The following is a 56,424-nucleotide window of genomic DNA, read 5'->3' as shown; positions in this document are numbered from 1 at the left end:
TTTGGAAAGAAAAAACTACTAAAAGAAGTAATAGCGCAAATTTGAGTGTAGGTTTCATATATTCGGGTAATTTATATAATGAACGTAAAAATAGTATCTTTAGTTTTAATTTTCAGTTTTTTTTGTAACAAAAATAAAACTGTCTCGTCTTGATACTATAAGCTGGACCAATAATGTATTGATTTATGAACCAAATAGAGTTTTTGCAGATTACAGCTTTATTCAAAGACAAAGTCTTTCGATTAGCAAAAAGGTTGCTCATAAGTACAGAGGAAGCTGAAGACGCTACTCAAGAGATTTTGGTTAAATTATGGAGCAAAAACGAAAGTTTGGTTGCTATTAATAACGTAGAAGCTTTTGCGATGACGATGACTAAAAATTATTGCTTAGATCAGTTGAAGTCAAGAAGAGCCGGAAACGTGAAGATCAGTCATGATAATTTCACTGATAAATCAGCAAGATTAGATAAAATACTGGAAGACGGAGACAGTTTAAATTGGGTTGAAAAAATAATTAATCAATTGCCTGAGCAGCAAAAGTTGATAATTCAGATGCGGGACATTGAGCAATACGAGTTTGAAGAAATTGCAAAAATATTAGAAATGAATGAAACGGCGATCCGGGTGGCACTTTCAAGGGCAAGAAAAACAATTAGAGAAAATATGTCAAAAATCCACAGTTATGGAATTGAATAAAATAGAAATTTTACTAGAAAAATACTTTGAAGGTCAAACTAGTATACATGATGAGAAAGAGCTGCAAATATACTTTACCTCTGCAGATGTTGCGCCTCATTTGGAACAGTACACCCCAATTTTTGGGTATTTTTCAAAGGCTGCTACACTGGAGTTGAAACAAGAAACTCAGTTACCGACGATAGTTAAGGATAGGAAAAGAACAAAAGTATGGCTCTCGATTGCCGCTTCAATTGTTGTTATGCTGGTTGCCGGTACCTATGTGTATTTTGACAAGGAAATTGTCAGTCAGGATCTGGGGACGTATGACAATCCGGAGGTAGCGATGAAAGAAACACAAAAAGCATTGGCAATGTTGTCAAGCCATGTGAATGTTGGCATAGAAGGTGTTATATGTTTGGAGCAATACGAGGATTCAAAAAAATTAATTTTTAAACAATAATAAATATAAAAAAAATGAAAAAAGGTATAATCACATTAGTATTTGCATTAATTACAAGCCCATTTTTTGCGCAAGCTGCTTTTGATAAATTTGACGGACAAGATGATGTTACGTCCATTATCGTAAATAAAAAAATGTTTGAGTTGATGAGTAAGGTTAAAGTTGATGCTTCTGATAAAGAAACGCAGCAATATATGAATTTGATAAAAAAGTTGGACAATTTAAAAGTCTTTACTACTAGCAGTACCAGAGCGACTAATGACATGAGATCAGCTGCTGAGAAGTATATAAGAACTGCTGGTTTAGAAGAATTGATGCGTGTCAATGATAGCGGTAAAAACATAAAAATATTGGTAAAATCTGGTGCGACAGATTCTCAGATAAAAGAACTTTTGATGTTTATCGAAGGAGGAAGCAAATCTGATGAAACTGTTTTAATGTCATTAACAGGTAACTTTGATTTGAATGAAATTTCGATTCTTACTGATAAGATGAGAATCCCTGGTGGAGACGATTTGAAAAGAGCAACCAAAGGAAAAAAATAAGATGAAAACGATTTATAGCTTTGCGATTTTTCTAAGTCTGTTAGTTGTTGGTTGTAACACAGAACCTACGCTGCAGAAGTACTTTGTGGAAAATACGGAAAATAAAGACTTCATTGTATTAGATGTTTCGCCGAGCATCTTGAATTTAGACAAAGCGAAACTATCTGCAGAGGAAAATGGAGCTTTGGAATCATTTGACAAAATGAATGTTTTAGCGTTTAAGCTTAATGAAACCAACAAAGCACAATTCGAAACCGAGCGTGCGAAGATTAACTTGATTCTAAAGGAGAAAAAGTACCAACAATTGATGAAGTATGGTTCTGGTTCGGCAGGGGCTTCAGTGAGTTATGTAGGTTCGGATGAGCACATAGATGAGTTTGTACTGTTTGCGAATAGTAAAGATGCCGGATTTGCCGTCGTGCGGGTGTTGGGTGACGATATGAATCCTAATAATATTCTGACGTTGATGTCTGTTTTGAAAAAATCTAATATCGATATGGCACAATTGAAGCCTTTACAAGAAATGTTTAAAAAATAAAATTAAATACTTTTAATTATGAGCGTCCCGGCAGTTTGTCGGGACGCTTTTTTTATGGATGCTATTTTGGGGTAGATAGTAAAAGTGTGTGTTTAGTATCTTTTTCTGTTATTGATGATTTTTATTTGAATGTTGCGGGTTGGTTTTGGGGAAAAGTAGCTCTAGGGTTTTATAAACCGTAGAATTTCTTATTTGGAAGTTCAAAGTCGATTCGTAACAGATTTTTTTTAATTGTGAATTAGTGAGGTTAATTTAAAAAATCACTAAAAGTTGGTATTGTGAAAGAGGCGTAATAGGTGTTCCTTTACTTTACTGAAGAAACGGTCGTTACTATACTGTTTACGGGCTTAAAATAAAGAATAAGATGATGATTGACAAGAAATACAGAGTAGCTAATTTGGAGCTGCTAAGAAGGGAACATAAAAACGAGAGATTGTTTTTGTATATAGGTACTTTTGTAATTATAGCAATTGGTTTTTCAATATCATTTTTACTAATTATGTTTTTTTTAATGAAGCTTGGAGGATAGTTTTAGAAATAGCGTTTGAAAAATTTAAGCTTAAGTATGCTTCGCTATATTTTATGGGTTTATTCTTGACCAGGGCGGGATTGACTTCGTCTTTCCCAACAAAGCTCCGCTTTGAAAACAAAATGTGAAAGTTAAATATTCAAAAGGAACTTTACTATTTTTTATAATTTTACTATACGTTGGGGTTGACTTCGTCTTTCCCAACAAAGCTCCGCTTTGAAAAAAGAAATGCTTTTAAAATAATTTCAAGCAAGCTTGATTATTTTAAAAGCATTTCTTTTTATTCGTGACCACGGTGGGATTTGAACCCACACGCCCTTGCGAGCACCAGCCCCTCAAGCTGGCAAGTCTACCGTTTCTCCACGTGGCCTAAAAATAAAAAAGGTCAAGTAATAAATTACTCGACCTTTGTGACCCGACTGGGGCTCGAACCCAGGACCCCATCATTAAAAGTGATGTGCTCTACCAACTGAGCTATCGAGTCAATGCATTCAAGTAAATTATGTGTTGATCACTATTTGTGACCCGACTGGGGCTCGAACCCAGGACCCCATCATTAAAAGTGATGTGCTCTACCAACTGAGCTATCGAGTCATAATTTCTTTGCTTGAATGCGGGTGCAAATATAAGGACTTTATTTGATGTTTTCCAAAGAATTTTAGTTTAAATTTGTCTTTTTTTAACAATAAATCTTAACGCCTTAGTTTAGAAGGTTTTATTCTATGAGAAAAATTATATTATTAGGTTATATGGGATGCGGGAAGTCTACTATTGCTAAAACACTAGCCAAAATCATTAGGGTGCCGTTCGTCGATTTAGATGTATATATCGAAGAAAAAGCTGGATTATCTGTAAAAGCTATTTTTGAACAACATGGAGAAATCAAATTTAGAAAGATGGAGCATGAAGCTTTCGTCGAATTATTAAGTGCTCCTGGGGATTTGATTATTGGTCTTGGCGGAGGTACTCCATGCTATGCTAATAACCACGAATTGTTAAATGGTGAGAATGTACTGTCTGTATATCTAAAAGCTTCTATTGAGACTTTATTTAATAGATTGGTAATCAATAAAAGCAAAAGACCCCTTATCGCCAATAAAAATGAAGAGGAGATGAAGGAGTTTATTGCGATGCATCTTTTTGAAAGAAGCTATTATTACAATCAAGCACAACATATAGTTAGTGTTGATGAGAAAACTGTTGATGAGACAGTTTTGGATATTCTTGCGGTTTTAGCTTAAATAGGCATAACTGTTTCCGTTTTCATCAAAAACAACCTGAACGTGCTCTAGTAGAGACGTGGATAAAGAGATTCCTTTGAAATCAGCTTTTACTGGATACTTCTTATGATTTCGGTCTACTAGAACTGCTGTTTTGAATTTTTTCAAGGGAACGTCTAAAAAGTGTCTTATGGCGTAGATTAAGGTCGTGCCCGAGCTTAGGACATCATCGACAAGGATTAGACCCTTGTTTGCGTATTCTTCTTTTGTTAAAGAAGTGTGTATAGGTAATTCTGGATTGACCTTGTTGATTTTAACTTCGCATAGCGAAACTTTTAAGGTCGCAATGTTTTGTAATTCTTTGGCAATTTTTTCTGCAAAAACGAACCCATTACTTGCTATCCCAGCAAGAACAACTTCATCTTCATCGACAAAGGTCTCATAGATCTGGTAGGCTATTCTTTTTATTTTATGTTCAATTTCTTGATTCGTTAAAATGATATTTTTGCTCATTCTTTTAGTTTAAAGTTTAGTTTTTGAAGAGTAGTAGCGTTAAAACTAGTCTTCTTCCTCTTCGTCTGTTTTTATTTCATTTCCGAACTCATCAATATCCCTTCTATCTTTCTTGGTAGGTCTTCCGGTACCATTTTTTCGATAGTGCTCCTTTGATAATTTTAACAGTTCCAGATGTTGATATGATTCTGCTGGAGTGTCGTTTCTTCGATACATATCAACCAGTTTTGCACCTAAACGGCTTTCTGGAATGTCTAAAACGGTAATAATTTGTGTAATCTGGTCTTTTCTGAACGTGATTTTATCAGTAGGAAAAACCTCCTTTGATGGTTTCGCTACAAGTCCATTTACGGTAACATGATTTTTTTTACATGCTTCTGTTACCATATTTCTAGTCTTGTAATATCGGACACACCATAAATATTTATCTATTCTCATAAAAATTCTAAAATCAGAGTTAAATTGTTTACAAAAATCAATCAATATTGTATCTTGCGCACTTAAAAATCAGCTATAATGAACAAATTTAAGTATTATTTTATTTTATCAATTACAACCCTCTCTTTATTTTCATGTTCGAAGAATGATACTACTGAAATTACTCCTCCTAGAGACTACGCAGTACAATATGCTACTGATATTACTGATATTGAAGAATATTTGAATACCTATTATATAACGGTTTCAGATAAGCCTGGTTCTTCTGATGATCAGGATGTGGTATTTACTAAGATTCCTGTTGGAGGAACTCAACCTTCCATAATGTCTTATAAAGGCAAAACAACTTTTCCTAAATTGCTAAGTAGAGATGTATCTTTGCATGATATTACTTATAAATTATATTATTTAGTACTAAGAGAAGGAACTGGTACTGCGCCTTGTAATGTAGATGCCGTTTTAGCATCTTATAAAGGTGATTATTTAGAGCAAACATTGGCATCAAGTGTTACTACATTAACGGCTACGCAGTTTGAAGAAGTGAAGTACCCTCAACAAATGTTAAGTTTGTATAGCGTTATTGCTGGTTGGAGCGAGATTTTCCCACAGTTCAAAACAGGAACTTACACTACAAAAGCAGATGGAACGGTATCGTATAACGATTTTGGGGCAGGGATTATGTTTATTCCTTCAGGATTAGGATATTTTGCCTCTGGAAGTGCTGCTATTCCACCTTATGCACCTTTAGTTTTTAGCTTTAAACTATATGAGCTACAGCGATTGGATCAGGATGGTGATGGGATACCATCATACTTAGAGGATTTAAATGGAGATGGTTATATGAAAATTTTAGCCACTGGTGTTGTGAATCCTGATGATACTGATGGCGATGGGATTCCTAACTTTTTTGATGTCGATGATGATGCAGATGGTTACGGTACAAGAATAGAAATTACAAATAATGGTGTTGTTTATCCTTTTGCAAGTATTCCAAGTTGTGATGGTAATACAACTAATACGGCACGAATTAAAAAGCATTTAGATAAAACCTGTCATTAATTACTAATAGACTGAAAACAAAAAAATCCCATTCTAAGTGAATGGGATTTTTTTTTGGATATGTATGTGAATTATTTTCTTTTAATAACTCTTTCTACAGCTTCAACAATTGCTTGATTGTTTAACTTGTATTTTTCCATTAATTGTTCAGGTGTTCCTGATTCTCCAAAGCTGTCATTAACCGCAACAAACTCTTGTGGAGCAGGATTGTTCAATGCTAATACTCTTGATATGCTTTCGCCAAGACCACCAAGGATATTGTGCTCTTCGGCAGTAACGATACATTTTGTTTTAGCCAAAGATTTCAGAATTGCTTCTTCGTCCAATGGTTTGATAGTATGTATATTGATTACTTCTGCAGAAATTCCTTTTGCTTCTAGTGCTTCAGCAGCAATTAGCGCTTCCCAAACTAAATGTCCAGTAGCTACGATTGTTACGTCAGCTCCTTCGCTAAGTAGGATTGCTTTTCCTATTACAAATGGTTCGTCAGCTGGCATGAAGTTAGGCACTACTGGACGTCCAAAACGCAAGTAAGCTGGTCCGTGATGATCAGCAAGTGCTAATGTAGCCGCTTTAGTTTGATTGTAATCGCAAGTATTGATTACAGTCATTCCTGGTAACATTTTCATTAATCCTATGTCTTCAAGAATTTGGTGTGTTGCACCATCTTCACCTAAAGTTAAACCTGCGTGTGAAGCACAGATTTTTACGTTTTTCTCGGAGTAAGCTACTGATTGACGAATTTGGTCATATACTCTTCCTGTAGAAAAGTTAGCAAAAGTTCCTGTGAATGGAATTTTTCCACCAATAGTTAATCCAGCTGCAATTCCAATCATGTTTGCTTCAGCAATTCCAATTTGGAAAAAACGCTCTGGGTGATTTTTCTTGAAATCGTCAAATTTTAACGACCCAATTAAATCAGCACAAAGTGCAACTACGTTTTCGTTCTTTTGACCTAATTCAGTCATTCCCGCTCCAAAACCTGAACGAGTATCTTTACTTCCTGTATTTGTATATTTTTTCATTTTATGCTGAATTTATTTCAGTATCTTTTTACTTATTAGTAATCACCTAAGGTTTCTGGATTTTGAGCAAATGCAGTTTCTAGTTGTGCATCATTAGGTGCTTTACCATGCCATGCATGAGTATGCATCATAAAGTCAACTCCATTACCCATCTCAGTATGCAATAGCACACAAACTGGTTTTCCTTTTCCTGTTCTAGATTTTGCTTCTGTCATTCCTGCGATAATCGCTTCGATGCTGTTACCTTCTTTGATATCAAGAACATCCCAGTCAAAAGCTTCAAATTTAGCGCGGATACTTCCCATTGCTAAAACTTCGTCAGTTGTTCCATCAATTTGCTTTCCGTTTAAATCGATTGTAGCAATAAGGTTATCTACTTTTTTTGCAGATGCATACATGATTGCTTCCCAGTTTTGACCTTCTTGCAATTCACCATCACCATGAAGGGTGTAAACTAAATGATTGTCATTGTTCAGTTTTTTAGCTTGAGCAGCTCCAATACCTACAGACATACCTTGTCCAAGAGAACCAGACGCGATTCTAACTCCTGGTAAACCGTCGTGTGTAGTTGGGTGTCCTTGTAGTCTTGAATTGATTAGACGGAAAGTAGCTAATTCCGAAACTGGAAAATAACCGCTTCTTGCCAAAACGCTGTAGAAAACTGGTGAGATATGTCCGTTAGAAAGGAAGAAAAGATCTTCTCCAATTCCGTCCATATCAAAACCTTCTTTGCGGTCCATTAGGTTTTGGTATAATGTTACCATAAATTCTGTACAACCAAGTGATCCACCTGGATGACCTGAGTTGACTGCATGTACCATTCGAAGGATATCTCTTCTGACTTGGATAGTTAAATCCTTTAATTGTTGTGTGTTAGGCTTCATTTTGTGTGTAAAAGTTAAACTGCGCCAAAGGTAATTTTTATTTTGCCGTAAGACAAATGATTTTTGATTTTGTTATTAGGGCTATTTGTAGCATAATTGACAAGAAATAAAGGCTGAAGCAGTATTTATTTAAGGATTTCCTTATTAAAGGTTGATCCTTTTTACAATTGGTTTTTTTAATTGATTCAGTAATTATTATCTTGCGGACATGTATGAACAATTAGCAAAAAGTATTGGAGATAAAGTAACGCTAACCGCTGCCGATTTTGAGGTGTGTAAGACTTTTTTTATTCCAAAAAAAATACGAAAGAAGCAGACTTTGCTGTTAGAAGGCGATGTTTGCACGTATAATGCTTTTATTGAAAAAGGGATTTTACGTTCCTATACAACCGATGAAAAAGGACATGAACACATTATGCAGTTTGCTTTTGAAGGCTGGTGGATTACTGATTTATCAAGCTTTTTAATGGGAGAGCATTCCACCTTTACAATTGAAGCTATTGAAGATTCGGAACTGTTGTTGTTAACAGCGACTGCAAGGGAGGAATTAATGGATGCGCTGCCGGTTTTTGAACGCTACCAAAGGCTTTTGTTACAAAATGCCTATATTGCTTTGCAGAAAAGAGTCAACTCCGCCCTAACGGCCACGGCTGAAGAAAAATACACCAAACTCACTATCTCTTACCCTGATATCGTTGCGCGTGTACCCCAGCATATGATTGCTTCCTACCTTGGTCTTAGCCCGGAAACACTAAGCCGGGTGCGAAAACAAATTACTCTTCGAAAATAAAATTGATTTAGATCAATGGTATTTCTTGTTCTAACTCAATGGAAATAAGCTGTTTCTTACTGTAGTTTTGCAATAGTAAAAACAAGGGAAATGCAAAATGTAAGAACGATTGCCGTTATTGGTGCTGCTGAGAAAAGAAATTTCACAATACTCAAAGAATTATCTGAACAGTATCAACTTTTATTATTCGATAAAAATCCAAAAGCACTTTCAGATATTCATGAAAGTCTTTTGGCGCAAAATCGACATGGCTATATTGAGAAAATGGATTGTGCTGTAAATGCCAGTTGGGAAGCAGATATTATTATTCTTTCTGGATTTTGTATCAATGATGCAGCCGTTGTTGAAAAAATAAAAGAAGTCGCCACCGCAAAAATCATCATTATTATGGAAAATGAAGATGAGTTTACGTCGTCGATAAACAACCAACTAAGTTTTGATCTTATTTTTCCTCATTCTAAAATAGTAGAAATCATCAATATCTCTACAGATGAAAATTTAGAGAAAGAATTTCTGTTGGAAGGCCATAACTCAAAAGCTTTGGATATCGTTTCTGGTATTTTCGAAGGATGTGGTTTTACGACCTACTTATCCCAACTAAATTAACAAATTAGGACAATAGGGTAATACCATTTTATTGAGTTCGTTTGAACAGAGTTCTATGAGTTGTTAGTCCTTATGTTAATGGAGCTGCAACCTATTAGAAAAATCTAGGAAGCTAATGAAGATGATTAGCGACAGCTGAAACGGCTTTATATTATGCTGATTGTACCGATGTTTGTTTACTGCCGAGGGAATGATTTTCTAAAGATGGATGCCTAATTTTTATCTGAATATTTAATTTGTTGTAAGGTTTATTGTTTTTATAGTCAAATACTAATGATGCAATACGAGTATTTGTTTGTACTAATTTTTAAACCTTAATAAAATAAAAAGCCCCAATTTGGGGCTTTTTATATGATGTAATTCTAACTTACTTTGTTGTTATTTCTTCATATTCAACATCTTCCAGGGTGTCGTTATTCTTTTTCTTCAGCGGTACTGCACAACCATTCGCCCCACCGCAGCCAGAATTTGTTACGACTTGGTATAATAGAAAACCGGCTAAAAGCCCTGAAAGAATACTTTGAGTTTGAAACGCTTGTATACCGATATAAATTCCAAGAGCAAGACGTACAAAACGCATGAAATGCCAATCATTTAATAAATTTTGTACATTCATTATATTTTGTTTTGTAAGCTACTCCAGCCTCCGCCGTTATGAACTTGTGCAAAACCACTCGATTTCAAGATGCTTTTTGCAGAAGCACTTCGCATTCCTGATGCACAACAAGTAATAATAGTAGCGTCTTTTTTTAATTTTGGAATATGTCTCGAAAGATCATTTAATGGAGCATTTATCGAACCTTTTATATGTCCTTGTTTGTATTCACCCGGACTACGAACATCTAGAATTACAGCTCCTTGTTTTACTAAATCGGCGTAGTCTACTTTTGGTCCGATGCCAAATAGTTTTTTTAATGTGTTTATCATTTTATTTTGTTGCTTGTGATTTATAATAATTTACGTCTAACCAAGATCCTCCGTTATAACACTCTACTCCAAGTTGAGAAAGGAAGTGTTGTGCTTGTCCGCTTCTGTTTCCAGAGGCGCAACAGAGTACTAAAGGGGCTTTCAGTTTTTTTAATTCTTCTACTCTTTCTGGTATTTCATTTAGCGGAATATTAATGGAACCTACTACATTACCTCCCATAAATTCGCCGTGCGAACGGACATCTACAATGGTTCCTTCGTTTTCTTTGATTATTTTTTCTATGCTCATTTTGTTTAATTTATAAAGTTAGAATTAGTCTCAAAAGGAGCACTGTTATTCAATCGTATCTATTGTGTACTCTAATTTGATAAGACAAAAGTAGCACAAAGGAAAAACTTTGTCAGTAACTTTTGTTACACAAGCAAATATTTAACGTTCAACATTTAAAATGCTTATTTCCTAAATAGAAGTCACATAAAAAAAGCCTGTACGGAACAGGCTTCTTAAATAATTTATTTTTGGATCAAGAATTACATGCGTGGGTTTGAGATAGCATCGGCTTTAAAAGCTTTGTTGTTAATCGAAGCTATTGCCAACTCAGTTAAGCCAACGTCGGCTTTTTTATGCTCGTCAAGGGTCATAGCTAATAGATCAGCTGCTTTGTTTTCTCCCATTGTTTTTGCAAAAGCATGTAAAGTACCATAAGTTGCAATTTCATAATGTTTTATTTTTTGTTCAGAGGCAATTATACTAGCATCACGAACAATACCTTGATCTGTTTTATTGATCATTTCGTCACTCTCTTTTAGAATACCTGTTATTGCTTCGCATTTTTTTGCTGCAGGTTTGATACCGGTAACCTCAAATATTTTTTCCAATCTGGAAATGTGTTCATTAGTTTCCGTTAAGTGTTTATTTAGAGTAGTAGTTAATTCTGGAGTTGAAGCATTTTTTGCCATTTTAGGTAGTGTTTTGCTCAATATTTTTTCTGCATAATAAATATCCTTCAATCCCACTTCAAATAAATCTCTTAATCCATGAGCCGAATTTGTTTTTGCTGTTGTAGTTTCTACTATTTTTCCTGTTGGAGTTGCCATGATAATTGAATTTAAATATTAATATTTTGCTTTTTGTTTCTATTAAAATTAAAAAAAATAAGACAATAAAAACTGTTAATTAACTTAAAATCAATAAAATAGGCATTTTTTAACTAATAATAATAGGGTATTTCTTTATAATAACGACATGTGCTTTTTAGTATTGGGTTGTAGCTTTAATTTTCGGTTGTTACCAAAGTAAAAAGAGAGATATATAGCTTAGGTAATTTAAAGAAGTCTTGGACTTTAATGTCTGCATAAAAAATATAAGCCCATTTATGCCCTACTTGTTTCGGGTTAAATGAGCTTATTGTTGATTTTTTTTCGAAGTAAAAATCATGAAATATTAAAATTTAGATGCATGATTTGATTCTTTAATTAGGGCTGTTTTTCCATTTGTTCTAGCAGTCTGATTATTTTGTCTAATTTGTCGACTTCAATACTATTCAGTTTTGATGTCAGCGCTTCTATTTCTAGTTTTGCATCAAGATTAGTCTGATAGTCTGCTTGTGCTTGAGCACGGTCTCTTTCGTTTTGTCTGTTTTGAGACATCATGATAATCGGAGCTGCATAAGCCGCTTGAGTTGAGAACAGTAGATTAAGTAAAATAAAAGGATAGACATCCCAATGTTTCATAAAGGCGATTAGGTTTAAGGTCATCCAAAGAACGACTAAAACTGTTTGTACAATTATGAATTTCCACGACCCCATACTTTTAGCTACGGCATCGGCCAAACGGCTGCCAAATCCTAAGGTGTCAAAATGTTTTTGGTGCCAATTTTTTTTTGCTAACATAGTTCGTGTATTTGATAAAGGGTTATTAGATAGATTTAAATTTTATTTTTTTGCCATGGAAATTTACCTTCGAGTTCGACCTGCAATGATAAACTCATTATTGTTCTGATGAATACAATTAAGCCTAAAATCGATACTGATTCTAACGTTGGCTCTGCAACTACTGTAGCAATTATATCAGCAGCGATTAATATTTCAAGTCCTAAAAGTATTGATTTTCCCAGCGTTTGCCTCAATTCAATAAAGGGTTCTGGTTTTCTTTTATAAAATAGTACAAGTGACTTTACGAGGGAATAAACTACGCCTGTAAAAATAGTAATACACCCTATGATTTCAATAAATGCGGCGATGTAGTTTATAAATATTTTGATGGTTTCCATTTTGCTTAGTGATTAAAGTCCGCTATTAAAAGAGTTTGAATAATATATAGTCAGTTTATGGATTTACTGTGCTTCTTTTTCTATGCGCTATGATTATTAGAATTGTCATTAACAGTAGTGAAACTATGGAGGCCGCTAACGTCCCTAAGTCTAATCCTCCTTTTGCAACTGGTTTTGTCAAAAAGTCTCCGAAGGTGGCGCCAAATGGTCTTGTAAAAATGAAAGCAACCCAAAATAGCAGAATGTGGTTTATTTTTGTGGTATAATGTAAGGCTACAACAATTAGAATAACACCTGCTGTCACAAGGGCTCCATTTAAATAACTCAATCCAACTACATCACTTAAATAATCGCCAAAAGCCGTTCCTAAACTATTTGAAAAAAGGATAGCCAACCAATAATAGATTTCCTTATCTCTGTCAATAATAGGGTAGACATTTAGATTTTTGAATTTTTTTTGCCATAGTAGTAATGTCAATGCTAAGCAGCAAAATAAGATTAGGCTGCCTATAGTATAGCCTAAGTGTAAGCTTCGATCAATAAAATCAGATATTTCTGTTCCCAGCGTTGTTGTCGCGATAATAACCAACCAATAGAAAATAGGAATGTATTTTTTAGTGAATAACTGTATGGATAAAACTATAACAAAGAAAATTAGTGTGACAACTAAAGCGATTGTATAGCCTAGGTTAAGGGTTTGAGCGATATAATCACCCAAAGTTTCCCCTAAGGTTGTCGCAATAATTTTCATTAACCAAAACAGTAATGTGATTTGAGCTACTTTATTTATTCGTTCCATATCGTAAAAAATGTTATACTTGAAAGCAGCGACAAAATGAATCTAATTGACAGGTAAATATATAGTAAACTTCGTTTGTTTGTACAGTGCTGTACATTATGACGGAGTCATTTTATTGATTTCTAATAAGTATAGATGATAGTATTATTCTTTTATGTATTTATTGAGGTAACAGTCGTAACATTCATCGTTAAGGATTAATTGACTATCAGTTCTTACGAACGACTGTTTTGAATCATTTTCATAGACAATTAATTTTTTTTCTCCTCCAAAAATAGAATTTCCGGTTTGAATAGAATAAGATGATTCATAGACTAAAACCCCATCCATATATCTTTTTACTGTCGTGTTTGAGATATCTAGTTGAATTGATTTACCGGTTGATTGTGGTGTTGTCGTAATTCCAGCAATTCCACCAGAAGATTCCACCCAATTCCATTTTCCAATGATGGCTTTATTCTCGGAGTCGCTCGTATCTGTGGAACAACTGCTTATTGAAAATAGAATTAAGAGTAGGCACGCTAATTTTTTCATTATTTTAATTTTCGAAAGAAGGAAAAGAGGTCGTGTTTTGGTTGATTTATAACGCAATTCATTGCTATTTTATTTTGGTAGAACGGACAAGAGTTTAGATCAGATGGATAAAACTATTGATTCCTTTCTATAAGTTTCAGTAACGATTGCAAAATTTCTTGTCCTTCGGGCCAGTATTCTAATTTTGACTCGGAATTCAGATGGCCTTTCTCGCCAATATTTATAAAAGTACTTCCCCATTTTTCCGCCAGAAACTCAGCTCTTTCTACTGAAATATAAGGGTCATTGGAACTTGTAATTACTACTGTGGGAAAATCTAACTTTAATAGGGGAATGGGAGAGAAGTTTCTGGTTTGCTCGGGGGTATGCGCAGGAGAGTCTACATCTGCTGGTGCAACAAGCAAAGCTCCTACTATTTTGTGGATTTTGTTTTCTTTTGACCAATGACTGATTAATGAGCAGGCAAGGCTATGAGCAACAATGATGATTTCTCCTTCTGCAGATTCGATTGAAGAGTTTAAGCTTTCCAACCAATCTTTTAAAAGAGGATTGTCCCAATCCTTCTGAACTACTTTTTGAGAAGTTTCAAAATGCTGTAACCAATAGTTTTGCCAATGCGTCTCTCCTGAGTCTCCTAATCCGGGAACAATTAATATAGTGTGCTTCATGTTTTTTTTTATTTTAAGAGCAATTCTAAATTCAAAGACAATAACTTTCTGGTCTCTACAAATTGGGTTGCTTTCGCGCTTTTGATGTCTTATTCGTATTCACTTTACGATTAGTAGTAGCACACGCAACTACGAATCTATCATCTATTTCAAACTATCGTATACCGTTACAAAGCTAATGAATTCCATTTCTTTCCGTTATCATATTTTTTAATTTCATTAGCAGGAAAATGAGAGAATAGCCTTTTGTAATAATTGCGGCTGCTTTTTCTTTAATTTATATATTTGTAAAAAAACCATGCGTTATAAAATTGCGATACTAGTTCTCCTTAATAGTCTTTTGTTAGGGAGTTGTGCCTCAAAAAAAATTACAGATGCTTCTTATTTAGTGTCTTCGAAAGAAAACACAATAGAGGTGCCAAAGATGAATATTTTTGTTCCCAGAAATTCAAAAGCAAAACAGCTTCCTGTGTTGATCTTTGTACATGGAGGCTACTGGAATAGTGGACGAAAAGGAACTTATGATTTGTTAGGTCGAAACTTTGCACGCAAAGGAGTAGTTACTATTATTCCAGATTATACTTTGAGTCCAAATACGGATTATGACGGCATGGCCAAGCAAATTGCTGCCGTGATTCAATGGACGAAAGACAGTATTAGTAAATACAAGGGTAACCCAAATGCAGTCTTTGTAACCGGACATTCGGCTGGAGGGCATTTAGGGGCATTAGCAGTTATGAATCCGAAGTACGGAATTGATTCTAAGAGTATTTCCGGAATTATATTGAATGATGCCGCTGGATTAGATATGAAATATTATTTAGAGGAAAACCCACCTACTACCGAATACAATTATATAACAACTTGGACTAACTCACCAGCTAGATGGCAAGATGCCTCACCCATTTATTTTTTAGATAAAAACACGCCTCCTTTTTTAATTTATGTTGGCGATAAAACCTATGCTTCCATAAAAACAACTAACAAGCGCTTTATTGACGCCTTGCATCCGTTTCAGCCAGAAGTGAAAGCAATACCAATAAACAAAAAGCATGTTCCTATGGTTACTCAGTACTTTTATCCTTGGAGCGACCGTTTTGATGAGGTGATTGATTTTATGAAAAGTAACTTGAAATAAATGTTTTTTAAAATTAGTGAATAGTAAGGTAGGGTAAACTGGTTTATAGTTGTCTTACTATTGAAGTTACCAATGATTTACTATTGTACTAACACTAATTTTAAAATTATGAAAACAATTAAAGCCACATTAATACTAATGATTTTTTCTTTTGTGCCCAATGTGAATGCACAAGAAACCAGAGTTAATCATGATACCAAAGTAGAGACAAAACATAGTGTATCCTATTACCAACAAAGAGGTTTAGAAGATGCGCAATACGAACAAAAGTTTGAAGCAAAAAGCAAAACAGAGGAACGTACTTTTTGGGAGGAACAAAAACAGTACGAAAAGGAATTAAAGAAAAACGACAGAAGAGCTCATCGCGCTTATCTTCAAGGTAAAAAAGAAGGTTATGCAGCGCACCACGACCATTGTGATAGCCATTGTCATCACAGTGAGTATTGGTATCAGCATGCAGGATACTATTATTATGAATATAGGGAACCACGTTATGAGAATAGATCTTCCAGAACTACAGTGAATACACAAATAGGAGTGAGTACACCAAAGGTACGATTGGGGATTTTTTAATATAGAATTTACATGGAATAGCAATCAATTCAATATATAAGACCGCTTTTAAATTACTTTAAAAGCGGTCTTTTTTTGATTGTTTATTAAGGTGCCCTGAGTTATTTTGAATAATAAAAACGCTAAGTTATGTGTTGATTAATTAGATAAAAGTCGGTATGCGAGGACTATAAGAATAAAAATAAAAAAGCTGGTATAGATCAGTTTATTGTACTTCGCCAACCAATTAGGTAAAAAAATATCAAAGTTATCTTTAGTGGAGTCTGAATATTTTCTGGCAATGACCGTTATGGGACACATTGTTTTAAAAATAGCGAGAACAAGTCCTTCCAACAAAATAATTCCAATACCTATCCAAACCCATTTGTCAATTTTATTTGTAAATACAGCATAGAACAAGTAAAAAAGAACCACGTTGAAGAGTACCCAAATTACTGTATGTACTAATTTAATAATAGTGAGTTTGCTCATAGGGAATTGTTATTTGCATTTCAATATAGAAGCTCTTGTACAATACCGTTTTTGCAAAATAGTATTGAAGCTAAATTTAAGTTTTTTTTATACATCATCAAAGAGGAGGTCTTTTTTACTGTTGCCAAGACAAAGTAATTTCTATTTATTTACCAACTGACTTTTAACTCTACTTTGTAATTTCTGCCAAAACTTTCTTCCCGTTTTCATTCGTTGGATCTAATTCAACAGACTTTTTATAATTGAAGATAGCCAGTTTTTTATTTCCATTTTTCAAATAAGCTTCGCCCAAACTATCATACGCATTCCCTGATTTAGGAAACGCTTCTGCATTTAGTTTAAAAACTGCAACTGCTTCTTCTACTTTTTCAGATTGTAAGAACTGATAGCCTATGTTGTTCATTTCGTCTTCACTCAAGGCATAGTTATTTGCTTTTTTGTTTTCTTTGAATTTTTCCAGTCCAATAACTAATCCATCGTCACTAATGTCCTCAAGCAAGGAAGCTGCCAGTGACTTTTTTGGAAGGTCATATGGTTTGTCATAAAGTATATTTTGAATACTGGTAGTCATCTCGTTTAATACCGTGCCTCCTGTATTGTTTAATATAACTACTAAGTTTTTATCAGCTGGAATCCTTGAGATAATAGTATTGAATCCATTTATTCCTCCGCCGTGTGACGTAACTTTCAATTTATCGTTGGTTCCATTAGAAACTTCACCGATAAACCAACCATATCCATAGCTTTCGTTTCTAGCAGGCATGTAGCCAGTAAACAGTAAATCCATTGATTTAGGAGAAAGCAACTGATTAGTATAAAGTGCCTGGTCCCAAAGATATAAATCGTCTACCGTTGAATACAAAGAACCGGCGGCATAAGGAATGCCCATGTCAATATACGATGTGTTGCTATAATTGCGGCCTTTTTTATCATAACCGGATGCTCTGTTTTTTAGTATAATATCACTATGATCATATCCAGAATTAATCATTTTTAGTGGTGTAAGAATGTTTTCTTGTAAATAGTCTTCGTATGATTTACCCGAGACTTTTTCGATAATATAACCCAATAGAAAATATCCCGAATTACTGTAGCTAAATTTTTCACCTGGAGTAAAGTCAAGTGGCAAGTCAGCAAATGTTTTTACGAAGGCTTCTGGAGTCGAAGGATTTCTACTAAGATCTTTCGTGAAGTTAGGGAAAGAAGTGTAGTTTGAAATTCCTGCTGTGTGCGTAAGTAATTGGTGAATTGTTATTTTGTCTCCATTTGATTTTGGATAATCAGGTAAATAGGTTGTGATAGGTACGTCTAACTTTATCTTCCCTTGCTCGACTAGTTTAAGTGTTAGTACGGCAGTAAACTGTTTGGTAATCGAACCTAATCTGAATTTAGTGTTCACTTCATTAGGTAGATTCCATTCCATATTTGCCATTCCAAAACCTTTCTCATAGATGATTTTTCCATGCTCCGCTACCAGAACAGAACCGTTAAATTGTTCGTATTGTGAATAGGTATTCATCAATTGATCAATTTTTTCTGCTTTGGTTTGAGCAGTTGTGCTGTTTATAGGGACTAATTGCAATAATAACCCAATAACGATTGTCTTTGTTAAGGAAGCATTGGAAACTTGTTTCATATTTGATTGTTTAAGTGATTGATTGTTTATCATGAAAGATTTATAAGCTGTATTAACGCCTATCGTTTGATCTAAATAGTGCAAAACGAGAGCGACTTTGACCGCTGTTATTTGATGTCTTTACCGTTTTTCACTTGTCATGATAGTTAATTTAAATCAAATATAATGAATTTTCGTACACAGTAATAGTCACTCTATATTTGCTTTATTAAGGTTAAGTCTAAGCTAATCACTGATTGTTTTGTGATTCTCCTTTGGTTGTGCATTAGAGAATCATCCCAGGCTGTAAATAAATTTAGCTAATATTGAAGAATACTAGTTTAAAGTAAAAAACAAACCCCGTTTCAATTGCTTGAAACGGGGTTCTTTTTATAAGGTATTCTTTAAAATTGTTTATTGTAGGGTTCGTAACAGCGAACGCTTTTAATTTTTAGGCAATTCTATTTTATTTAAAGTAAAAGTCATGTTTGAAATATCGGCTGTAACTTCATTAATCTTGGAATTTGTGAAATACAAGTAGTTGTTATAGATACTAAAGGTATCGGCCCATCTAATTTTTTCGCCTTCAACTAATGTGTGAATGCTACCATCTTGTTTTCGATACATAATTTTGTTGTTTTCTAAATCAGCAAAATATAAAGTGCCATTTTCATCAAGTATCATTCCATCTGGAGCCGATGTTTTGGCAACTAATTTCACTGATTTTTCTACTTCTTTATTAGTTCCATTGGCTAATACTTTGGTGGATACTGAATATAAACTATAACCCGTTAGAGCATGATAGTAGAGTAGGTCATTTTTTGTATCTAATGCAATTCCGTCAGAATTAATCGTATTCTCCCATTTTTTGTCGCCAAAAGTCAAATAGGCTTGCTCTGCTTTTGTAGAGAAATGATTGTCTAAGACTCTAGTAGTTAATCCAGTGGTCATGTCAATTACAATTAAACCCGCTCTACCAGAATCAGTACAATAGATTTTGTTATGTTTTTTGTCTACCCGTAAATCGTTAATGTAAGAATTAGGGTAGTAACTGCCTTTTTGTAAGAGATAGGTTTTTTCTAATTTGTTATCACTTAGATTAAAAACAAAAAGTCGGGGTGCGTCGAGAACGGCACCAAATAGAGGACTACGTGTGTCTAATATATAAAGCATGTTTTCGAAAGCAACGACAGATTGTACACCGATAAACTTATGATCTTCAACCGTGTTACCAATTTCCCAGGAATTCCATTCTTTATTAGGAAAGGCTATTTGCTGATTGTTTTTGGTAATTTCAACAACTGAATTGTCAACCCCTTTTCTCCATCGAGGGAAGTTTACGAAAATTCGTCCTGCGGTGCTCACGGTAACACCTGTAACTTGCTGTCCTACAAATTCAGCAACTTGCTGTACTTGTGCGGTAAGACCGTCAGCTTGTTTTGAAACTTCAGTTTCTATTTTCTTGTTCGTCGCTTCTTTGCAAGAAACAACCATTATAGAAAGACAGAGTAGGTAAAGGCTTTTTTTCATTTTAGTTAAATTTAAAAAAGTCCAATAGATTCTATTGGACTTTTTGTTTTTATTTTGTGTATGCTCCCGAAGAATAAGTTAGTTCATAACTGTGTGTGTATATTTCGAAAACAATTCCAAAAGGATCTTCTACGTAACACATTTTGAATGGTTTGTCTTTTGGATAATATTCTCTAATGGGCATTCTTTGTTTACCACCGTAAGATACAATTTTTTCGATGAGGTCTTCAATGTTTGGATCTTGTACACAAAAATGAAAAAGTCCCGTATTGAAAGGATTGAATTCTGGTGCTTCTTTGACTCCGTGAGGGAAAGAGAATAATTCGATTCCTATACCATCTGAAGTTGCTAAATGTGCAATTTCAAATTCTTCCCAATCTTCACCAAAAACGTCAATACACATTTGGCCAATAGCCGTTTCTTTTTCTTTCTTTACTGTAGAGGGTTCCATAATAATGTACCAGCCCATTACTTCGGAGTAGAATTTAACTGCCTCTTTTATATTTGGAACTGTAATCCCTATATGTGAAAATGATTTTGGGTAATTTGTATTTGTTGTCATATGTTATAGTATTTGATTGCAAAATTAGGCTATATTTGCATAAATAGCAAGAACTAACCATTAAGTGCTATAGTTACCTAAAAGAGTAAAATATATATTATCAATAGATTATAATTTAAAATGAGCGAAAAAAATTATTGTCCACTTAATTATACAATGAGTTTAATAGGGACTAAATGGAAACCTTTGATTTTATTTCATCTATTGGATGGAGGTTTGCGTTCCGGATTGCTGCAAAAGCAGATCTCCGGTATTTCAAATAAAATGTTTACCCAAACCGTCAGGGAATTAGAAAAGGATGGCCTTATTTCTAGAAAGGTTTTTCCGGTGGTTCCTCCAAAAGTAGAATACAAATTAAGCGAGAGAGGAAGATCGCTAGAAGCTATTCTGCGAAGCTTGGATGCTTGGGGTATTGAAGATGGCCCAAAATAGTTTAAGGAGGTTGTGCGAAAGCTATGGCTCTTGGACCTCCATAATTTTATTCAATCAACTTTAATTTTTTAAATGCTTCTTTCGTTGAATTTAGTCGAATGACTGGGAATTCATCCATATTGGTTTCTTGTTTTTCTACGTTTGTAGCGAAAAAATAAACAGAATTATTTGTTTCTAAATAGCCAACTAACCAACCATTATTTAAATCATTTCTCATGCCCCAACCTGATTTTCCGCTTAAAAGATAATTTTCCGTTTTCTCAATCTGCATTATGTCTTTCATTATATTTTCTGTCCTTTTTGTAATAGGTAATTGTGAAAAATATAATCGTTCTAAAAAATCAATTTGTTGCATTTGAGAAATTTTAGATTTCCCTTGCAGCCAAAAATTGTCGATTGTTAAAGTGTCGAAAACCATTCCGGGATAATTCAATTTTTTTAAATAGGTTTTCATTCTTTTTACCCCCACTTTTCTTGCTATTTCTTGATAGCAAGGAACGCAAGAAACTTGAAATGCTTTTTTGAACGATAAATCTTCTTCCCATTTTTTAAAGCGACGTTTTTCCCCATTCCATTTAAAAAGGGTAGAATCACTTTTGACTATTCCAGTTTCTAACGCAATAATTGAATTTGGAATTTTGAAAGTTGATGCTGGAATTATTCCAGTTTTCGCCCATGAAAAATCATTAGAATAATACGTTTTGTTATTTACAGCATAAATTAAAATGGAGCCTTTTACTTTTAAACTATCTAAAATAACCGAAAATTCAGGTTGTAGAATTTCCTTTGATTTTTGATTTTGGCAACTTCCACTAAATTTACAAATAATATTAAATTAAGAAGGAGAAATATTTTTTTCATGTTTTCATTTCAGGTTTTGCTATCTTGAAGATACCGCAAAATGTTTTCTGTCTTTGAATTAACGCGGGTTTTGAAGCATCAAGTTTTAATTTATTTGTAACGGTCATTAAAAACACAAAACTTTAAGCTTGTACGTCAGTCCGCGTAGATTAAAATCAGAGTTAGAGGACGTTTTTTAAGCCTTATAATCCTCATTATTTCGATACTATATATTTTCTTAAATCAGAGGTCAGAATATCACTTAATTCCTTTTTATTATTGGCAGCACTTTCAATAAAAGCAAATCCAAATACAGGATATTTATTTATATCTAATTCTCTAATTAAGACAGGTTTTTCAAAATCTTTAGCAAGATCTGAATAGTTAAATCTTAAAATATCCGAAGGGATTATTCCCGAATTATTATCCAAAATAACGACACTAAATATTTTAGTCTCTTTTCCTTTAAATATAGTATCCCAGTCCGGTTTTTTGTTTTCAAAAAAGCATTTGTATTCATTAAACCCTGCAGTTACTCCTAAAAGATCAGCAGTAGTACAAAAGCCACCGAATCGTAATGGGTTTATTTCAATAGGAATTATTTTTCCGTTTTTATCTATTCGTACTTCTGCATGAGCAGGGAAATTTTTTAAATTCAACTCTTTACCAATTTTACTTAAAAAATGTTCAAGTTCAACTTTATACTTTTCAATTATCTCTTTTGATGTTGAATAAACCCTATCACTTGTATCTGTGCCAGATGAAAAAAGGTGATGTAAAACGTTTAACAAAACAGCATCTCCATTGTTGTCGTAATAATAATCGATTGCGTACTCTTCTCCTTGAATAAATTCCTCGATAATAAAATAGCTTGTGTTTAATACATTTTCAGGAAATATACTTTTGAGTTTTTCTGGTTGTAATTGACTTTTAGCTTTTATCCAGTCTTTTTCATTTTCCACAATATGAACCCCTATACTAAAGAAGCCAACAGCAGGTTTAATTACAAACGGGAAACGGATTTCATCAGCAGTCAATCGTTGGATTTCGTCAATGCTTATTTGTTTGAAATAAAAGTCGGGAAATAGCCCTTTAATAAGTTCTCTAAACTTTACTTTATTTTTTAAAACTTTTAATTGACTTGATAATTCACTCTCTCCATAGTTTTGATCGATCCAGGCAAGAGCGTTCTCTGAATTGCTATAAATAGAAATTTGTAGATTCTTTTTTAGTAAGGCGATCGCTTCCTCTTCCTCGATCCATTGCAACGAATCATCTTGTACTAATTCTTTGGCTACTTTGGTCGCAATTATTTTAAAATTATTGTTTCTGATTGTATCAATTAGAAAGTCTGAAACAAATGGTTTGTCTATTAAAAACATACTATTTAGTTATTTTTTGTTTGTAATGTAAATCATATAGCCTTTGTTAAAACCATGTGCTTTTATTTCTCTTGTCAAACTGGTTTCATTGTCAAGCTACAACGTAGCATTACGAATTAAATAATATATTTTGATTCGTCGCCAGCCTTTAAAAAGAACTCATTTATTTCCTTCTTAAATCCAACTATATCTCGTTCTCTGTCCTTATATTGATCAATTAATTGTTCCAATTTATTTTTTATTTTGGCTAATTCTTCAATCCGTTTTTCTTTTTCTTCGTTTTGATACGTTAGCTCTTTATTAGCTATTATCAATTCAGCCGCACGTTTTGCTTTCTCCTCGCTTTGAAAGGCAAGTTCTATATTAGCAATTACTAATTCGGCTGCCCGTTTCTTTTTCTCTTCGCTTTGAAAATCCAATTCCAAATTAGCAATAATTAACTCGGCTACTCGCTTTCCTTTTTCTTCATTTTGAGTAAAAATCACTTTATAAGCATTGACTAATTCTTGCGTCAGTTGTTCACGTGTCTTGTCGTCAGTATCTTTTAAAGAATTTATGTAATGGAATTCTTGTTTTGGTTCCATTATTTCTTTAATGAGGTCATGCGCTATCTTATCCCTGCTGTCCATATTGATATTTATTCTTATTAAATGACTCTTCGTTTTTTTTTAGCATTGGCGAGAACGTTCAATCGCTTTGCCGTGTTTTGGGGTTTTAAAAAGGAGTATTTTCGGCTAAACGAAAATACGAATTAAAACGGAAATTCCACTAAAGCAAACACTATACCAAAATAGCAGTTGTGCGTTCGGCTTTTATTCTGTTTTGTTTAATGTCCAAATTATAGCTTTCTCTTTAGTTGCTCTAAAAATTGTGTTGTGTTTTTCTTTTGGTTCGGGTGAATAATTCCATTTTATATTTGGTTGATTTTCTGTCTTAAAAATTTCAGCTAAGCTGTTTGTATATTGTGAAATGTCTTCTGCACTTGAACCTGCGAACCAAATTCTTTTCTCAGTTTTAGGAAAAATTGCTAAATGTTCCTTTGCTGTTCTTACTAAGTAGTGATTATTCCACCAAATTGAAGGGTCAAATGCTATATAATTGTCAAACATATCAGGTGTCAGAAAAAAAGTCTCTACAACAAATAGACCTGACAATGATTCTCCTATAATACTTTTTTCAGAAGTTGTTCTATATCGTTTACTAATTTCAGGGAAAAGCTCTTCTTTAATAAAAGCTCTGAATTTTTCAGAACCACCAACAATTGGTGCAATTTCTTTGTCTTTAGCAATTTCTGTTGGACCTGATAAATCTCTTCTACGTTGTGTATTTGCAATACCTACTAAAATCATTGGTGGTATTTTTTTTGCTTTTATAAGTTCTGCAAGTGTATTTGCAATATGAGGAAAATCTTCGTCTATTATTCCTCCATCTGCCATATACATAACTGGCAAACAGTCTGTACTTGTTTTATATTCTGGTGGTGTCCAAACATTAATATTTCTTGTCTCTCCAACCTGTTTTGATTCTATTGTGAATTCATCGTGAGTTGGCACTGGGTCATTTGGTAGTTTAATATTTGAACAACTGCTAAGTGTCGCAAGTATAAGAAGTAAGTTGAAATAAATTAATTTCATATTTTTTGTGTTTAAAAATTTGTAAATATTCGTCTTAGAGTGTCATTTTGAGCTGATGCATAACGTTTTGCCACTTTGAGATCGCTGGAAATTCGTAACCGCTCAGTTTTCAGCTTAACGAAAAAGTGAGGAAAAACGTGTCTTGTGCCTTCGTAGTTCTTATCAAAACGTTTTATCAAAATATTTTCCGTTAAATTTATAAACTCCACCTTCTGCCATTCCAAAAAGCAAATTGTTACTGTTGTCTTTATATATGGACCAAATCATTGGGGTCGAAAGTTTCTTATTGATAGTGTAGTTTATTACAGTTTTGCCGTCATATCTCCAAGCTCCTGTATCTCTATCCCCAAACCAAATATTCCCTTCTGAATCTTCTTCAATTGCAAAAACGTGTTCCATTGTCCCGGCTGGTGATAGATTTCCATTTTTACTACTATTCTTTTGAATGAGTCCGTTTATCTCTGAAAAATGTATTGTTTTATCATGCTCTATTAGTAAAACTCCAATTCCATTATTTCCTATCCAAATTCGTCCTTTGGAATCTGCTAATACACTTCTTATGTGCAAATTCTCATTGGCTTTAAGTTTTAATTTTTCATGGTCAAAAATAGTTATCATTTTGCCATCATAACTAAATAACGCGCCATAAGTGGCTATCCAAACAGTACCGTTTTTATCTTTTGATAAATCGGTTACCCCGAATGAATTATTAGTATTTTTATTTTTGGGTTTTGGAAAAATTAAGTAGTTCGTCTTTTTCCCATCAAAACGATTTACTCCGTCTTTTTCGCCCGCATTGAACCATAAATCGCCACTGGTTTTGTTCCATTCCAATTTTTGGTTGTTTGTTGAAGTTGCATAAGTAGTAAACTTTTTCCCATTATAACTATTCACCCCGTTTGCAGTTCCAAGCCAGATAGTACCGTTTTTATCTTCTTCTATGGAACGGATTTGATTGTCGAGTAAACCATTAGTATTGTTGAAATATTGAAATGTTTTACCATCATAATAGCTAACTCCTTCCTGATGACTTCCAAACCAATAATTGCCTTTACTGTCTTGAAAGATAGCGCGGATTCCAGAAGTGAATTTTAAGGTGTCGGTTTTTGAAGTGCTTACATTTTCAGATTTATTAATTCCCTTTTCGGTTGGTTTCTTTTCAACACAAGAAAAGTTCAGAGATAATAAAATAAGCAGATATAACATTCTAAATAATTTGTTCATTCAGGTCTGTTTTTTAATATGACGCACAACGTCCAGCCACTAAAGCGGGTTTGGGACTAAATTAAGCCCTATTTTCGGATTTGCCCAATCGTCCCAAGTACAAAACCAAACTCTCATTAAGCTAAATACCCAAATCCGTTGTGGTAGCTGTTAGTGGTTGCCGAGCTTATTTAGTCTTTAATTTTTTCAAAATAGACGCTTTCACCGCTGTCAGGGTCTCCAATTATAAATTCAATTTTATAATCTCCAATTCCTCTATTAATTTTTGCTGAGCTTGAAATACTATCGCAATTAAACCAAATTTCATCATCTTCTTCATCAAAACGAAATTTTCCGTTTTTACATAAATCAATTTCGGGAATATTATCCATTGAGAAGTTTCCATTGCTTAAAAGTTTCAATTTATAATTTTCACTTGAAACGTATTTTCCTGCCAATTCTTCCAAATTTGGTTTAGTTGTTAAAATTTCAAAACCAATTGTATAAATAAATAAAGCTACAACAACTATAATTGGAATTGATAAAATTTTCAATCCTAAATTTGATAGTTTATCTTTTTGTTTAAATTTTCCACTTGCCAAAAGTATAATTCCAATAATTAGAGTCAAACACAAAGTAAAAATTGCCAATATAAAGAAAATGCTAAGAATCCACATAAATTGTTGTTGTTGTTGTTGTTGTTGTTGTTGTTGTTGTTGTTGTTGTTGTTGTTGTTTGTGTGTTTTTGATTTGGTAACCACTAACGTTATGCCACTTTGAGATCGCTGGAAATTCGTAACCGCTCAGTTTTCGGCTTAACGAAAACTTGAGGCGAAACGATAATTCCACTAAACTTTAGCTAGGTCAAAATAGCTGTTGGCAGTAGTTTTATTCTTTATACGGTTTTAAAGGTTTATAATTTAGATATCGTACATAAACACCTTCACCATCTATAATAGTATCTTTTTGTAATAATATTTCTTTTCCATTTTTGTCTTTTTCATAAACGGTTCTGTAATTACTATTGTTGACACTTGCAAACTCTACAAGGCTATCTTTTTTAATTCTTGTAAAAACTGTTGAACTTCCACCGTAAACTAGAAAAGCGTCAATACAGTCCAACTCTTTATTATAAAGCATATTTGGATAGTCTTGAGAATTAATAATTGAAATGAGTTCGCGTTCTTGTTCATCATAAATAAATAGTATTCTAACTTCATTTGCCATTCTTGCGGCACGTGCTGAAATAAAAGTAATATCATTTAGTTTGTCATTATTAAAATCACTTATGTTAGGGTCAAGGCTAATTAAATCTGTACTTTCATATAAGTATGTGTTTTGGATAAACCACTGATTTCGTCTTTTTGTGAAAAATTTTACAATTACGTATATATCTTCAAAAACCCTGTGTTTAATAATCTCAATTTTAGATTCTCCTCTTACTCCAATATTTGTACTATCAACAAAAGTTTCAATTATTTCTGTTTTTTGAATTGTTGTGTCAATAGTTTTAGAGTTGTCAATTGCTTGAAGGGTATAATTATTTCCGTTTTTATTTTGTTTAGTTGAACAAGAAACAAGGAAGATTATAGTTAAAACAAAGATATATTTCATTTTTGCATTTCGGTTTTTAAAAATTACTGCCAACGTTTCGCCACTTTGAAATGGCTGGAAATTCGTAACCGCTCAATTTTCGGCTTAACGAAAAAGTGAAGCGAAACGGTAATTCCACTACAGTCCTAAATACGGCAAAAATGGTGTTGGCAGCTGGTTTTATTTTTTCTTATATAAAAATCTTTCTCCAGAATCTGGGTCTCCAATAAAATTCCAAATTATAATTCCGTCGTCTTGAAAGTATAAATCGTATGAAATTGACATTCCGTTTTCATATAAGTTACTTTTATTAAAACTCATTTCTAAAACCCAATTTTCTCCATTAAAATCTTTTCCGATTTTCCAAGTTCCGCTAGTATTAACATACTTTTCTGTGGTTTGGTCAAATACATTTATAAAATTCGGCAGGTTTGATATTTCAAAAGTGCCATTTTTCTTTAAATTCAGCACAATTTTTTTCTTTTCGTAACCTTTTCGTTCAATTAAGTCGTAGCTAAATTTATCAACGTCCCAAATTCCACACATTTCTGTCTGAGTAGGTTTTTCTGTAATATTTTTTGTGGTAATTCCGTTTACTGGACTCACATTGAAATATCTGCAACTAGTTAAAGTCAAAAATATCAGTAGACAAATAATTCTTTTCATTTTAGATTATCAATTTGAATTCTGTTTGGCCAACTTGCTGCCACCTTGTATAGACTCGCTACACAGTAGCGTATTTATTTCAAATATATAATTAATATTTTTATCGCAAATCATCAAATGGAGTTTTAGTTTTAATCGTCTGCGTCGAACGAAATGTTCTTCTACAGGTAGCCGCTCTGGCGATAATCTAAACTCTACATGTAAAACGGAGAATTATTTTTTTACTTTGGCTTCAATTTCAGGTAGTTTCTTTATGTACTCTTCGGCGCTCCATGTCATTCCCCAATTTGAAATGTAGTCTTGGAGTTTTCCAAGCCCAACCTCGGCCCGTCTCTTATCGACATTAATGGCATCTTCAAGAGGTAAAACGAAATATTCTTTGGTGTCTTTGTCACGGCTAACTTGGCTTCCGTAAATTTGTCGCTTGCCTTGTCCTAAGGCGACTCTGTCTTCAAGAAGTGCTAAACTACTACCTTGTGCTTTACGATTTTTTACAGCTTCTCGCATCATTGGCAAATACTTTTCTTGTGTTGCTTGGTCAGAATGTTGAATTACGAGAAATAAAGTTGAGTTCCCTTGTCCACCAACTATGTCAGTGCCTAACCAACCCTGTTTGTCAAGTATTGCTTTTACTTTTGTCAAATTTATTGAATCTTTCTCGTGTATGATTTTCCTATGGTCTTTCATTTCTTTTGATTCCCAACCGTATTTTTTCTCTATTGCATCAGTTTGTTGTCTGTATTTTTGGTCTTCCTGATAGATTGTATCTAAAACAGCAACAAGGGGTTTGTCTAAGTTTTCTTCTGCCTTTTCTTTGTTTTTTGTGACTAACTTAATTATTTTATTCCATCTCTTGTCAGAGTGAAGTACGTCTAAATCAGTATCGGTTGAAATATGTCCCAGGTTGACATAAGTACCGTTTCTGGCGATTATAAATAGTTGTGAAAAAGAGGAATCAATTTTATTTGCTAATGCCCAAGAACAGGCGGCATTATACCTATCAGATGTTTGCTCTTTGTTTTCGAAAACAGCAAACGCTTCTGAATATTTTTCAGCTGATTGTAAGTACTCTTTTGTCTTATATAGTTTCCAAGCCTCGTTGATTAAAGAGGCGTATTTTTCTTTGTCTTGACCAAAAGAGGTATTGAACAGTAGAAGACCAATAATTACAAGAAGTGTTGTTTTTTTCATTTGTTTTTTTTTAATGTATGTGTCTTTGCTTATTTGTCCTCGTTTATAATGAAAAGCTAGTTTTCATTTAGATTCTCATCCTTTGTCAACTACAGGATAATGGATTACGCTAACAAACATAATCAAATTACGTAATAAAACTATTACTTATTTATAGTATAGATTTGTTTTTTTGAACTGGTTATTATAGAATTATATTTTTTTGCGTGAGGGATAGCAGTGGAAATCCTTTATCGTCTCGTTCTTAAAACGAGACGAGAAAGATTGTAGCGTATAGCCCGACCGGAGTGAAATTGCGAAGAGGAACGAGGAAGCAATCACGAAGGGCACGCCCAAATGATTCTAGAACGATAAATAGTAATTTAGGACTTTAACAATCCCTTTTTAGCAGGAAATCCTAAATCTTAATTAATTTTTGTAATTATCTAATTTTCAAATTGTCGAATTAACCTATCTTTGCGCTCCCGAATGGTCGGGAGAAAAACGTTACTATGAAGTTTGATTTATTACAAAAAGATCCGCAGACGAAAGCCAGAGCGGGAAGCATTACTACTGATCACGGTGTTATAGAGACACCTATTTTTATGCCTGTTGGTACCGTAGCCTCTGTAAAAGGGGTGCACCAAAGGGAATTGAAAGAAGATATAAACCCAGATATTATCCTGGGAAACACTTACCATTTATATTTGCGCCCACAAATGGAGATCCTGGAGAAAGCCGGTGGTTTGCATAAATTTATGAATTGGGACCGTAATATTTTGACGGATTCTGGTGGATACCAAGTGTATTCGCTCTCGGCAAATAGAAAAATAAAAGAAGAAGGAGTAAAGTTCAAATCGCATATTGACGGTTCGTTCCACTTTTTTACTCCAGAGAATGTGATGGAAATTCAGCGTACCATAGGTGCCGATATTATCATGGCATTTGATGAATGTACGCCTTATCCTTGTGATTACCGTTATGCACAGCGCTCGATGAAAATGACACACCGCTGGTTAGACCGTTGTGTGGACCATTTAGATAAAGTGCCTGTAAAATATGGTTATGAACAAGCCTTTTTTCCTATTGTACAGGGAAGTTGTTATAAAGATTTGCGTCAACAATCAGCTGAATATATTGCTAATTCAAACCAAGTAGGAAACGCAATTGGCGGACTTTCAGTAGGGGAACCTGCAGAAGAGATGTATGCCATGACCGAGATCGTTTGTGAAATTTTACCAGAAGACAAACCCCGTTACTTGATGGGCGTGGGAACTCCGATAAATATTTTAGAAAATATAGCTTTAGGAGTGGATATGTTTGACTGTGTGATGCCTACACGTAATGCTAGAAACGGAATGTTGTTTACGGCTAACGGTACGATTAACATTAAAAATAAAAAATGGGCTGATGATTTTTCTCCTATTGATGAAATGGCAATCACGTATGTGGATACAGAGTATACTAAAGCGTATTTGCGTCACTTGTTTGCCGCTAATGAATACTTAGGAAAACAAATTGCTACGATCCATAATCTTGGGTTTTATATGTGGTTGGTTCGTGAGGCCAGAAAACATATCTTAGCTGGCGATTTTAGAACTTGGAAAGAAATGATGGTGAAGAATATGAGCCAGAGATTATAAAAAAATGTTTAAAGTTTTTAAGTTTAAAGTTTAAAACTCCTAGCGTGATTTTGCAACTGTTCTAAACCTTAAACTTTTAAACCGTAAACCTTAAACTTTTTAAAATGCTTTCAATAATTGATAAATATATTCTGAAAAGATACCTGGCCACTTTTGGGGCTATGTTGTTTATGTTTATTCCTATCGGGATTGTTATTGATGTATCAGAGAAGGTGAATAAGATGATTGAAAACAAGGTGCCCATTTTAGATATTGCAATCTATTATTATCATTTTACAATCTATTTTGCCAATTCTTTATTCCCAATATTTCTGTTTTTATCGATTATTTGGTTTACCTCAAAACTGGCTAATAATACGGAGATTATTGCGATTTTAAGTTCGGGAATCTCGTTCACCCGTTTTTTGAGACCTTATATTTTTGGGGCTTCGCTTATTTCAGTTTTTGTTTTGATTATGGGATTCTATGTAGTTCCGGCATCAAGTGAAGGATTTAATAACTTTAGATATACGTATCTAAAAGGTGGAGGTCAGGAGCAGATGCGCGGTGACAATACCGATGTGTACCGACAAATTAACGACAATGAGTTTCTCTATGTAAACAGTTTTAACGCACAATCGAAAGTGGCGTTTAATTTTGCCCTAGAGAAATTTGATAAAGAAAAACTGGTTTCTAAGGTTACTGCCAGCAGAATAAAATGGAATCCAGAGGATAGTACATACACCATGTACGATTACACTAAAAGAACGGTAGGCCTACTAGGCGATAAGATTGAAAAAATGCCAGAGAAAAAAACCAAATTCAGTTTTGATCTCGAAGATTTGACTCCGGTAATTTATATTGCAGAAACCTTGAGTTTAGATAAGCTGTATCAATTTATTGATAAAGAAAGAAAGCGGGGTTCTTCTAATATCAATATCTACTTAGTGGTTTTATATAAAAAGTACAGCGTACCTGTTTCGGCATTTATATTAACGATAATCGCCGTTTCTGTTTCATATAAGAAAAGAAGGGGAGGAATGGGGATGAACTTGACCATTGGTATCGCGATTGCTTTTGGCTATGTGTTTTTTGATAAAATATTTGGTACGTTAGCTGAGAAATCTACTTTTTCTCCACTATTGGCCGTGTGGTTTCCCAACGTTATTTTCGGAATATTAGCGATTTTTTTACTACGCAATGCAAAACGATAAATTAAAAAGTTACATCAGCCTTCATCTAATTGTATTTATTTGGGGTTTTACAGCTATTTTAGGCGCTTTAATTACAATTACTGCCGATGCCATTGTTTGGTATCGCATGCTCTTAGCAGCGGTGTTCTTATTCGTCTTTATCCTTTTTAAGAAAAAACCCTTCCGAATTCCATTAAACTCCTTTTTGAAATTAATCTTCGTGGGATTCCTGATTGCGATGCACTGGATTACTTTTTTTCATGCCATTCATGTTTCTAATGTTTCCATAACGCTTTCTGTTTTTTCATTGGGTGCTTTTTTTGCTTCTTTGTTAGAGCCGCTTTTTTATGGTCGAAAGGTGTTGTGGTACGAAGTATTCTTTGGACTCATAATAATAGCTGGATTAGGTATGATCATGAAAGTAGAAGTAAATTACCTAAACGGAATGTTGTATGCTTTAGTTTCCATTATTTTAGGGGTTTTGTTTACCCTCATGAATGGAAAATTAATTAGAAATCATGATGCTACCGTAATCTCTTTTTATGAGTTTATTGCAGGTGTCTTTTTTATATCTATTTATTTTTTATACCAAAATAAATTTACTGCGGAGTTCTTTGTACTGAGCTTTAACAACTGGGTCTTGATGCTGATTTTAGCATCAATATGTACGGCTTATGCTTTTACAGCCTCTGTGAAAGTAATGGAAAAACTGAGTCCGTATACGGTGATGTTGACTACAAACCTAGAACCAGTGTATGGAATTATTTTAGCCTATTTCATCATTGGTGGAAAAGAAAAAATGAGCGTTTCCTTTTATGTAGGTGCTATAATTATCATTATTACCGTAATCTTAAACGGGATAATTAAACACAAGGCAGGGAAAAAGTCGGCAGCATCTATTGAGGATGCCAGTCCTGCTGACTTGATATAAGTTTGACTAATTTTCAGATGATTTTCTATGCTTTTTCTGGAGGAAGTATATCGGCTTCGAACCTAAGAAAATCGATTTGATTTTATCATAAAGAGGATCGCGGTCGAATAAAGCGGTAAAGTTTTTATTTAAGATTACGCAGATTGACTCCTTGATAAATAGCAGTAGGCGAAGTAGTTAAATTTCACTAGATTTACAATTGCTACTTTGCAATTCATAAATGAAAAAGAACAAGAAAATAATTGGTTTCTCGCTGCTAGCGCTTCTCTTAGTATTCATGGGTAAATATGTTTACGACATGAATATCAATCATAATTTTGAGACCATCACGGAAGGGAAGGTTTATAAATCAGGAGTTATTCCTCCTGATGAAATTGAAAGCTATGTCAAGAAATATCATATTAAATCTATTGTAGATTTGCGGATGCCGGGAACGAATGATCTGGCTTTAAATCCTGAAAAAATTGGAGAAATCCAAGCCGAAAAAAATGCTGTTGCAAAAATCAAAGGGGTAAATTATTTTAGTAATCCATCAGAACAGGTTCCAAACGATAAAAACATCGAAGTCTTTGCGGAAATAATGGACAATAAGGCCAATTATCCGGTGCTGATTCATTGTTATCATGGTACAGGAAGGGCTGAGTTGTACTCTGCTTTGTACCGAATCGAATATGAAGGCTTTACTAATGAAGCAGCACGTCAAGGAGTGAGAACGTTAGTGAAATTTAGTTCTTTTGATGACGGAACTCCTAAAGGTGAATACCTAAAGGCATATAAGTCAAGGATGGAATTAGCCACTGGAAAACAATGACATAAACTAAAGAGTTGAGTTTTAAACCTGTATTTAAATATTTCTAAAAAAGTCATTCTTATAGAAGGGTAAATTAGATTTATTTGTATTTTGGTCTCACTTTTAAATCAATGAGAACTCCAGGTTTTACAAAGAATTTAAGGGTTAAATTAAGGTTTTAAAATGCCTTTTAGGAGTAAAATAAAAAATAAACGACAGCAAACGATTTAAAATTTTATATTTGCAGTTCCAAATAAAAAACAAAAACGCACAAATCCTATGGAATATTTAGATTTTGAGCTTCCAATAAAAGAACTAGAAGATCAGTTAGAAAAATGTATCGTTATTGGTAAAGAATCAGATGTTGATGTTACAAATACTTGTAAGCAAATCAATAAGAAGCTAATAGATACCAAAAAGACTATTTATAAAAATTTGACAGCATGGCAACGTGTACAATTGTCGAGACATCCAAACAGGCCGTATACATTAGATCATGTAAGAGCACTTTGCGGTGATACTTTTCTGGAACTTCACGGAGACAGAGGCTTTAAAGATGATAAAGCGATGATTGGTGGTTTGGGAAAAATTGGCGGTCAGTCTTTTATGATTGTTGGTCAACAAAAAGGGTATAACACAAAGACTCGTCAATACAGAAACTTTGGGATGGCAAATCCGGAAGGATATAGAAAAGCTTTGCGTTTAATGAAAATGGCAGAGAAATTCGGTATACCTGTTCTGACACTTATAGATACTCCGGGTGCTTATCCAGGACTTGAAGCGGAAGAACGCGGACAAGGAGAAGCAATCGCTAGAAATATATTTGAAATGGTTCGCCTTAAGGTGCCTATTATCACTGTTATTGTTGGTGAAGGAGCTTCAGGTGGTGCATTAGGAATAGGAGTGGGAGATCGCGTTTATATGCTTGAAAACACTTGGTATTCTGTAATTTCTCCAGAATCTTGTTCTTCTATTTTATGGAAAAGCTGGGAGTATAAAGAAATTGCTGCCGAAGCATTAAAATTGACTTCTTCAGACATGAAAAGGCAAAAATTAATTGACGATATTATACCAGAACCATTAGGAGGAGCTCACTACGATAGAGAAACAACTTTTACAACTGTGGAAGAATATATCATGAAAGGATTTAATGAACTTAAAGACTTATCAACAAAAGACTTAATCGCTCAGAGAATGGATAAATACAGTAAAATGGGTGAATACAAAGAGTAAAATCTTACAAATTTAAAAAAATCCGAAGCCCAACAGTTTCGGATTTTTTTTTGGTTATAAACAAAAATCAGTTAGTTATAAACAATTATTTGTAATAAGTCAACAGGAATATTTTTTAATTTTTTGTTACTTTCGCTACATGGAAAACTTCAGGAATATAAACCCCGTTAAGGTCGACAAAACAACAATTATAAACTTGGAAAAAGGGAAACTGCCTCCACAGGTTTTAGAGTTGGAAGAAGCCGTTCTTGGGGCTATGATGATTGATAAAAAAGGAGTAGATGATGTTATTGATATTCTATCTCCTGATGCTTTTTATAAAGATGCTCACAAACATATTTTTGAGGCAATCGTTCAGTTGTTTACGGAAACACAGCCTATCGATTTACTGACGGTATCAGCACAGTTAAAGAAAAATGCGAAGTTAGATTTAGCGGGTGGTGATTTTTATTTAATCCAGCTTACGCAAAAGATATCCTCATCAGCACATATCGAGTTTCACTCTAGAATTATTCTTCAAAAATTCATTCAACGTAGTTTAATACGGATTTCTTCGGAAATAATCGAAGAATCCTATGATGAGAGTACGGATGTTTTTGATTTATTGGACAGAGCGGAATCGAAGCTCTATGAAGTTACTCAAGGAAATATAAAACGAAGTTCTGAAACTGCTCAAAGTTTAGTACTACAGGCTAAAAAACGAATTGAAGAAATTGCAGGACAAGAAGGTTTAAGTGGTGTAGCCACAGGATTTGAAAAGTTAGATAAAATTACTTCAGGTTGGCAGCCTAGTGATTTAATTATTATCGCAGCTAGACCGGCGATGGGTAAGACTGCGTTTGTATTGTCAATGGCAAGGAATATGGCTATTGATTATGGAATGCCAGTTGCCTTGTTTTCATTAGAGATGGCATCTGTACAATTAATTACGCGTTTGATTTCATCTGAAACTGGATTGTCTTCAGAGAAATTGCGTACTGGTAAATTAGAAAAGCACGAATGGGAACAATTGAGTACTAAGGTTAAAAACTTAGAGAAAGCTCCTTTGTTTATTGATGATACTCCTTCACTGTCTATTTTTGATTTAAGAGCTAAAGCGAGACGTTTGGTGTCACAACATGGAATCCGAATCATTATTGTGGATTACTTGCAATTAATGACTGCCGGAGGAAATGGTAAAGGTGGTGGAAACAGAGAGCAGGAAATATCAACAATTTCCCGAAACTTAAAAGCATTAGCAAAAGAACTTAATGTTCCCGTAATAGCGCTTTCACAGCTATCGCGTGCGGTTGAAACCCGTGGATCTAGTAAAAGACCTTTACTTTCTGACCTTCGTGAATCGGGTGCGATTGAGCAAGATGCCGATATTGTATCGTTTTTATACCGTCCGGAATATTATAAAATTGACGAATGGGATGATGATGAAGCTTCTCCTACTGCAGGGCAGGCAGAGATAATGATTGCTAAGCACCGTAATGGTAGTATTGAAAACGTTCGTTTGAAGTTCATTGGACATTTAGGTAAGTTTGATAACTTAGAAGATCATAGTGGTAATTATGATGATTTACCTTCTTCTATGAATGACGATGATAATCCCTTTATAACTAAAAATTTACCTTCGGCACACGAAGCATTCGGGAGTAACCTGAATGACGACGACGACGACAGTGACATGCCTTTTTAGAAAATATCACAAGCCTATTTTTATAGGCTTTTTTAATACCTTATATAGCTGAATTTCTTTATAATTGTTACTAATTTTTTGATGTTAGTGTAATTAAGTTCCTATTTCTTTAAATTTATTTTAGTAGTTTAGCTCTCCTATTAATCAAGTTTAACTATTTATTCATCAGTAAATTATAAATATATGTCAGAAAAAAATTTCCAACAAGATATTATTGTGCCTGTAAAAGAAGCAGAAGTATGGACGAAAAACTATCGAGAGGATACAACGATAGAAGAGAGTAAGAAAAAGGTAAACTCTTTTGTAATTTTAAGAGAAACTCTAGAGATGGTTTTGGAGCTTGAAACTACAGCGGTTAGAGCATATATAGGGATCAATGATAAAAAGCAAAAGACTTTGTTATTTGTAGGTGCAGAATGGGACGAAGCAGCACAGGTTTATCGAGATGTCTTTGGACCAAATGAACTTGGATTAAATAGTGCTGAGGAAGGTATTGTTTACGATTTTACAGAGCCTAGTCCTCCAAATAAAGGTGATGACACAAGTCCATTAAATCAGTAAATTGTAGGGTTATATGTATACTACATTTGTAAATATAAGCTATGTTTTACTGTTTCTTAATTTTATTTTATATGTGATGCGTTTTTATAAAAACAGCAAACCCTATAAAATTTTTACTTATTATCTTTTTTTAATAATTACTGTTCAGGTTATAGCTCATATCTGTACTGAACTGTATGGCGATAATCTGTTTTTATCCCATTTTTATTTTGTAGGTCAATTTATATGTTTGAATCTTTTTTATAAATCCATTTACAAATTAGACTGGCAAAAAAAAATGGCTAATAGTCTTCTTCTAGGTGGACTTACAGTAATTGGTATTCAGTATTTAATTGATCCAGCTGCTTTTTTTAAGTTTAATAAACTTGAAATTGTTGTTACCTCTTTTCTTATAGTAATTTTAGCTGTTATACATTTGTATAATATGTTGTCAGAAAAAAAAGAATTCTACCATGCAACCATTGGGATAATATTTTATTTGTTCAGTAGTACAGTTCTTTTTTTAGTAGGCAATTTAATGGAAATGTTAGGCGATAAATATCATTTCTTCCCATGGACTATTAATGCTTTCCTGGTGATTTTATATCATTTATTTATCCTTTATGAGTGGAAGGTGAGCTTTTATAAAACAGCAATCTCATCAGATATAGATGCAACAGAACCAGTTTCTTGAAGGAAGGAGTAGATAACGAATTTTGTTATTTATTTGTAAGGAATGGGTTGCTTCTGTTGTTTTAATTTAAAATTATTTTTGATATTTTAAAACTAGTAATTTTAAGCTGTTTTTAATAGTATAAAAAGTAGTGTTTTAGGTGTTAAAATTATAAATTACACTAATTTAGCGGATGCTTTTAAATTAACGCCAAGATTCTAAGGATTTAATAAAACTAAAATGTCAAAAGAAACAGAACCCAATAAAGGAACTATTGAAATTGGAGTATTAATCAATGCTATTCCTTTAAAAAAGGTTCAAAAATGGGCTAAACGTTGGGAGAAAAAGCAAGTGCATAATAGAAAGCTCAATGTTGCGGAGGATGATTTTTATGAATTTATGCAGTCTTGGTCTTTAGTTTGTAATACTAATAGTCCAATACAATTATAATGATGAGCTACATTTGGCATTTAATAGCAAATATTGGTTATTTTCTTTTATTTGTAAATTTAGTATTGTTTAGTATTCGATTAGGTACTCATGGCAAAGCCAATAAAATCTTTATGGTTTATCTGTTAGTCATTTTGGTTATCCAACTGGTTTCTGCTTATTTATCCTCCTTGAGAATTTATAACCTATTTTTATCTCATTTTTATTTCGTTGGCCAATTTATACTTCTAAGCCTGTTTTATAAATCACTTTTTAAAAATCATTTACAAAAGAAAATTATTAATATCGGTTATGTATGTTGCGTCGTTATTTTAGGAATTCAGTATGGTCTTGAACCCAATTTGTTTTTTAGTTTTAATTTATTCGAAATATTTATTACCTCTTTCTTATTGATTGTATATGGAGTTTTTCATTTTTATAATATGCTAACTGATAAGAAGGAATTCTATTATATCAATATGGGAATTTTATTTTACTTATTTGGTAGTACAATTTTGTTTTTAGTTGGGAATTTCATCGTTAATATGAGCGGAAATTGGAATAAAATTACTTGGGTGACTAACTCGTTTTTATATGTTATTTATCAATTATTTATTATGTTTGAATGGTATAAAAGTTTTTATAAAAAACCAATCCAATTGAAAAAAAACAATAATTAAGATGAAAATGAATCCAGTTTATGAGAGAGAAATCGTTACAATAATATTGTACACTTCTGTCTTTTTTATAATCCTAGCAGTCGTATTGATTTTGTTTTTCTATTATTCTCGAAAGAAGATTCTCCAAAAAGAATTTGAGAAGAAAGATTTAGAAATTCAGCATCAAAAAGAACAATTGCGCGCCGTAATTATCACCCAAGAAGAAGAACGCAAAAGGATTGCACAGGATTTACACGATGACATCAGTTCGAAACTTAATATTGTTTCCTTAAACAGTCACTTGCTAAAGACACCTAATTTAACGGCAAAAGAGACGCTTGAAATTACTGGCAATATAATTGAACTTACCGCCAAAGCTTTAGAAAACACAAGAAGAATTGCTCATGATTTATTACCTCCGGTATTCGATAAATTTGGCCTTCATGCAGGAATTGAAGAACTCTGCTCTGAGTTTAACAGTAGTAAAGCAGTACGAGTCGATTATCAAAATAATCTGGAGTTTGATGATGCTGATAAAGAGAAGGACCTTCATGTGTTTAGAATATTACAGGAATTAATGAATAATTCCGTGCGTCATGGTAAAGCGTCTGAAATTACGCTTTCATTTGGGGAGAATGAAGTGGGGAGATATTTTAGATACACAGATAATGGAGTAGGTTTTGATATAAAAGACAAAAAGAACCAAAATGGTCTGGGAATGAAAAATATTGGGAGCAGAGTTGATTTTTTAAATGCTACTCTGACCGTTGATTCTAAGATTGGCAAAGGAATTAGTGTACTATTAAATTTTTAGAATATGAATGACACCATAAAAATTGTCTTAGTAGATGATGAAGTTCTTTTTAGAAAAGGAATTTCCTTTTTATTAGGTAGAGAAGAAAACATAGAAATTATTCACGAGGCTTCAAATGGATTAGAGCTGATTTCCTTTTTAAAAGAAAGTAGTCAGTTGCCTGATATTATTATAACAGATTTAAAAATGCCTTTGTTGAATGGTGTTGAAGCAACAAAAATTATTCATAAAGATTTTCCTCAAATTAAAATTATTGCTTTGACTAGTTATGATTCGAAATCTTTTGTTGCTAATATGATAGATATTGGTGCCGTTTCTTATATCGTAAAAAATGCGACTCCACAGGAGTTGTTAAGAACGATTCAAGAAGTGGCGAATAAAGGGTTCTATTATAATGATACGGTAATGAAAATTATTCAGGATACTGTGTTGACGTCTAAGAATAACAAAAGTAAATTAGATAGTGGCTTTCTTACTTCTAGAGAATTAGAAGTGTTGCAACTGATATGCGATCAAAAAACAACAATAGAAATTGGAGAGAAACTGTTTATAAGTCCAAGGACAGTTGAAGGGCATAGGAATAATTTATTGCTTAAAACAGAATCTAGAAATATTGCAGGATTAGTAGTCTTTGCGATTCAAAATGAAATTGCTTCGATAACTATTTAACCCGTTTTAATAGAGGTAAATTATAAACTAAGGAATAGGAAAGATAAAATATAGAAAGATAGAATAAGGATTACTAAAACTCCTATTCCTAGTTTTCTGAAGATACTGGATCGATCAGACGGCTTGTTATTATCAATGAAGTTCATAACCATTTTTTTATCTGTTTATATTAATATAAAGTAACAGTTCAAATTTAAGAATTGTAATTAGGTTGACTATAGGTAGTTTTACCTGTTTTTTAATTATTTGTATTCTACACTTTGTTTTAAGCAATTTCTTGTAATCAATAATGTTATAACTGAATTGATTTAAAAAGTGAAATTTGAGCAGTATAAAACTTTTCCTTTTCTATCTTTGATTTAAAATCTTATATAATGATTTCTAAAAGAGTATTTTTTGTTTTAGTTTTTCTAGTGTCGATTGCAGCAAAAGCATCTTTTATTTTGTTGCCGATGGACGAAAATACGCAACAAAACCACCTGAAAGCGTATGGAATTACTTTTTGGTGTTTAGAAAAAAAGTTTAAAGCCAGTTGGTTACTCAACTACCGTGGTGGTTCTTTTCTATTGCCTGATGCTCCAGAAATTCGTAAGGAATGCCAAATTAGAGGGGTGAGTTTTGAAGTTCTTTCAGACAGTGAAGAAGCGAGGATTTTAGATGAAATATCGAGCCCATCTCAAAACATGGAAACGGTGATCCTCGAGAAAGCACCTAGAATTGCCGTTTATACACCTAAAGGAAAACAACTTTGGGATGATGCCGTAACACTCGTTTTAACCTATGCCGAAATTCCATTTACACCCATATACGATGAAGAAGTCCTAAGCGACCAATTAGTGCTTTATGACTGGTTGCATTTACATCATGAAGATTTTACGGGACAATACGGGAAGTTTTTTGGCGCCTACAGAAATGTACCTTGGTATATTGAGGATAAGAAAGAGGCAGAGGAGTTAGCATCCAAATTAGGTTTTGCAAAAGTTTCAGAGGAAAAAGGAGCTGTAGCAAAAAAAATAAGAAATTTTGTTGTTGGAGGAGGGTTCATGTTTGCTATGTGTTCCGCTACAGACAGTTTTGATATTGCTTTGGCAGCTGATGGAGTAGATATTTGTGAACCGATGTTTGATGGAGACCCAAGTGATGCCAATTATCAGTCTAGCATGAATTATGGGAATACTTTTGCTTTTAAAGATTTTATTTTAGAAAGAAAACCGGATAAATATGAATTTTCAGATATTGATATGACGGAGAAACGGCGTATTCCAATGGATAAAGATTATTTTACCTTAATGGAGTTTTCCGCTAAATGGGATCCTATTCCAAGTATGCTGTGTCAAAATCATACCCAACTTGTAAAGGGTTTTATGGGACAGACTACTTCTTTTGATGCTGCGCTGATTAAATCAAATGTTTTAATTATGGGTAGTTGTGAATTGAATGGGGAAGCGCGTTACATTCATGGTGAAAAAGGAAAGGGAATGTTTACCTTTTATGGCGGGCATGATCCAGAAGATTTTCAGCATCAGGTGGGGGAAGCACCAACAGTTTTGGATTTACACCCTAATTCTCCGGGATACCGCTTAATTTTAAATAATGTATTGTTTCCTGCTGCCAGAAAGAAAAAACAAAAGACCTAACTTTGACCGCTTTCTAAAACTAGTATTACATTATGGATTACGCATCAATTTTACAAGAGATACAACAAGAGTCAAATGGGTTTCCCACTAAAGGAAATGTGACTTTAACCATACCGGAATTAGCTAAGGTGAGCCCAAATAAGTTTGGGATTCATTTGACTACAATCGAAGGAGGCGATTTTGGCATTGGAGACAGCAATGAAAAATTTTCTATTCAGAGTATTTCAAAAGCATTAACTGTGGCTTTGGCCTTTTCTTTTTTAGATGAAAAAATATGGGAAAGAGTGGGTGTTGAACCTTCAGGAACTGCTTTTAATTCTTTGGTTCAATTAGAACATGAAAAAGGTATCCCGAGAAATCCATTTATTAATGCGGGAGCAATTGTCATAGCTGATATGTTAGTTTCCTGTTTAAAAAATCCCAAAGATGATTTTCTAGCCTATATAAGGTTGATTTCTGGAAGTCCAACAATTGAATATAATTTGGATGTAGCCCAATCGGAGAAAGACACCCGTTTTAGAAATGCCGCTTTGGCTAATTTCTTAAAGTCATTTGGAAATATTGAAAATGATGTTGACGTTGTTTTGGATTTCTATTTTCATCAATGTTCGATTGAAATGACTTGCAATGAACTGGCACATTCTTTTTACTTTTTTGCCAATGAAGGGAAAACTAAAGAAGGAAAACAAATTTTGACACAGAGTCAAGTAAAAAGATTAAATGCTTTGATGCAGACCTGCGGATTTTATGATGAGTCAGGTGAGTTTACGTATAAAGTAGGATTGCCAGGTAAAAGTGGAATTGGCGGTGGTATTGTCGCGTTATTTCCAAAAGTTTTTGTGGTAGCTACATGGTCTCCTAAATTAAATATGAAAGGTAATTCAGAATTGGGAATGCATGCCTTGGAACTACTCACTAATAAGACTGGAATGTCGATTTTTTAGCAAAAAAAAAGCTACTGTTTCCAGTAGCTTTTGTGTTTATATAAAAAAATTAAACGCTACCATATTCATTTTCTTTGTCCAAATATTCTTGTACAATTTCGATAGCATTAGTAACTACATCGCTTAAGGCAGTAATAAAACTTCCTTCTTCAGCACAATTGATGGCATGTCTGATAGCTTCTGTTTCTTTTGGGATGATTTCGTAAGTCACATTTTTACCTGAAGCAGAAATTCCTTCTAATATTAGATCAATTATTTCATTTTCAGTTCTTCCTCTCAAATATTTTTCTTGTCGAATGATGATATGATCAAACATTCTGGCTGCAATAGTAGCACATTCTCGAATGTCTTCATCACGACGATCTCCAACACCCGCAATAATTCCAATTTTTTTGGTAGCGTCTACACTTTGTAAGTACTCTTCAACACCTTTGTATCCAGAAGCATTATGAGCAAAATCAATCAAGACTTTGAATTTTTTGAATTCAAAAATATTCATACGTCCTGGGGTTTGAGCAGCACTAGGAATAAAAGTCTGTAATGACAAACTAATATCTTCCGTTTTGAATCCCCATAAATAACTGGCTAAGGTTGCTGCAAGAACATTTGCAATCATGAATTTAGCCTTCCCACCAAGTGTTAAAGGAACATGAGTGGCACGTTCGATTCTGATTTTCCACTCTCCTTTTTTGACAGTGATAAAACCATTCTCGTAGACGGCAACTGTTTTTCCTTCAGCGCTTAATTTCTTGATGAACGGATTTTCTTCATCTAAACTGAAGTAAGCCACATTACAGTTCAAATCAGCACCTAATTTTATACAATGTTCATCATCTCCATTCAAAATTGCCCAACCGTCTTTCTTGATGCTTTTTACAACAGTAGCTTTAACTCTTGCCAAATCATCCAAAGAGTGTATATCACTTATTCCCAAATGGTCTTCTTGAATATTGGTTATAATCCCAATATCACAAATACTGAAACCTAGACCAGAACGCAATATTCCTCCTCTAGCAGTTTCTAAAACGGCAAACTCAACGGTAGGATCTCTTAATACATATTGTGCACTTAAAGGTCCAGTAGTGTCTCCTTTTTCCATCATGTGATTTTGAATATAAATTCCATCAGAAGTAGTGAAACCTACTTTGTAGCCATTGTTTTTTACAATATGTGCTAGTAATCGTGTAGTGGTTGTTTTACCATTAGTACCGGTTACAGCGATAATTGGAATTCGGCATGATTTTCCTGGAGGATAGAGCATATCAATAACAGGAGCTGCTACATTTCTAGGTAGACCTTCAGAAGGCGCAAGATGCATTCTAAAACCTGGGGCTGCATTTACTTCAAGAATAACACCACCATTCTCTTTCAAAGGTTGCGTTAAATTCTCGGCCATAATATCCACACCACAAATGTCTAATCCAATTACTCTTGAAATTCTTTCGGCTAGAAATATGTTTTCTGGATGCATCATATCTGTTACATCTACAGAGGTGCCACCTGTACTTAGGTTAGCGGTAGATTTCAAAAACACAATCTCACCTGATCTTGGAATTGTTTCTAAAGTATAGTTTAGTTTTTCAAGTAGGTCTTCGGTATCTCTGTCAACATCAATCTGTGTTAAAACATTTTCATGTCCATAACCTCTTCTTGGATCTAGGTTTTCAACGTCAATCAATTCTTGGATTGAATTTTTACTATTTCCTATTACGTGAGCAGGTACTCGTTTTGCTGCAGCTACTAATTTATTGTCAATTACTAAGATTCTAAAATCAAAACCAGTAATGAATTTTTCAACGATAATACGCTTGCTGTATCCTTTGGCGAAAGCCAAACCAGAAACAGCATCTTCCCAATTAGTAACATTGATTGAAGCCCCTTTACCATGGTTTCCATCAAGCGGTTTAAGGACAATAGGGTAGCCAATTTTATTTATGGTCTCTGCCAAATCTTCTTCATCTACACAAATACTTCCGCTGGCTACAGGAATAGAAGCCATATCGAGCATTTTTTTTGTCAGTTCTTTGTTGCAAGCCATATCTACAGCTATACTACTAGTCTTGCAAGTGATGGTCGCTTGAAAACGCATTTGGTTTATCCCATGACCCAATTGTACTAATGAATTAGTTCCTAATCTTATCCAGGGGATATTTCTCGAAACGGCTTCTTCCACGATACTTCCAGTACTTGGTCCTAAACGAACACGTTCCCTGATTTCTCGCATTTTTTGTAAGTCACTTTCTAGGTCATATTCAGTTCCCGCGATTAATGCTTCAGCAATTGCAACAGCAGATTCTGCAGCAAAAAGTCCGACATTCTCTTCTGTGTAGCTGAAAACAACATTATAAGTCCCAAGGGTTTTGGTTTCACGAGTTCTTCCAAATCCAGTCTCCATACCGGCTAATGTTTGTATTTCAAGTGCGATATGTTCAATTACATGCCCCATCCAAGTACCACGTTCCACTCTGGAAAAAAAACCGCCTCGACAACCTTCCGAACAACGATGTTCAATCATTGTAGGAAACATTGCTTCTATTCTTTCTTTAAATCCTTCTATCTTATTTGTTGGAAACTGTTCCATTTCCTCCAAATCCAATCGCATTTGGATTAATTTTTTTCTTTGGATGCTCCAAATATTTGGTCCACGAAGTGCTTGTACTTTTATTATTTTCATAAAAATGGAAGGGTTATTTTAGTTGAAACAAATTACTTTTAGTAAACTCTATTCTATCTTGTTTCTATTAAAGAATATATTGCTACCAATATAATGGTTTTTAAATATGAAACAAAATTTATGTACTGTTAATTAACAGTTGTAGTGCGTTTATAATTTTAAAAATAAACAGACTAGTTCAATAGCTCCTTTTTTTATTTTGTTTATTTTTGCCGCATGAATATAATAGGAAAATTGATAATAATAGGAGGTGCAGTAGACAAAGGAAGTTTTACTGAAACCGATTTAGATAAAAATAGCGCCAGTAATTTAAATTTTTTTGAAACTGGAATTCTTAAAAGAATAATCAGCGAATCAAAACATAAAGAGAATTCACGTATTGAGGTCGTTACTACGGCATCAAATATTCCAAAAGAAATTGGTCCTGAATATGTAAAAGCTTTTTCTTATTTAGATGCGAAGAACATAGACGTTCTTTATATTGAGAAACGAGAAGAAGCGGCAGATCCTGCTGTTTTGACACGCTTAAAAGCAGCCGATATTGTAATATTTACGGGAGGAGATCAATTGCGTTTGACTTCAATTCTTGGAGGAACACCATTTCATGATATCTTATTGGATAAATACCATAACGAGGAGTTTGTTTATGCTGGAACATCTGCTGGAGCAGCAGCAGCTTCTAACAGTATGATCTATCAAGGAAGTAGCTCAGAAGCTTTATTGAAAGGTGAAGTGAAAATCACAAGCGGACTCGGTTTAATCGATGGAGTTGTTATTGATACCCACTTCGTAAGAAGGGGTAGAATAGGTCGCTTGTTTCAAACTGTAGTCAGTAATCCAAGAGTTCTTGGAATTGGATTGGGAGAAGATACAGGTTTGTTAATAACGAATAATAACGAGATGGAAGCGATTGGTTCCGGATTAGTTATTTTAGTTGATGGACGCGATATAAAAGATACGAATCTGACTCAGGTAGAATTGGGACAACCTATTTCGATAAATAATTTGGTGGTTCACGTGATGAGTATGAATGATACTTATAACATTGGTACACATAAAATGCAAATTCATACTTCATAATATAACTAATGTAAGTTGAGGGCGGACGAATGCCAGCACAATGCTGATGTTATGTTTATAAAATAGCTATGTCACACTACTGAATTTACAATCTGAAATCAAAAATTAATGAAACTAATTATACACGGTGGTTTTTTCTCTGAATCTTCAACAAGTAATGAGACAAAAATAGCCAAACAAGGCGCTTTAGAACAAATAGTTAAAGATTCGTATGATTATCTAAAGTCGCACTCAGCTTTGGAAACAGTTGTTTTTGCAGTTTCACTTTTAGAAGACAATGAATTGTTTAATGCAGGCATTGGGTCCCAAATACAAAGTGACGGAAAAATCAGGATGAGTGCTGCAATAATGGATGGGGAAACCCAAAAGATGAGCGGTGTTATTAATATCGAAGAAGTAAAAAATCCAGTTCAAGTTGCCCAAATATTAATGGGATACGACGATCGCGTTTTAGGTGGGAGTGGTGCGACAAAATTTGCAAGGAAAAATGGTTTTGAAGCATTTTCAACCGAAATTCCACAACGTCGTGCAGAGCATGAAGAAAAAGTAAAATCATTAGGTACAGGAACCGTAGGTTGTGTTGCTTTTGACCAATATGGAAAAATAGCAGTTGCCACTTCTACCGGAGGTAAAGGATTTGAAGTTCCCGGTAGAATCTCTGATTCTGCAACTGTCGCGGGGAATTATGCTAATGCTTTCTGTGGAGTGAGTCTAACAGGAGTAGGTGAGGACATCATGAGTAATGCCACAGCTACTAAAATCGTAACCCGTGTTACTGATGGTTTTTCTTTAGAAGAAGCTTTTGCTAAAACCTTTAACGAACTAAAGCCGTATGATGGCTTTGCCGGTGCGATAGCTATTGATAATAAGGGGAATGTCTACCACCAGGATTCTCATCCGTCTATGGTTTTTGCAAGTTTCGACGGCGATACATTTGAAGTGTTCGAATAATTAATTTAGCAAAAATTCAAACCAGATAGGGATATGGTCTGATATTTTCCTCGCTTCTTTCAGCGAGTTGAAGTTTTTATAAAAAGAAATAACCCCTGAGTTTGTACTTTTAATCTTGGAGGTTTTGTAATACATATTGTCAAATTCAGAAGCAAGGCAGTTGTTATTCTTACATTTTTGTTTTAAAGATGTCTTTTGACCAACCAATATAGGTTGATATCCCATTTTTCTCAAAGGATTAAAAACCGTATGTGATTGCGGACAATTAAAGTCGCCAACAAATATTAAGTTTAGAGTAGGGTATTCATCAGGCAGGTACTTAAAATATTTTATTTCGGTTTCTGGCTGCATTTTTTTTGTTATAGCATGAAAATTCACAACGGTAAATTGTTTTTCCTGATATTCGAATGTGGCCAAATAAGGCTCCCTATCAATTTCTAAATGGTATTTTTTTTCTAACCATGCGGTGCCAATTAATTTAAGTTTTGCGGTTTTCCACATATAAGCATAACGCTCCGTTTTATAGGCACTACTACTTGTAGGATCACTAATTATATAATTCCATTTGGTACCCTTACGGTTCAGTTCGTCTGCCAGTTTTGCAACGGCTTGGGCACCGCCATAACCCGCTACTACTTCTTGGATTGCAATTACATCATAATCTCGCACTGTCTGAGCTATATCGGCAATTTCTAGTTGAGATTTTGATTGTCCTAAATTTTCAATATTCCAGGAGAGTAATTTGGTTTGGGAGTAAAGTAAAGTGTAAAAAAGAAGTAGGAATACTAAGAGAATGCGTTTCATTTATTTGGGAAAAACTAAGATTGAATTGGCTGCAACCTAGTCATTTATTTTAAAACAATTGCTGTTAAACCTTTATTTATAATGGAAAAAAGAAGCAGGTATAGCTGAAATAGAAGATGTCAATAACACTGAGCTAAATACTTATTGGATGAGTAAAAATTACTTGAGTTTTAGGTTGTATTGATAACCTTCTGCATCCGTGGCCAATAATCTGTTTATTCCGTTCCATTCCACGACAATTTCAATGTTTTCAGCATCTTTCTTGACAAGGGTACCAAGACCAATTTTTCCTTCAATATTTATGTTTCCATGAACGTTGTTTCCGTTTTCATCAGTACCTGTTACTTGTTGCGCGTATTTACCAAGTTCTGAAGGTTCTATTTCTTTCTTAACTTCAAAAGTGGAATGATTGATTGTTTGTGGCGATTTGATGGGGTTTTTACAAGAGCCCAAGACTAGAAATAAGCAATAAAAGGATATTTGTATGTTACTTATACTGGTCATCTTGTTTTTTTTCAAAAGTACAATGAGATAAATGGATTTCTTTACGGTAAACCTCATTGCGGGCTAATTTTTCTTCGATTTGAAGTAATAGGTTGCGCCTAATGTATTAACTATCTTTTATATAGATTGATATTATTCGGCGCAGGTGTTAATTATTTTTGCTTTAATTTTAGTTATCTTTTTGATTTGCTTTTCTGTGAGAATATTTCTGTTGCTTGCCGTATTAAGCCGATCATTTAACGCTTCCCATTTTACTCTCATATACGGATATAGTGCTCGTGATACTTCATTTCCTTTCTGCGCTTTTTTATAATGTTTAATGTATTCCTTTACATAATTCTTATAATCAGCAAGTTGTTTACCCCATTTGTTATCAATGAAATCTTCATTGCTTTTTATGGTAATATCCAGTATTTCTTCTTCATTATGAATTTGCATGATTTGATTATTTAAATGAAACATTCCGTGAATTTTAAGTCAATACAAATTTAATTGCAATACAAGAGATAACCTTACGGGAAACCGTAAAGCAGAAAATTAATAGGTAAATTGTATAAAATAAGATTATGAACTTAAATGATTTAGCTTTTCTATTTGGATTAAATCGGAGGGTAATTTTATACTAATCCCAAGTCTTTTGATATCGAGATAAGGTGCACATTGTTATTAGCTTTAAAGTAAATTTTAAGTTTGTTGATTCGTTTCTCAATACTGCTGCTGCCATTTGGTACTATGCCAGAGTTTTTAAGTGATAAAGAAATTTCGTCTATGATAAACCCTTTCGATAATAGTTTTAATAAAGTGATGTCATATGCTTCGATTTCTAGCAATGACTTATCTCTCAAAACATGAGACCATTCTTCAGATAGGGTTTTCTCATCCTCGGAATAAATACTTTGAATTGCCTTCTGGAGTTGAGGGATGCTATCTCTGCCCTTTGGCACATAGGCGTTAATTCCTAGGTCGTTAAAAAGAGATTTTATTCTATAGGATTTATCTTCAATTGAAAAGACAATGGTTTTAATATCTGGTTGTATTTTTTTTACAGATTCAATAAGTTCGTCTCCGCTAGTCAGTTTATTTGTTCTATGGTCAATTTTGAACGAAAGATCACTAATCAGTAGGTCATACGGATCCTCATCATGAAGGGCCTTTTTTATTTTTAGTAAAGCATCATCACAATATTTGGCATGATGAATCTCTGTAATGGATAGCTCTTTTAATGCTTGCTCAACTGTGATGCTGATGCTATCCAAATCTTCGGCTATTAATATTTTTTTAAACATGAAGTCAGCTATTAGGAAGGGAAAGTGATTTGTACTTTAAACCCTTTGTCAGATTTAGTATCAAAAGTAACGGTTCCTTTTATAGCATGAATACGGTTTTCCACATTTTTGAGCCCATTTTTTAAATTTATTTTATTAAAAGGGACGCCAACGCCATTGTCAGTGTAATTGAGGTGGATCTTGTTTTCGTTTAAATTGAAAGATAGCACGACCAAACTACTATTACTATGTTTTTTCATGTTGACCAGCAGTTCCTGCAATACCCGATAAAGAGTTATTTTTTTGGTTTTTTCGATGGTTGGCCAATTGACTGAATCCAAACCGTTTGTTATAATTTGTGTTGTGTCTGTGTTAAAACCAGATATCATTTCTTTTAAATTAGATAAAAAATAAGTTCCCGTTTCAACAATGCTATTTTCTTTAGAAATGTTTCTTGTTCTTGAATAGATGGTGTCTAAGTTGTTAAGTAGTATTTCTTTATTTTGACTAGTGGACAAGTCTTGTGTTTCAGCAAATGCCATAGCTTGAAATACATCATTCGCCAGTTCATCATGTAATTTTTTTGAGATTCTTATTTCTGTGTCATAAGATGTTTTAACTTTCTCTCTTTTACTTTTTGCAATTAGATAGTAATATGAAAAACCTGCTATGGCTATTATAATTACTACAATAAAGTATAATAATAGTGTTTTGTTTTTTTGTAATTCTAATTGAAGAGCATTTTCTGCTTTTTGTGTTTTCAGTTTTAGATTCTCATCCTTTTCTTTAGTGGAGTCGTACTTGATTTTGGCAAACTGATTTTTAGCTTTTTGCCTTATTTTATTAATGCTGTCATTGATATGAAGGTATATTAATGAATATTCTTTTGATTTATTTCCAGAACTGTTTTGGATTAATAGTTCTAAACATTCCAAACGATCATCTACACTATTTAGTTTGGTTGCTTTTTCATAGCCTAAGTTGGCATAATGAGTGGCTAAATTCAGATTGTTTTTTTTATAAAATTGGGAAAGATGATAATAACTTCCAATTAGTCCTCGTTCATTCTTTTCTTGCGCTCTAATTTTTACAGATTGATATAGGTAATCAATTGCTTTTGCATTTCCTGTTTGACTATAGCAATAGCCTAAATTGTCAAGTACTCTTGAGTATGCTTCTGGATCCTCTATAAAATCTTTTTTTAAGGTTAGAGGTGAAAGAATTTTTATTGCATCTTGGTATTTGTTTTGTGCCATATAGGTTAAGGCAATATTATTTTTCATACCTGCCTTTTCAATTGGATCAGTTTTTAAAAGTAATGCTTTATTGAAATAATAAAGGGCGTTATCAAAGTACAATGTGCATAAATAATTATTACCAAGTTGATTATAGATGTTCCATTTCCCATTGGGATATTTATCGGTATTTTCTATAAAAGGGAGTGCCTCTACAGCTGTGGCTTCGCTCCCTACGTAGTCACCTTGATGTCTTTGTATTTGTGCCATCCAACTTAAGGAATTAATAATTCTTGAAGTATCGTTTTTTATTTCGGCGGCATTTTTTGCTTTGTTGAAATAATAATAAGCGCTATCAGTTTCTTCATCTTGAAAATGTTTGTAACCGTTTGCTAATAGTTTATTTATTACAGTGAAGTCTTTTGTCTTGGTTATGTCCTTTTTTGATTTTTTACCACATGAGGATTGGAACACAAGAAGTATAGTCAATACGAATATATGAATAGGGAAATACAGTCTTCTTGTGGTGTTCATAGTACGAATTTACTCAATTAGATTCGATAATTAAAGTTCTATTTTGAATTCATTTATGAGTTAGTTAGTGAAGTTTATCAAAAACAAAAAACCCCAATCTTTCGATTGAGGTTTTTATATAAGTAAGTAATCTAAATGGAGTTTATAAAACGTTTATTTTACTTTATTAAGTACAGCTTTGAAAGCTTCAGGGTGGTTCATCGCTAAATCTGCAAGAACTTTTCTGTTCAATTCGATTCCGTTAGCTTTTACTTTTCCCATGAATTGTGAATAAGACATTCCTTCTAATCTAGCTCCAGCGTTGATACGTTGAATCCATAAAGCACGGAAATTTCTTTTGTTCACTTTTCTATCACGGTAAGCGTAGCACATTGCTTTCTCTACCGCATTCTTAGCTACTGTCCAAACGTTTTTACGTCTACCAAAGTATCCTTTGGCTAGCTTCATTATTTTTTTTCTTCTTGCTCTTTTTGCAACTGAATTTACCGATCTTGGCATAATTTTATTGTTTTTTTTGTAGCAGGCGTCCCGAATTAAATCAAGAGAACTTAAAGGCCATACTCCAAGGTTATTTTAAATTGTTTTAACCTAAAGACTATTTAGTCAAAAGTTTTTAATGTCGAATGTCGAAAGTCTTGAAGACTTTTGACTTTGCAACTTTAAGACTTTATTAAATAATTCTTAATTGTTGTTTGATGCTTTTCATATCTGATTTGTGAACTAGCGCTGAATGTGTCAAAGCTAATTTACGTTTTTTAGATTTTTTAGTCAAGATGTGACTTTTAAAAGCATGCTTTCTTTTAATCTTTCCAGAACCAGTAACTTTAAAACGTTTCTTGGCGCTAGATTTGGTTTTCATTTTAGGCATTTTTTCCTAGTGTTTTAATTTATTCTTACTTACTTATCTTTATACTGAATTTGCTTCAGTATCTTATTTTGATTCAAGTATGATGTTTCAAGTTCAAAGTTATACAACTGAATACTCGATACTGCAAACTGAGTATTATTTTTTCTTCTTGGGAGCAATGAACATAATCATTCTCTTCCCTTCAAGAACTGGCATAGCTTCCACTTTACCAAATTCTTCTAAGTCCGTAGCTAATCTCAATAATAAGATTTGACCTTGATCCTTATAAATGATTGAACGTCCTTTAAAGAAAACAAACGCTTTCAATTTAGCACCCTCTTTCAAGAACTTTTCAGCGTTCTTTCTCTTAAATTCATAATCATGCTCATCTGTTTGAGGACCAAAACGAATTTCCTTAACGACTACTTGAGTAGATTTCGCTTTTAGAATCTTATCACGTTTCTTTTGCTCGTAAACAAATTTCTTGTAATCCATGATTTTACAAACCGGTGGCTCCGCATTAGGCGAAATCTCAACTAGATCTAATTCAAATTGATCCGCTAATCTTAGGGCTTCAGAAAGTTTAAAAACTCCTGGCTCAATGTTTTCACCTACAAGACGTACTTCTTGTACACCACGAATAAGATTGTTTATTCTATGGGCATCCTTTTTTTCTACGCGAGGTTGATAACCTCTGTTGCTTCTTATTGCTATGACTTTATAATTTAAGTTAAACTGTAAATACTTTTAATGTCTTTTTGATTTCTTCGTCTACTATTGCAGCAAACTCTTCTATCGTAACGCTGATGTTGCCTTTTCCTTCCTGTCCATGGCGACGGATAGAAATAGTACCGTTTTTCTCTTCTTCCTCGCCTACAATCAGCATAAACGGGATTTTTTGCATTTCAGCGTCTCTAATTTTCTTACCTATTGTCTCGCTTCTGTTGTCTACGAGGGCGCGAATTTCGTGATTTTCTAGCAAATCTAAAACTTTTTTCGCATATATTTCATATTTCTCACTCAAAGACAATATAATAGCCTGTTCAGGCATTAACCAGAGTGGGAAATTTCCTGCAGTATGTTCCAGCAAGATCGCTATGAACCTTTCCATTGAACCAAAAGGAGCTCTATGGATCATGACAGGTCTATGTAATTCGTTATCAGATCCTTTATAAGTCAAATCAAAACGTTCCGGTAGGTTGTAATCTACTTGAATTGTACCTAATTGCCATTGCCTTCCTAAAGCATCTTTTACCATGAAATCTAACTTAGGGCCATAGAATGCAGCTTCGCCATATTCGATAACGGTAGTCAGTCCTTTGTCTGCGGCGGCATTGATAATAGCATTCTCTGCTTTTTCCCAGTTTTCATCACTTCCAATGTACTTTTCTCTGTCCTCTTTATCTCTCAAAGATATTTGAGCAGTAAAGTTCTCAAAGCCTAAAGATCCAAATACATAAAGAACTAGATCAATTACTTTTTTAAACTCTTCATCCAATTGTTCCGGAGTACAAAAGATATGTGCATCATCCTGAGTAAACCCACGTACACGTGTCAAGCCATGAAGTTCACCGCTTTGTTCGTATCTGTAAACAGTTCCAAATTCAGCATATCGTTTTGGTAAATCTTTATATGACCAAGGTCTTACATTGTATATTTCGCAGTGATGAGGGCAGTTCATCGGTTTTAATAAAAATTCTTCTCCTTCATGCGGAGTAGATATTGGCTGAAAGCTGTCAGCTCCATATTTAGCATAATGACCAGAAGTTACATAAAGCTCTTTGTGTCCTATGTGAGGTGTTACTACTTGCTCATAACCTGCTTTTTTCTGTGCTTTTTTCAAGAACTGCTCTAATCTTTCTCTTAGTGCAGCTCCTTTGGGTAGCCACAATGGTAGGCCTGCGCCTACTTTTTGTGAAAAAGCAAACAATTCAAGTTCCTTTCCTAGCTTTCTATGATCGCGACGTTTTGCCTCTTCAAGTAAAAGTAAGTACTCAGTTAATTCTTTTTGTTTTGGGAATGAAGTCCCATAAACGCGTGTTAGTTGTTTGTTTTTTTCATCACCTCTCCAGTAAGCACCAGCAACGCTCATGATTTTCATTGCTTTGATGATACCTGTATTTGGGATATGTCCTCCACGGCATAAATCGGTAAAGGTATCATGATCACAAAATGTAATCGTTCCGTCCTCAAGATTGGTAATCATCTCGGTTTTGTAAACGTTGTCTTTGTATAATTCTAGTGCGTCTGTTTTAGAAACAGGCCGAAGTTTGAATTCGTGTTTTCCTCTTGAGATCTCAAGAACGCGGTCTTCAATTTTCTTAAAGTCAGCCTCCGTTATTTTGTGATCTTCAAAATCTACATCATAATAGAAACCATTAGCAATCGCTGGTCCAAGCGTTAGTTTGATACCAGGATACATTTCCTCAAGAACCTGAGCCATGACATGTGAAGTCGAATGCCAAAAAGCTTTCTTCCCATTTTCGTCATTCCATGTATATAATATAAGACTGCCATCCGTCGTCAAAGGCGTGGATGTTTCCACTGTTGTACCATTAAAAGAAGCCGAAATTACATTTCTGGCAAATCCTTCGCTAATGCTTTTAGCAACATCCATCGGAGTTACGCCTGAAGCGAACTCTTTAACTGACCCATCGGGCAAAGTAATCTTAATCATTGTTTGTTAATTTAAGAATGCAAATATAGGCCATTACAAAAACACAAACAATAGATAGCTAAGGTTTGTTCTATATATAGGAGTAAAAACAAATAGTTTAATGTTTGCTACTGTAATAAAGAAGGGAGAGTTTGATTTGAGGAGCTGTTTCCCGCTATTCGCTACAATCTACATCGCCGATTTTTGGCTCAGTAGGATTTCCACTGCTATCGGGGCTAGGGGAGTAGTGTTTTATTGGTTGTTTTGTATTTTTTATAATGTAAAACATAATAATATGTTTTGCTATAAAACTATTTACTTAGATAAGTGTTCTTCAAGCTACTTGGATAAGCTCTCATTTTTCTTCGGTAGGGCTTAGGCAGTTCGATTTGGTCTGGAATTTATTATGTTAGGTTGTTAATCTAGTGTAGGCTAGTTAAATCTGCATCGACAAACGGTTTTTTTCCTGTGGAGAGGGTAGGACTGGAGATTATGTGTTGAATAAAGGTAGTAAATTTGACATTGCGGTCTGTTATCAATTGAAAAACTTGCGGGGCGCTTGGGTTAAATGCTGATAATTCCTACTTTTAACTAATAGCGTCAAAAAGTAATATTTTCAAATGATAGATTTCCAGCTACTTAAAAATAAAGCTTCGAAAATAGTAAGAAAAGGTGATTTAAAGTATTGTTTAAAGATATAAAGAGTGTACTTTTGCACCCGCAACAACGAATAAGTTCTTTACATCCTGGTAAGCAAATGAA

At 33.9% G+C, this 56,424-nt stretch carries 63 protein-coding genes, 3 tRNA genes and 1 pseudogene (1 of these 67 only partly in view); 27 read left to right on the top strand and 40 right to left on the bottom strand.

Translation table 11 applies throughout. The features are described from left to right. On the bottom strand, positions 1 to 58 hold the beginning of the coding sequence (locus AAC069_RS12955; protein ID WP_339920882.1) for a S41 family peptidase. Its footprint begins 1,388 nt before the window's first position; the window shows 58 of its 1,446 coding nt (coding positions 1-58); the start codon lies at positions 56 to 58; its stop codon lies off the left edge, out of view. A gap of 127 nt (positions 59 to 185) precedes the next feature. On the opposite strand from AAC069_RS12955, the gene AAC069_RS12950 reads away from it, so the two are divergent. The 4 genes from AAC069_RS12950 to AAC069_RS12935 are packed head-to-tail and all read left to right on the top strand — an operon-like array spanning position 186 to position 2,220. Then, the gene (locus AAC069_RS12950) at positions 186 to 695 is read left to right on the top strand and encodes an RNA polymerase sigma factor (RefSeq protein WP_339920881.1); all 510 of its coding nucleotides are present in this window, start codon (positions 186 to 188) and stop codon (positions 693 to 695) included. Continuing rightward, positions 682 to 1,137 (top strand): hypothetical protein, encoded by a 456-nt coding sequence (locus AAC069_RS12945; protein WP_339920880.1) that lies wholly within the window; start codon positions 682 to 684, stop codon positions 1,135 to 1,137. The genes AAC069_RS12950 and AAC069_RS12945 overlap by 14 nt, the downstream gene beginning before the upstream one ends. Positions 1,138 to 1,151: 14 nt before the next feature. Next, positions 1,152 to 1,682: a DUF4252 domain-containing protein gene (locus tag AAC069_RS12940; protein ID WP_339920879.1), complete on the top strand. Its 531-nt coding sequence runs from the start codon at positions 1,152 to 1,154 to the stop codon at positions 1,680 to 1,682. A 1-nt stretch (position 1,683) separates the two neighbouring features. Next, positions 1,684 to 2,220, top strand: coding sequence for a DUF4252 domain-containing protein (locus AAC069_RS12935; protein ID WP_339920878.1), 537 nt, complete (start codon positions 1,684 to 1,686; stop codon positions 2,218 to 2,220). Positions 2,221 to 3,036: 816 nt separating this feature from the next. Here AAC069_RS12935 and AAC069_RS12930 read toward each other — a convergent pair. The 3 genes from AAC069_RS12930 to AAC069_RS12920 form a co-directional block, all read right to left on the bottom strand. Further along, positions 3,037 to 3,119: transfer RNA gene (locus AAC069_RS12930), tRNA-Leu, on the bottom strand. A 41-nt stretch (positions 3,120 to 3,160) separates the two neighbouring features. Then, positions 3,161 to 3,233, bottom strand: a tRNA-Lys gene (locus AAC069_RS12925). 37 nt (positions 3,234 to 3,270) lie between these two features. Continuing rightward, positions 3,271 to 3,343, bottom strand: a tRNA-Lys gene (locus AAC069_RS12920). A 128-nt stretch (positions 3,344 to 3,471) separates the two neighbouring features. On the opposite strand from AAC069_RS12920, the gene AAC069_RS12915 reads away from it, so the two are divergent. After that, the gene (locus AAC069_RS12915) at positions 3,472 to 3,990 is read left to right on the top strand and encodes a shikimate kinase (RefSeq protein ID WP_339920877.1); all 519 of its coding nucleotides are present in this window, start codon (positions 3,472 to 3,474) and stop codon (positions 3,988 to 3,990) included. Here the strand turns inward: AAC069_RS12915 and AAC069_RS12910 are convergent. Together AAC069_RS12910 and AAC069_RS12905 are read right to left on the bottom strand one after the other, a co-directional pair. Then, positions 3,982 to 4,482, bottom strand: coding sequence for a phosphoribosyltransferase family protein (locus AAC069_RS12910; protein ID WP_339920876.1), 501 nt, complete (start codon positions 4,480 to 4,482; stop codon positions 3,982 to 3,984). The genes AAC069_RS12915 and AAC069_RS12910 overlap by 9 nt on opposite strands. Positions 4,483 to 4,527: 45 nt before the next feature. Then, positions 4,528 to 4,920, bottom strand: a complete 393-nt coding sequence (locus tag AAC069_RS12905) for a S4 domain-containing protein (RefSeq protein ID WP_339920875.1) — start codon at positions 4,918 to 4,920, stop codon at positions 4,528 to 4,530. A 78-nt stretch (positions 4,921 to 4,998) separates the two neighbouring features. Here AAC069_RS12905 and AAC069_RS12900 point away from each other — a divergent pair, with 78 nt between their 5' ends. Continuing rightward, positions 4,999 to 5,979 (top strand): FKBP-type peptidylprolyl isomerase, encoded by a 981-nt coding sequence (locus AAC069_RS12900; protein WP_339920874.1) that lies wholly within the window; start codon positions 4,999 to 5,001, stop codon positions 5,977 to 5,979. A gap of 71 nt (positions 5,980 to 6,050) precedes the next feature. Here the strand turns inward: AAC069_RS12900 and AAC069_RS12895 are convergent, their stop codons facing one another. Next, on the bottom strand, positions 6,051 to 7,004 hold the full coding sequence (locus AAC069_RS12895; RefSeq protein ID WP_091092645.1) for a transketolase C-terminal domain-containing protein: 954 nt from the start codon (positions 7,002 to 7,004) through the stop codon (positions 6,051 to 6,053). Between the two features lie 35 nt (positions 7,005 to 7,039). Then, a complete protein-coding gene (locus AAC069_RS12890) occupies positions 7,040 to 7,888 on the bottom strand; it encodes a transketolase (protein ID WP_339920872.1) in 849 nt (282 codons plus the stop codon). A 208-nt stretch (positions 7,889 to 8,096) separates the two neighbouring features. Here AAC069_RS12890 and AAC069_RS12885 point away from each other — a divergent pair, with 208 nt between their 5' ends. Together AAC069_RS12885 and AAC069_RS12880 are read left to right on the top strand one after the other, a co-directional pair. Then, the gene (locus AAC069_RS12885; RefSeq protein WP_339920870.1) at positions 8,097 to 8,678 is read left to right on the top strand and encodes a Crp/Fnr family transcriptional regulator; all 582 of its coding nucleotides are present in this window, start codon (positions 8,097 to 8,099) and stop codon (positions 8,676 to 8,678) included. A gap of 90 nt (positions 8,679 to 8,768) precedes the next feature. Further along, entirely contained in the window at positions 8,769 to 9,284 is a 516-nt protein-coding gene (locus tag AAC069_RS12880) for a hypothetical protein (protein ID WP_339920869.1), read from the top strand. 367 nt (positions 9,285 to 9,651) lie between these two features. Here AAC069_RS12880 and AAC069_RS12875 read toward each other — a convergent pair whose 3' ends face one another. From AAC069_RS12875 to AAC069_RS12835, 9 genes are all read right to left on the bottom strand, one after another. Continuing rightward, on the bottom strand, positions 9,652 to 9,900 hold the full coding sequence (locus AAC069_RS12875) for a hypothetical protein (protein ID WP_339920868.1): 249 nt from the start codon (positions 9,898 to 9,900) through the stop codon (positions 9,652 to 9,654). After that, positions 9,900 to 10,211: a rhodanese-like domain-containing protein gene (locus AAC069_RS12870; RefSeq protein ID WP_339920867.1), complete on the bottom strand. Its 312-nt coding sequence runs from the start codon at positions 10,209 to 10,211 to the stop codon at positions 9,900 to 9,902. Before AAC069_RS12870 ends, AAC069_RS12875 begins: the two co-directional genes overlap by 1 nt. Position 10,212: 1 nt before the next feature. Beyond that, positions 10,213 to 10,500 carry a rhodanese-like domain-containing protein gene (locus AAC069_RS12865; protein ID WP_339920866.1) on the bottom strand — a complete coding sequence of 96 codons (288 nt, stop codon included), beginning with the start codon at positions 10,498 to 10,500 and terminating at the stop codon, positions 10,213 to 10,215. Positions 10,501 to 10,742: 242 nt separating this feature from the next. Beyond that, positions 10,743 to 11,309 carry a ferritin-like domain-containing protein gene (locus AAC069_RS12860; RefSeq protein WP_339920865.1) on the bottom strand — a complete coding sequence of 189 codons (567 nt, stop codon included), beginning with the start codon at positions 11,307 to 11,309 and terminating at the stop codon, positions 10,743 to 10,745. 378 nt (positions 11,310 to 11,687) lie between these two features. Further along, on the bottom strand, positions 11,688 to 12,104 hold the full coding sequence (locus AAC069_RS12855) for a DUF1003 domain-containing protein (protein ID WP_091092668.1): 417 nt from the start codon (positions 12,102 to 12,104) through the stop codon (positions 11,688 to 11,690). Between the two features lie 35 nt (positions 12,105 to 12,139). After that, a complete protein-coding gene (locus AAC069_RS12850) occupies positions 12,140 to 12,484 on the bottom strand; it encodes a DUF1622 domain-containing protein (protein ID WP_339920864.1) in 345 nt (114 codons plus the stop codon). Between the two features lie 55 nt (positions 12,485 to 12,539). Then, on the bottom strand, positions 12,540 to 13,283 hold the full coding sequence (locus AAC069_RS12845; RefSeq protein ID WP_339920863.1) for a hypothetical protein: 744 nt from the start codon (positions 13,281 to 13,283) through the stop codon (positions 12,540 to 12,542). A 144-nt stretch (positions 13,284 to 13,427) separates the two neighbouring features. Next, on the bottom strand, positions 13,428 to 13,817 hold the full coding sequence (locus AAC069_RS12840; RefSeq protein WP_339920862.1) for a hypothetical protein: 390 nt from the start codon (positions 13,815 to 13,817) through the stop codon (positions 13,428 to 13,430). A 113-nt stretch (positions 13,818 to 13,930) separates the two neighbouring features. Further along, positions 13,931 to 14,485: an alpha/beta hydrolase gene (locus AAC069_RS12835; protein WP_339920861.1), complete on the bottom strand. Its 555-nt coding sequence runs from the start codon at positions 14,483 to 14,485 to the stop codon at positions 13,931 to 13,933. A 298-nt stretch (positions 14,486 to 14,783) separates the two neighbouring features. Between AAC069_RS12835 and AAC069_RS12830 the strand changes: the two genes are divergently transcribed. Next, positions 14,784 to 15,623, top strand: coding sequence for an alpha/beta hydrolase (locus AAC069_RS12830; protein WP_339920860.1), 840 nt, complete (start codon positions 14,784 to 14,786; stop codon positions 15,621 to 15,623). A gap of 108 nt (positions 15,624 to 15,731) precedes the next feature. Beyond that, a complete protein-coding gene (locus AAC069_RS12825) occupies positions 15,732 to 16,196 on the top strand; it encodes a hypothetical protein (protein WP_339920859.1) in 465 nt (154 codons plus the stop codon). A gap of 138 nt (positions 16,197 to 16,334) precedes the next feature. Here the strand turns inward: AAC069_RS12825 and AAC069_RS12820 are convergent, their stop codons facing one another. From AAC069_RS12820 to AAC069_RS12805, 4 genes are all read right to left on the bottom strand, one after another. After that, positions 16,335 to 16,667, bottom strand: a complete 333-nt coding sequence (locus tag AAC069_RS12820; RefSeq protein WP_339920858.1) for a hypothetical protein — start codon at positions 16,665 to 16,667, stop codon at positions 16,335 to 16,337. Positions 16,668 to 16,836: 169 nt separating this feature from the next. After that, positions 16,837 to 18,303: a serine hydrolase gene (locus AAC069_RS12815; RefSeq protein ID WP_339920857.1), complete on the bottom strand. Its 1,467-nt coding sequence runs from the start codon at positions 18,301 to 18,303 to the stop codon at positions 16,837 to 16,839. Between the two features lie 423 nt (positions 18,304 to 18,726). Continuing rightward, positions 18,727 to 19,812, bottom strand: a complete 1,086-nt coding sequence (locus tag AAC069_RS12810; RefSeq protein WP_339920856.1) for an L-dopachrome tautomerase-related protein — start codon at positions 19,810 to 19,812, stop codon at positions 18,727 to 18,729. 49 nt (positions 19,813 to 19,861) lie between these two features. After that, positions 19,862 to 20,374 (bottom strand): VOC family protein, encoded by a 513-nt coding sequence (locus AAC069_RS12805; RefSeq protein ID WP_339920855.1) that lies wholly within the window; start codon positions 20,372 to 20,374, stop codon positions 19,862 to 19,864. A 120-nt stretch (positions 20,375 to 20,494) separates the two neighbouring features. Here AAC069_RS12805 and AAC069_RS12800 point away from each other — a divergent pair, with 120 nt between their 5' ends. After that, on the top strand, positions 20,495 to 20,806 hold the full coding sequence (locus tag AAC069_RS12800) for a helix-turn-helix domain-containing protein (protein ID WP_339920854.1): 312 nt from the start codon (positions 20,495 to 20,497) through the stop codon (positions 20,804 to 20,806). 46 nt (positions 20,807 to 20,852) lie between these two features. Here AAC069_RS12800 and blaOXA read toward each other — a convergent pair. The 9 genes and pseudogenes from blaOXA to AAC069_RS12755 form a co-directional block, all read right to left on the bottom strand. Beyond that, positions 20,853 to 21,667, bottom strand: a pseudogene (blaOXA, locus tag AAC069_RS12795) (class D beta-lactamase). Positions 21,668 to 21,861: 194 nt separating this feature from the next. Beyond that, positions 21,862 to 23,028: an ATP-grasp domain-containing protein gene (locus AAC069_RS12790; protein ID WP_339920853.1), complete on the bottom strand. Its 1,167-nt coding sequence runs from the start codon at positions 23,026 to 23,028 to the stop codon at positions 21,862 to 21,864. Positions 23,029 to 23,144: 116 nt separating this feature from the next. After that, complete coding sequence (locus AAC069_RS12785; protein ID WP_339920852.1) at positions 23,145 to 23,612, bottom strand: hypothetical protein; 468 nt, start codon at positions 23,610 to 23,612, stop codon at positions 23,145 to 23,147. Positions 23,613 to 23,840: 228 nt separating this feature from the next. Continuing rightward, positions 23,841 to 24,662 carry an alpha/beta hydrolase-fold protein gene (locus AAC069_RS12780; protein ID WP_339920851.1) on the bottom strand — a complete coding sequence of 274 codons (822 nt, stop codon included), beginning with the start codon at positions 24,660 to 24,662 and terminating at the stop codon, positions 23,841 to 23,843. A gap of 162 nt (positions 24,663 to 24,824) precedes the next feature. Further along, positions 24,825 to 25,886: a two-component regulator propeller domain-containing protein gene (locus AAC069_RS12775; protein WP_339920850.1), complete on the bottom strand. Its 1,062-nt coding sequence runs from the start codon at positions 25,884 to 25,886 to the stop codon at positions 24,825 to 24,827. 170 nt (positions 25,887 to 26,056) lie between these two features. Beyond that, positions 26,057 to 26,467, bottom strand: coding sequence for a hypothetical protein (locus AAC069_RS12770; protein ID WP_339920849.1), 411 nt, complete (start codon positions 26,465 to 26,467; stop codon positions 26,057 to 26,059). Positions 26,468 to 26,753: 286 nt separating this feature from the next. Beyond that, on the bottom strand, positions 26,754 to 27,479 hold the full coding sequence (locus AAC069_RS12765) for a hypothetical protein (protein ID WP_339920848.1): 726 nt from the start codon (positions 27,477 to 27,479) through the stop codon (positions 26,754 to 26,756). 159 nt (positions 27,480 to 27,638) lie between these two features. Beyond that, positions 27,639 to 28,124 (bottom strand): hypothetical protein, encoded by a 486-nt coding sequence (locus AAC069_RS12760; RefSeq protein ID WP_339920847.1) that lies wholly within the window; start codon positions 28,122 to 28,124, stop codon positions 27,639 to 27,641. Between the two features lie 213 nt (positions 28,125 to 28,337). Continuing rightward, positions 28,338 to 29,315: a DUF6624 domain-containing protein gene (locus AAC069_RS12755; protein WP_339920846.1), complete on the bottom strand. Its 978-nt coding sequence runs from the start codon at positions 29,313 to 29,315 to the stop codon at positions 28,338 to 28,340. A gap of 491 nt (positions 29,316 to 29,806) precedes the next feature. Here AAC069_RS12755 and tgt point away from each other — a divergent pair, with 491 nt between their 5' ends. From tgt to AAC069_RS12685, 14 genes are all read left to right on the top strand, one after another. Then, positions 29,807 to 30,937, top strand: coding sequence for a tRNA guanosine(34) transglycosylase Tgt (tgt, locus tag AAC069_RS12750; protein WP_339920845.1), 1,131 nt, complete (start codon positions 29,807 to 29,809; stop codon positions 30,935 to 30,937). A 104-nt stretch (positions 30,938 to 31,041) separates the two neighbouring features. Continuing rightward, a complete protein-coding gene (locus tag AAC069_RS12745; protein WP_339920844.1) occupies positions 31,042 to 32,130 on the top strand; it encodes an LptF/LptG family permease in 1,089 nt (362 codons plus the stop codon). Further along, positions 32,117 to 33,040, top strand: coding sequence for a DMT family transporter (locus AAC069_RS12740; RefSeq protein WP_339920843.1), 924 nt, complete (start codon positions 32,117 to 32,119; stop codon positions 33,038 to 33,040). The genes AAC069_RS12745 and AAC069_RS12740 overlap by 14 nt, the downstream gene beginning before the upstream one ends. 220 nt (positions 33,041 to 33,260) lie before the next feature. Next, on the top strand, positions 33,261 to 33,851 hold the full coding sequence (locus tag AAC069_RS12735) for a dual specificity protein phosphatase family protein (protein WP_339920842.1): 591 nt from the start codon (positions 33,261 to 33,263) through the stop codon (positions 33,849 to 33,851). Positions 33,852 to 34,109: 258 nt separating this feature from the next. Next, positions 34,110 to 35,063, top strand: a complete 954-nt coding sequence (locus AAC069_RS12730; RefSeq protein ID WP_339920841.1) for an acetyl-CoA carboxylase carboxyltransferase subunit alpha — start codon at positions 34,110 to 34,112, stop codon at positions 35,061 to 35,063. 139 nt (positions 35,064 to 35,202) lie between these two features. Further along, entirely contained in the window at positions 35,203 to 36,747 is a 1,545-nt protein-coding gene (gene dnaB, locus AAC069_RS12725) for a replicative DNA helicase (RefSeq protein ID WP_091092710.1), read from the top strand. Positions 36,748 to 36,930: 183 nt separating this feature from the next. Further along, the gene (locus AAC069_RS12720; protein WP_339920840.1) at positions 36,931 to 37,308 is read left to right on the top strand and encodes a hypothetical protein; all 378 of its coding nucleotides are present in this window, start codon (positions 36,931 to 36,933) and stop codon (positions 37,306 to 37,308) included. 13 nt (positions 37,309 to 37,321) lie between these two features. Further along, positions 37,322 to 37,981 carry a hypothetical protein gene (locus AAC069_RS12715; RefSeq protein WP_339920839.1) on the top strand — a complete coding sequence of 220 codons (660 nt, stop codon included), beginning with the start codon at positions 37,322 to 37,324 and terminating at the stop codon, positions 37,979 to 37,981. 219 nt (positions 37,982 to 38,200) lie between these two features. Next, positions 38,201 to 38,410: a hypothetical protein gene (locus AAC069_RS12710; protein WP_339920838.1), complete on the top strand. Its 210-nt coding sequence runs from the start codon at positions 38,201 to 38,203 to the stop codon at positions 38,408 to 38,410. Then, positions 38,410 to 39,069 (top strand): hypothetical protein, encoded by a 660-nt coding sequence (locus tag AAC069_RS12705; protein ID WP_339920837.1) that lies wholly within the window; start codon positions 38,410 to 38,412, stop codon positions 39,067 to 39,069. Before AAC069_RS12710 ends, AAC069_RS12705 begins: the two co-directional genes overlap by 1 nt. Position 39,070: 1 nt before the next feature. After that, positions 39,071 to 39,862 carry a sensor histidine kinase gene (locus tag AAC069_RS12700; protein ID WP_339920836.1) on the top strand — a complete coding sequence of 264 codons (792 nt, stop codon included), beginning with the start codon at positions 39,071 to 39,073 and terminating at the stop codon, positions 39,860 to 39,862. Between the two features lie 3 nt (positions 39,863 to 39,865). Continuing rightward, a complete protein-coding gene (locus AAC069_RS12695; RefSeq protein ID WP_339920835.1) occupies positions 39,866 to 40,531 on the top strand; it encodes a response regulator transcription factor in 666 nt (221 codons plus the stop codon). A gap of 374 nt (positions 40,532 to 40,905) precedes the next feature. Next, entirely contained in the window at positions 40,906 to 42,168 is a 1,263-nt protein-coding gene (locus AAC069_RS12690; protein ID WP_339920834.1) for an asparagine synthetase B, read from the top strand. A 32-nt stretch (positions 42,169 to 42,200) separates the two neighbouring features. Next, positions 42,201 to 43,112: a glutaminase gene (locus tag AAC069_RS12685; RefSeq protein ID WP_339920833.1), complete on the top strand. Its 912-nt coding sequence runs from the start codon at positions 42,201 to 42,203 to the stop codon at positions 43,110 to 43,112. Between the two features lie 49 nt (positions 43,113 to 43,161). On the opposite strand, the gene cphA is transcribed toward AAC069_RS12685, so the two are convergent. Beyond that, the gene (gene cphA / locus AAC069_RS12680) at positions 43,162 to 45,786 is read right to left on the bottom strand and encodes a cyanophycin synthetase (RefSeq protein ID WP_339920832.1); all 2,625 of its coding nucleotides are present in this window, start codon (positions 45,784 to 45,786) and stop codon (positions 43,162 to 43,164) included. 216 nt (positions 45,787 to 46,002) lie between these two features. Here cphA and AAC069_RS12675 point away from each other — a divergent pair, with 216 nt between their 5' ends. Continuing rightward, positions 46,003 to 46,866: a cyanophycinase gene (locus AAC069_RS12675; RefSeq protein WP_339920831.1), complete on the top strand. Its 864-nt coding sequence runs from the start codon at positions 46,003 to 46,005 to the stop codon at positions 46,864 to 46,866. A gap of 108 nt (positions 46,867 to 46,974) precedes the next feature. Next, positions 46,975 to 47,817 carry an isoaspartyl peptidase/L-asparaginase gene (locus AAC069_RS12670; protein ID WP_339920830.1) on the top strand — a complete coding sequence of 281 codons (843 nt, stop codon included), beginning with the start codon at positions 46,975 to 46,977 and terminating at the stop codon, positions 47,815 to 47,817. On the opposite strand, the gene AAC069_RS12665 is transcribed toward AAC069_RS12670, so the two are convergent. The 9 genes from AAC069_RS12665 to thrS form a co-directional block, all read right to left on the bottom strand. Further along, positions 47,818 to 48,621: an endonuclease/exonuclease/phosphatase family protein gene (locus AAC069_RS12665; RefSeq protein WP_339920829.1), complete on the bottom strand. Its 804-nt coding sequence runs from the start codon at positions 48,619 to 48,621 to the stop codon at positions 47,818 to 47,820. It abuts the gene before it with no gap. A gap of 159 nt (positions 48,622 to 48,780) precedes the next feature. Beyond that, the gene (locus AAC069_RS12660; RefSeq protein ID WP_339920828.1) at positions 48,781 to 49,125 is read right to left on the bottom strand and encodes a hypothetical protein; all 345 of its coding nucleotides are present in this window, start codon (positions 49,123 to 49,125) and stop codon (positions 48,781 to 48,783) included. A gap of 132 nt (positions 49,126 to 49,257) precedes the next feature. Next, complete coding sequence (locus AAC069_RS12655; RefSeq protein WP_339920827.1) at positions 49,258 to 49,587, bottom strand: hypothetical protein; 330 nt, start codon at positions 49,585 to 49,587, stop codon at positions 49,258 to 49,260. Positions 49,588 to 49,742: 155 nt separating this feature from the next. Next, positions 49,743 to 50,411, bottom strand: a complete 669-nt coding sequence (locus tag AAC069_RS12650) for a response regulator (RefSeq protein ID WP_339920826.1) — start codon at positions 50,409 to 50,411, stop codon at positions 49,743 to 49,745. Between the two features lie 11 nt (positions 50,412 to 50,422). Beyond that, complete coding sequence (locus AAC069_RS12645) at positions 50,423 to 52,159, bottom strand: ATP-binding protein (protein WP_339920825.1); 1,737 nt, start codon at positions 52,157 to 52,159, stop codon at positions 50,423 to 50,425. Between the two features lie 153 nt (positions 52,160 to 52,312). Then, positions 52,313 to 52,657 carry a 50S ribosomal protein L20 gene (gene rplT / locus AAC069_RS12640; protein WP_016990536.1) on the bottom strand — a complete coding sequence of 115 codons (345 nt, stop codon included), beginning with the start codon at positions 52,655 to 52,657 and terminating at the stop codon, positions 52,313 to 52,315. 172 nt (positions 52,658 to 52,829) lie between these two features. Continuing rightward, positions 52,830 to 53,027 carry a 50S ribosomal protein L35 gene (gene rpmI / locus AAC069_RS12635; RefSeq protein WP_007136182.1) on the bottom strand — a complete coding sequence of 66 codons (198 nt, stop codon included), beginning with the start codon at positions 53,025 to 53,027 and terminating at the stop codon, positions 52,830 to 52,832. 135 nt (positions 53,028 to 53,162) lie between these two features. Continuing rightward, positions 53,163 to 53,714 (bottom strand): translation initiation factor IF-3, encoded by a 552-nt coding sequence (gene infC, locus AAC069_RS12630; protein WP_073211540.1) that lies wholly within the window; start codon positions 53,712 to 53,714, stop codon positions 53,163 to 53,165. 22 nt (positions 53,715 to 53,736) lie between these two features. Continuing rightward, positions 53,737 to 55,683, bottom strand: coding sequence for a threonine--tRNA ligase (thrS, locus tag AAC069_RS12625; protein WP_339920824.1), 1,947 nt, complete (start codon positions 55,681 to 55,683; stop codon positions 53,737 to 53,739). Between the last annotated feature and the right edge of the window lie 741 nt (positions 55,684 to 56,424).

The sequence above is a fragment of the uncultured Flavobacterium sp. genome, from assembly GCF_963974175.1.
GTDB lineage: Bacteria > Bacteroidota > Bacteroidia > Flavobacteriales > Flavobacteriaceae > Flavobacterium.
Note: the sequence above shows the minus strand (reverse complement) of the source record. Positions and strands in the feature narration are given on the sequence as shown.

Bases quoted from the DNA above. Each gene is read 5' to 3' on its own strand.
- AAC069_RS12950 (WP_339920881.1), top strand. From the start codon at position 186: ATGAACCAAATAGAGTTTTTGCAGATTACAGCTTTATTCAAAGACAAA.
- AAC069_RS12945 (WP_339920880.1), top strand. From the start codon at position 682: ATGGAATTGAATAAAATAGAAATTTTACTAGAAAAATACTTTGAAGGT.
- AAC069_RS12940 (WP_339920879.1), top strand. From the start codon at position 1,152: ATGAAAAAAGGTATAATCACATTAGTATTTGCATTAATTACAAGCCCA.
- AAC069_RS12935 (WP_339920878.1), top strand. From the start codon at position 1,684: ATGAAAACGATTTATAGCTTTGCGATTTTTCTAAGTCTGTTAGTTGTT.
- AAC069_RS12915 (WP_339920877.1), top strand. From the start codon at position 3,472: ATGAGAAAAATTATATTATTAGGTTATATGGGATGCGGGAAGTCTACT.
- AAC069_RS12910 (WP_339920876.1), bottom strand. From the start codon at position 4,482: ATGAGCAAAAATATCATTTTAACGAATCAAGAAATTGAACATAAAATA.
- AAC069_RS12905 (WP_339920875.1), bottom strand. From the start codon at position 4,920: ATGAGAATAGATAAATATTTATGGTGTGTCCGATATTACAAGACTAGA.
- AAC069_RS12900 (WP_339920874.1), top strand. From the start codon at position 4,999: ATGAACAAATTTAAGTATTATTTTATTTTATCAATTACAACCCTCTCT.
- AAC069_RS12895 (WP_091092645.1), bottom strand. From the start codon at position 7,004: ATGAAAAAATATACAAATACAGGAAGTAAAGATACTCGTTCAGGTTTT.
- AAC069_RS12890 (WP_339920872.1), bottom strand. From the start codon at position 7,888: ATGAAGCCTAACACACAACAATTAAAGGATTTAACTATCCAAGTCAGA.
- AAC069_RS12885 (WP_339920870.1), top strand. From the start codon at position 8,097: ATGTATGAACAATTAGCAAAAAGTATTGGAGATAAAGTAACGCTAACC.
- AAC069_RS12880 (WP_339920869.1), top strand. From the start codon at position 8,769: ATGCAAAATGTAAGAACGATTGCCGTTATTGGTGCTGCTGAGAAAAGA.
- AAC069_RS12875 (WP_339920868.1), bottom strand. From the start codon at position 9,900: ATGAATGTACAAAATTTATTAAATGATTGGCATTTCATGCGTTTTGTA.
- AAC069_RS12870 (WP_339920867.1), bottom strand. From the start codon at position 10,211: ATGATAAACACATTAAAAAAACTATTTGGCATCGGACCAAAAGTAGAC.
- AAC069_RS12865 (WP_339920866.1), bottom strand. From the start codon at position 10,500: ATGAGCATAGAAAAAATAATCAAAGAAAACGAAGGAACCATTGTAGAT.
- AAC069_RS12860 (WP_339920865.1), bottom strand. From the start codon at position 11,309: ATGGCAACTCCAACAGGAAAAATAGTAGAAACTACAACAGCAAAAACA.
- AAC069_RS12855 (WP_091092668.1), bottom strand. From the start codon at position 12,104: ATGTTAGCAAAAAAAAATTGGCACCAAAAACATTTTGACACCTTAGGA.
- AAC069_RS12850 (WP_339920864.1), bottom strand. From the start codon at position 12,484: ATGGAAACCATCAAAATATTTATAAACTACATCGCCGCATTTATTGAA.
- AAC069_RS12845 (WP_339920863.1), bottom strand. From the start codon at position 13,283: ATGGAACGAATAAATAAAGTAGCTCAAATCACATTACTGTTTTGGTTA.
- AAC069_RS12840 (WP_339920862.1), bottom strand. From the start codon at position 13,817: ATGAAAAAATTAGCGTGCCTACTCTTAATTCTATTTTCAATAAGCAGT.
- AAC069_RS12835 (WP_339920861.1), bottom strand. From the start codon at position 14,485: ATGAAGCACACTATATTAATTGTTCCCGGATTAGGAGACTCAGGAGAG.
- AAC069_RS12830 (WP_339920860.1), top strand. From the start codon at position 14,784: ATGCGTTATAAAATTGCGATACTAGTTCTCCTTAATAGTCTTTTGTTA.
- AAC069_RS12825 (WP_339920859.1), top strand. From the start codon at position 15,732: ATGAAAACAATTAAAGCCACATTAATACTAATGATTTTTTCTTTTGTG.
- AAC069_RS12820 (WP_339920858.1), bottom strand. From the start codon at position 16,667: ATGAGCAAACTCACTATTATTAAATTAGTACATACAGTAATTTGGGTA.
- AAC069_RS12815 (WP_339920857.1), bottom strand. From the start codon at position 18,303: ATGAAACAAGTTTCCAATGCTTCCTTAACAAAGACAATCGTTATTGGG.
- AAC069_RS12810 (WP_339920856.1), bottom strand. From the start codon at position 19,812: ATGAAAAAAAGCCTTTACCTACTCTGTCTTTCTATAATGGTTGTTTCT.
- AAC069_RS12805 (WP_339920855.1), bottom strand. From the start codon at position 20,374: ATGACAACAAATACAAATTACCCAAAATCATTTTCACATATAGGGATT.
- AAC069_RS12800 (WP_339920854.1), top strand. From the start codon at position 20,495: ATGAGCGAAAAAAATTATTGTCCACTTAATTATACAATGAGTTTAATA.
- AAC069_RS12790 (WP_339920853.1), bottom strand. From the start codon at position 23,028: ATGTTTTTAATAGACAAACCATTTGTTTCAGACTTTCTAATTGATACA.
- AAC069_RS12785 (WP_339920852.1), bottom strand. From the start codon at position 23,612: ATGGAACCAAAACAAGAATTCCATTACATAAATTCTTTAAAAGATACT.
- AAC069_RS12780 (WP_339920851.1), bottom strand. From the start codon at position 24,662: ATGAAATTAATTTATTTCAACTTACTTCTTATACTTGCGACACTTAGC.
- AAC069_RS12775 (WP_339920850.1), bottom strand. From the start codon at position 25,886: ATGAACAAATTATTTAGAATGTTATATCTGCTTATTTTATTATCTCTG.
- AAC069_RS12765 (WP_339920848.1), bottom strand. From the start codon at position 27,479: ATGAAATATATCTTTGTTTTAACTATAATCTTCCTTGTTTCTTGTTCA.
- AAC069_RS12760 (WP_339920847.1), bottom strand. From the start codon at position 28,124: ATGAAAAGAATTATTTGTCTACTGATATTTTTGACTTTAACTAGTTGC.
- AAC069_RS12755 (WP_339920846.1), bottom strand. From the start codon at position 29,315: ATGAAAAAAACAACACTTCTTGTAATTATTGGTCTTCTACTGTTCAAT.
- tgt (WP_339920845.1), top strand. From the start codon at position 29,807: ATGAAGTTTGATTTATTACAAAAAGATCCGCAGACGAAAGCCAGAGCG.
- AAC069_RS12745 (WP_339920844.1), top strand. From the start codon at position 31,042: ATGCTTTCAATAATTGATAAATATATTCTGAAAAGATACCTGGCCACT.
- AAC069_RS12740 (WP_339920843.1), top strand. From the start codon at position 32,117: ATGCAAAACGATAAATTAAAAAGTTACATCAGCCTTCATCTAATTGTA.
- AAC069_RS12735 (WP_339920842.1), top strand. From the start codon at position 33,261: ATGAAAAAGAACAAGAAAATAATTGGTTTCTCGCTGCTAGCGCTTCTC.
- AAC069_RS12730 (WP_339920841.1), top strand. From the start codon at position 34,110: ATGGAATATTTAGATTTTGAGCTTCCAATAAAAGAACTAGAAGATCAG.
- dnaB (WP_091092710.1), top strand. From the start codon at position 35,203: ATGGAAAACTTCAGGAATATAAACCCCGTTAAGGTCGACAAAACAACA.
- AAC069_RS12720 (WP_339920840.1), top strand. From the start codon at position 36,931: ATGTCAGAAAAAAATTTCCAACAAGATATTATTGTGCCTGTAAAAGAA.
- AAC069_RS12715 (WP_339920839.1), top strand. From the start codon at position 37,322: ATGTATACTACATTTGTAAATATAAGCTATGTTTTACTGTTTCTTAAT.
- AAC069_RS12710 (WP_339920838.1), top strand. From the start codon at position 38,201: ATGTCAAAAGAAACAGAACCCAATAAAGGAACTATTGAAATTGGAGTA.
- AAC069_RS12705 (WP_339920837.1), top strand. From the start codon at position 38,410: ATGATGAGCTACATTTGGCATTTAATAGCAAATATTGGTTATTTTCTT.
- AAC069_RS12700 (WP_339920836.1), top strand. From the start codon at position 39,071: ATGAAAATGAATCCAGTTTATGAGAGAGAAATCGTTACAATAATATTG.
- AAC069_RS12695 (WP_339920835.1), top strand. From the start codon at position 39,866: ATGAATGACACCATAAAAATTGTCTTAGTAGATGATGAAGTTCTTTTT.
- AAC069_RS12690 (WP_339920834.1), top strand. From the start codon at position 40,906: ATGATTTCTAAAAGAGTATTTTTTGTTTTAGTTTTTCTAGTGTCGATT.
- AAC069_RS12685 (WP_339920833.1), top strand. From the start codon at position 42,201: ATGGATTACGCATCAATTTTACAAGAGATACAACAAGAGTCAAATGGG.
- cphA (WP_339920832.1), bottom strand. From the start codon at position 45,786: ATGAAAATAATAAAAGTACAAGCACTTCGTGGACCAAATATTTGGAGC.
- AAC069_RS12675 (WP_339920831.1), top strand. From the start codon at position 46,003: ATGAATATAATAGGAAAATTGATAATAATAGGAGGTGCAGTAGACAAA.
- AAC069_RS12670 (WP_339920830.1), top strand. From the start codon at position 46,975: ATGAAACTAATTATACACGGTGGTTTTTTCTCTGAATCTTCAACAAGT.
- AAC069_RS12665 (WP_339920829.1), bottom strand. From the start codon at position 48,621: ATGAAACGCATTCTCTTAGTATTCCTACTTCTTTTTTACACTTTACTT.
- AAC069_RS12660 (WP_339920828.1), bottom strand. From the start codon at position 49,125: ATGACCAGTATAAGTAACATACAAATATCCTTTTATTGCTTATTTCTA.
- AAC069_RS12655 (WP_339920827.1), bottom strand. From the start codon at position 49,587: ATGTTTCATTTAAATAATCAAATCATGCAAATTCATAATGAAGAAGAA.
- AAC069_RS12650 (WP_339920826.1), bottom strand. From the start codon at position 50,411: ATGTTTAAAAAAATATTAATAGCCGAAGATTTGGATAGCATCAGCATC.
- AAC069_RS12645 (WP_339920825.1), bottom strand. From the start codon at position 52,159: ATGAACACCACAAGAAGACTGTATTTCCCTATTCATATATTCGTATTG.
- rplT (WP_016990536.1), bottom strand. From the start codon at position 52,657: ATGCCAAGATCGGTAAATTCAGTTGCAAAAAGAGCAAGAAGAAAAAAA.
- rpmI (WP_007136182.1), bottom strand. From the start codon at position 53,027: ATGCCTAAAATGAAAACCAAATCTAGCGCCAAGAAACGTTTTAAAGTT.
- thrS (WP_339920824.1), bottom strand. From the start codon at position 55,683: ATGATTAAGATTACTTTGCCCGATGGGTCAGTTAAAGAGTTCGCTTCA.